Source organism: Stenotrophomonas sp. STEN023, from assembly GCF_056760135.1.
Genome location: NZ_JBRREF010000040.1, coordinates 1 through 41377 on the forward strand (window position 1 = coordinate 1; position 41377 = coordinate 41377).

Below are 41377 nucleotides of genomic sequence, written 5' to 3' on the forward strand. Positions count from 1 at the left end.
TCCTCTGCGCCGCCGGGGGCCCCCACCTCGCGGCCCCCCCCCCCCGCGGCCCCCCGGCGCTCCCCCCCCCCCCCCCCCCCCCCCCCCGGTTTTCCCCCAACCATTCAGCCCAGCCCGTACTCAGGAATGTTATGGTTCAGCCCTGCTTCCCAACCTGAATCCCGTGCCGCGCATCCTGCTGCCCCTGCTGCTGTGCCTGACCCTGATCGCTGGTGCGGTCGGTTCGGTGTGGTCTGCGACGGCGATGGCCATGCCGATGCAGGCAATGACGATGGCAATGGAAGCCGGTGACAGCGCGCACGACTGCTGCCACGAGCAGGAAGCCAACCTGCAATGCGATGCAGACGACGCCGACAAGGCGCCCTCGCCCTGCGCCAGCGGTGACAGCTGCGACTGTAAGCAGCACTGCAACATGCTGCCCAGCGTCACCATGACGCGGCTTGCACCGATGCGCCATGCCTTGGCACCAATGCCGGCACTCCCCTCTCGCGACGACGTGACCCCGGGCCAGCTCAACCGCCCTCCCATCGCCTGATTCCCGCGCCTTCTGGCGCTCGCAGATATCTGTGCCAAGGCGATCGCTCTGGTGCACCCTTGATCTGTTCAGGACATGCAGCAACGCATCGTGATGCGTCTGTGTGACCGGGAGTTCCACATGTCTTCTGATTTCCTTTCCGATTCGCGCTCAGTGCTGTCGCGACGTCGCTTCGTGCAGGGCCTGGCCATTGGCGGCGTGGTTGCCGGTGCCGGCCTGGCACGTATTCCGCAGGCCTTCGCCGCCGGCAGTGCGATGGCGGTGCCGCCAGTTGAGCTGCGTGGCACCGAGCTGAGCCTTGCCATCGGCCGCTCGGCGGTCAACTTCACCGGCCGTACCCGCCCCGCCATCACCGTCAATGGCTCCTTGCCAGCGCCGATCCTGCGCCTGCGTGAGGGCGATACCGTCAACCTGCGCGTGGCCAACACGCTCACCGACGAGATCACTTCCATCCATTGGCACGGCATCCTGCTGCCGGCCAACATGGACGGCGTGCCAGGCCTGAGCTTCAACGGCATCGCACCGGGTGAGGCCTACCAGTACCGGTTCCAACTCAAGCAGTCCGGCACCTACTGGTACCACAGTCATTCCATGTTCCAGGAACAGGCCGGCCTGTACGGCGCGATGATCGTCGATCCGCTGGCACCGCCGCCGTACCACTTCGACCGCGAGCATGTGGTCATGCTCTCGGACTGGACCGACATGGACCCGGATGCGCTGTTCCGGCGCATGAAGAAGATGCCGATGCATGACAACACCTACCAGCGAACGGTGGGTGACTTCATGCGCGATGCGCGCAAGGATGGCCTGCGCGAGACGCTCAGCGACCGTGGCATGTGGGGCCGGATGCGGATGACGCCCTCCGACCTGTCCGACATCAACGCCCACACCTATACCTACCTGATGAACGGCACCGCCCCGGCCGGCAACTGGACCGGCATGTTCCGCAGTGGCGAAAAGGTGCTGCTGCGTTTCATCAACGGCTCGGCGATGACCTACTTCGATGTGCGCATCCCCGGCCTGAAGATGACCGTGGTCGCCGCCGATGGCCAGTACATCCATCCGGTCAGCATTGACGAGTTCCGCATCGCCCCGGCCGAGACCTTCGACGTGATCGTCGAACCTACCGGCCAGGATGCCTTCACCCTGTTTGCGCAGGACATGGGCCGCACTGGCTATGCCTGCGGCACGCTGGCGACGCGTCAGGGTCTGCAGGCGCCGATTCCGCAGATCGATCCACGTCCGCTGCTGACCATGAGCGATATGGGCCACGACATGGGCAGCCATGGCGATCACAGTGCCGGCATGGAAGGGGGTTGCGGCGCCAATATGGGTGCCAAGGGCATGGAAGGCGGCTGCGGCGCGGCGATGGGCCATGGCGCCCATGGCGGCGGCGACAAGTCACCCAAGCACAAGCCCAGCGAAGCCGGCAACCCGCTGATCGACATGCAGACCGCGGCCACCGAGCCCAAGCTCGACGACCCCGGCATCGGCCTGCGCGACAACGGCCGCAAGGTGCTGACCTACGGCGCGATGCGTTCCTTGTTCGAGGACCCGGATGGGCGCGAGCCAGGCCGCGAGATCGAACTGCATCTCACCGGTCACATGGAGAAGTTCGCCTGGAACTTCGACGGCATTCCGTTTGCCGGTGCCGAGCCCATCAAGTTGAACTATGGCGAGCGCATGCGCATCGTGCTGGTCAACGACACGATGATGCAGCACCCGATCCATCTGCATGGCGTGTGGAGCGATGTGGAGAACGCCGACGGCGAGTTCCAGCTGCGCAAGCACACCGTTGACATGCCGCCAGGCACACGCCGCAGCTACCGCGTGCGCGCCGATGCGCTGGGCCGTTGGGCCTTCCATTGCCATCTGCTGTACCACATGGAAGCGGGCATGATGCGCGAAGTGAGGATCGACGCATGAAGACCTTCTCTCACTCGCTGTTGTTCATCGCCCTGGCCGCCAGCGGCAGCGCCTTCGCGCAGGACCCGCATGCGGGACACGCCGGGCATGCCGCTGAAGCAAAGCCGGCAGTGGATCCGCATGCCGGGCACAACATGCCCACGAGCAAACCCGCCGATCCGCACGCCGCGCACCGTGGCCATGGCGGCAAGGCCAAAGCTGCTGACCCACATGCAGGCCATGCCATGCCCAAGGCGGAGGATCACTCCAGCCATGGCACTACGGCTGACCCGCACGCGGGGCATGCAATGCCTGCCGATCCGCATGCCGGTCATGCCATGCCCAAGGCGGAAGATCATTCCAGCCACGGCGCAGCAGCTGATCCGCACGCCGGCCATGCCATGCCGGCGGATGCGCATGCTGGCCACAACATGCAGACCAGCAGCGCCAGCGACACCCCGCGCGAACCGATCCCGACGCCGACCAAGCAGGACTTCGACGATGCCTTCCCGGTATTGAAGCCGCATGCGATGGAGCACGCGCCGTCGTTCAACAGCCTGGTGGTGTTCGATCACCTGGAAGCCTGGGACAACGCCCACGGCAGCGGCCAGGCCTGGGGCATCGACTCCTGGTTCGGCAATGACATCAACCGTCTTTGGATCCGCAGCGAAGGCGAACGCAGCGAGAACGCGCTCGGCGATTGGTCGGTGGATGCGCTGTACGGCCATTCGATCTCGCCGTGGTGGGACGTGGTCGCCGGTGCGCGGCACGACAACAGCCGCGAATCGCCGGATCTGACCCGCGCAGCCTTCGGCCTGCAAGGCATGTCGCCGTACAAGTTCGAAGTCTCGGCGATGGCTTACATCGGCGGACCGCGCAAGGCCGAGTTGGCGTTCGAGGTCGAGTACGACGTGCTGCTGACCAACCGACTGATCCTGCAGCCGGTGGTGGAAGCCAGCATCGTCGCCGATGACGATCCGCAGCGTGGTGTCGGCAAGGGCTTGAGCAGCGTGGAAGCAGGCCTGCGCCTGCGCTACGAGTTCACCCGCAAGTTCGCACCGTATGTGGGCTTTGTGCACGAGCGCGCGTTCGGCGATACCGCTGATATGCACCGCGATGCTGGCGAAGGCGTGAGTGAGTCGCGCTGGGTTGCCGGCGTGCGCTTCTGGTTCTGATTCGTAGTGATGGCGCCGCACACCGGCGCCATCTTCAACCTCCCTATAAGGAATGCTTTCGATGAAGTTCTTTCTTCAAGCTGCATTGATCGGCGCGATATCCCTTGCCTCGATTTCCATCGCGCAGGCCCAGCATGCCGGCCATGAGCATCATGCAGCGGCAGCAAAACCTGCTGCAAAGGCGCCGCAGGCTGATGCTGCGGCAACGTTCAAGCGCTTTGATGCCAACAAGGACGGCTTCATCAGCCGCGAGGAACTGCCCAGCGGTCATCCGCTGCTGCCGCATTTCGGCATGAGCGACAGCAACCGTGATGGCAAGCTGGACGCCAAGGAATTCGAACGCGGCCTGTCGATGCTGTGACGCCCTACTGCCGCACTGACCAGTGGTCGGTGCGGCGAACTGCCCAAGGAATCAAGATCATGAAAATGCGTTCAAAGCCGATGTTCTCGCTGTTGGTGTTGGCTGCCGGCACTCTGTTGATCAGTGCCTGCAATGCCAGTCCGTCGACTGCTGCTGTGGCAACCGCAACGGCTGCTGCGACACCTGTAAAAGCTGCTGAAGCTGCACCGGCTACCAAGGCGTTGCCGTTGGTGGTCGTGCACAAGGACCCGAATTGCGGCTGCTGTGGTGGCTGGGCCGAGCATATGCAGGCCGCAGGCTTCCCGGTGCAGCTCAATGACACCAGCGACATGATGGCGGTCAAGCAGCGCTTGGGAATTGGTGACGGCATGATGTCCTGCCACACCTCCGAGATCGACGGCTATGTGGTGGAAGGCCATGTGCCGGTGGAAGACATCAAGAAGCTGCTGGCCGAGCGCCCGCAGGCGCGTGGCCTGGTGTTGCCGGGCATGCCGGTAGGCACGCCGGGCATGGAGTCGCCGGATGGTTATCGCCAGGCGTTCACGGTTGCACTGCTGGGCAATGATGGTTCGTTGAGCGAGTTCTCAAAGCACGAGTAATCCGCTTAAGCCCCTCTCCCGCAAGCGGGAGAGGGGTTGGGGTGAGGGAAAGCTTTTAACTAAGCAAAGTCAAAAGCGCCCTCATCCGCCCTCCGGGCACCTTCTCCCGCAAGCGGGAGAAGGGAATGTCCAGAGCCAGAGCCAGAGTCAAGGCCAAAGCCAAAGCCGAAGCCGAAGCCAAAGCCAAAGCAACAGCAACAGCAACTACAACGGCAACACCTGCAGACCTCCAACATCTGCAGCCGCAACAGCCAAGTTCAAGTCCACTCAGATCTTGAAGTCATCAAACGCAACCCGCTCATCCGCCACGCCCAGCTTGCGCAGCAGCTGCCTGGTCGCCGCCAACATCGCCGGCGGGCCACACAGATAGAACTCGCAGCCCGCCAGATCCGGATGCTGCTTCAATAGATCTTCATGCATCGCCTCGTGCACACGGCGCGTATCACTGCCCTGCCCTGACCACACCGGATGCCAACTGAAGTTGACATGCTCATGCGCCAGCTCCTGCATCTGTTCGACATAAGGGCAATCACGCTCGCCACGGGCACCGTACCAGTAGTGGATACGCTCGCCACCACCCTCATCCAGCCGCTGCTGGATCAGCGCACGTAGCGGCGCCATGCCCGCACCAGCGCCAATGAAAATCTTCTCGCGCTCGCTACCGCTGAGTGCGAAATCACCGAATGGGCCGCTGTAGCGGACACGGTCACCCTCGCGCAGCGTATAGGCGAAGGTCGAGCCCTTGCCCGGCGGATGCTTGCGGTTCTCCTGCCAGCCGGGGCTGAAGCGGACCAGCAGCACCAGGCCGCCGTCCGCGTTGGATACCGGTGTTGCCAGCGAGTATGAGCGCCGTACCGCCGCCTTGTTCTGCAGGGTCGCGGGCAAGGACAGTGCCTTCCAATCCTCGCCATGCTCGGCCGGGTACCACACCGCAGTGCGCGGCAGCTCGTACTCGGGCACGTGCAGCTGCAGATAGCAGCCAGGCTGGAACTGTGCATCCGCAGCCTGCTCCGGGCGCAGATGGATCTCTCGCAGGAACGGCGTCACCGCGACGACCTTCTCGACGATGGCCCAGTGTTCGGTCCACAGGCTGGCGCCGCCGGCCACTTCGATCTCGACGTCTTCATCCACCTGCAGGTTACAGGCCAGTCGACAGCCGACCTTGCGCTTGGCATCAGGCACGTGCGCGCGATCGGCCGCCGTTGCCTTGCCCGCACCAGCACGTACCCGCACTTCGCACAGGCCACAGCTCTGTCCACCACCGCAATTGGAAGGAAGATTGATGCCTTCTCGCGCCAGTGCCACGTAAACGCTGTCGCCGCTTGCTACCTCGACCGTGCGCAGATGCGCGCCACCCGGTGCGTAGACCATCAGCTGCCGGCGTGAACGCCAGCGTCGCGGTATGAACTCCTGCAGATGGAAACTGGCAATCAACAACCACACGCCAGTCAGCGCCAACCACAGGCCGCCGATGCCCATGCCAACCACCAGCGGATTGTTGAAGTCGACCCGGCTGCTGTAATCCATGATGTGCAGCATCCAGAAGATGTCGAACAGCCGCCACGTCGCGTTGCGATGTTCCATCACCTGGCCGCTGTGTGCGGACACATAGATACTCGTGTCCTGCGCATCACTGAAGTCCACGCGCCACACCGGGTCCGGGTTGGCCCGGGTTTCCAGCGTTTTCTCCAGATACTGCGGCGCAGCGGCGACACCATCACCCGCGTAGGCCGCTTGTGCGACTTTCGCCGCGACCGCCGCATCGATGCTAATGCGCTTACCGTCACGGGCATCGATCACCTCGGTGCCTTCCGGTGATTGCAGACGGTACACCGGCTGTTGCAGCAACCAGCCACTGTCCAGTGTTGCCGCCTCGCCCTTGGCCGCAGCCAGCGCCACGCTCGGCGACACTACCGTGGCCGGCCACGCAGGATTGGCGACAGCTGCTGCTTGCTGGGCACTGCCTTCGATTTTCTCAGGATCGAGCAGGCTCATCATCAGGCCACTGCCCAACCACACCACGAACTGCAGGCCGACGATCAGGCCCACCCACTTGTGCAGGGTACGCATCCAGGGCGTCATGCGTTCCTCCGCTTGCCGAAGCTGTAGAACAGCAGCCAGATACCGCTGAGGGCGAAACCCAGGCCAAGGATCGAGGCCAAGCGCAACAAGGTGTTGTTGACGTCGGTGCGGTTCTCGTAATCCATGATGTGCAACATCCACACGAAATCGAACACACGCCACAGGTCGTGCCGGCGTGCCAACAGCTCACCACTGTCCGGTGACAGATACAGCGTACTGTCGCCGCGGCCGCTGAAATGCACGGCCCACATCGGCACCGGTCGCGTCTTTACTTCCGACGGCGCGCGGGTGATCCATTCCACCCGCTCCACCTCGCCCTCGCCCTGATACAGCGACTGCGCCAGCGCTATTGCCTGCTCGCGGTCCATCGGCGCCAGACGTTCGCCGCTGGCGGCATCCACCAGGTACTTCTGTTTGCCCTGGCGGATCTCATAGACCTCGCGTTCCAGCACATGCTTGAGCCGGAACGACTCCATCTGTGGATAGCGCGTAGCCAGCACATCGGCGCCAACGCGCGCGGTCTGCGCCGGAAGCGGTGTGCCATGTACGTGGGCCAGGTGGTCGCCATGGATCACGTCCAGCGGCACCACGGTCATGTAGACACCGCTGAGCATCCACAGCAGCGCCTGCACGCCGATCACCAGACCGATCCATTTGTGGGCACGGCGTGCCCAGAATGCGGGTTTCATCAACATCGTCCTCGTTCAATGACGCGCCCCGCCGCGAACGCGACGGGGCGCATCCAATCACCAGCGGTAGCCGATGCGTGCGTACCAGCGGCGACCCAGCAGGTCGTAGGTCATCGTATCGGTGTTGGCATCGGTATAGCTCTGGATGAACGGCGGCTTCTTGTCGAAGACGTTGTCCAGGCCCAGCGATACATCCAGCGCCTTGCTCACCGCGTACTTGAGCTGCAGGTTGTGATAGAACACCGACGGTGCGTGGTCACCGATATCACCGCGTGCCGCATTGATGTCATCGGCCCGACCGATGTACTGCGTGCTCCAGGTACCCGACCATTGATCGCGCGAGGCATTGACCGAGACCAGACCGCGCCACTTGGCGTAGCTGCCGCGGCCGCCGGTGATCTTGCCGGCGTACTCGATCAGGTCCGCACCATCGTACGGCCGCACGTCATAGCGCTGCAGATAGGACACATCGGCACTGACGCTGGCATCGAAACCCGCAGCCTTGAACTCATACAGCGCGCCGAAGTCATAGCCGGTGACGTGCTCGTTGGCGGCATTGACCGGCTGCGAGGACAGGAAGTCGACTTCGCCGGTGCGCGGGTTACGGGTGAAGTTGCTGGCATCGCAGAACGGATGCGCCAGCCCCGGCGTGTTGTAGCAGATGGCCAGTTTGGTGGAACCATCGATGCGCTGGATCGCGTGCTTGATACGGATGTTGTAATAGTCCAGCGTCAAGGTCAGCCCGGACAGGAATTCCGGCGTCCACACCACGCCCGCAGTGAACGAGGTGGCGTCTTCCGGCTCCAATGCCGAGTTGCCGCCCGAGGTGGTGAGGATTGTGTTGCCCGGCTGCACATAGCCGGCCGGCACACCGTAGGCCTGGCAGTTGGCACGCACCGTGGAACCAGCCGGCAAGGCCGACCAGTTGCTGCATGGATCGGTGGTGGTCAGGTTGCCTTCGGCCACGCCGCCAAACAGTTCCGGAATGTTCGGGATGCGGAAGGCGGTGGCATAGGTGCTGCGTACTTTCAGCGAGGGATTGATCTGCCAATCCAGCCCGGCCTTGTAGTTGTAGTCGCGGCCGAACAGATCGTAGTCCGAGGCACGCCCGGCCAGATTCAGATACAGCGAATCGGCGATGACGTTGTCCTGCAGCAACGGAATGGCCAATTCGGCGAACACTTCCTTGGCGGTGTATTCGCCGGCAATTGGATCCTGCTGATTGGTGTTGCCGATGCCAAGCACGGTCAGCGGATCGGGATTGCGCCAGCCGCGTTCCTTGCGCACTTCCACGCCAGCAGCAAAGCCCACCCAACCGGCCGGAAGTTCGAAGATCTGCCCGCTGAGGTTGGCGGTGAAACTCTTCTGTTCGTTGCCGCCGGTATCGCGCGAGGTGTAGAGGATGTAGTCGAGCACCTCGCGACTCAGGTCACCGTAGCCCAGGTAGTCGCCACAGGGGATCGCCGCGCCCGGCACCGGACTGCAAATGCTGCGGTTCAAGGTCTGCTCGACGCGGTCGAGATTGGCGACGTTGTCCGAGCCATCGACGCCGGTGTTGCGGCCCCAGTTCAAGGCCGCCGACCAGTCCCAACCGGTGCCGAACTGGCCTTTCACTCCCACCAAGCCACGGAAGGTATTCACCTCCTGCGAGAAATGGCGCGGGCCGGCTTCTTCCAGACGACGGCGTTGCAGCAACAGGTCCTGTCCGGTCGGGTTGGTCGGGTGATTGGCGGCGATGTTGATCGGCCGATAAACGCCCAGACCGCCCGGCGCAGCGAGCTGATCGGATTGACGGTTGGTATACATCAGCTCGGTGAACACGCTGGTGTTCTCGCTAAGCTGGCTGTCGCCAAATACGCTCATGCTGATGCGCTTGATCGGATTGACCGCGTTGAGCGTGGGGTTGCCGTTGTAATTGTGTTTGGCGGCCGAATAGCGCTCGTAGAAATCGCCATTGCCGCCCAACACCTGGTTGAAATTGACGCGGCTACCATCGGCCAGCAGCGCGCGGCCGCCCACCGTGGTGGAACTGCCCGAGCACACCAGCTTGCCGTCCACTTCGGCCAGCCCGCAGGGTGCGCGCGAGCCCATGTTGACCGTGCCGCCCTCGGCATAGTTGATACCCGCCATCAGCGAGCCGCGATCGCTGGTGACGCCCCAGGCCAGGTCGACAGCGGTTTCATCGCCATCGCCACGCGTGGTCTGGCCGTAGCGCACTGCCGCTTCGGCGCCGTCGAATCCTTGCTTGGTGATGATGTTGACCACGCCGGCCACCGCATCGGCGCCGTAGATGGCCGAGGCACCGTCCTTGAGCACTTCCACGCGTTCGATCAGCGACACCGGGATCATGTTCAGATCGACCGAACTGTTGGCGCCGGTACCGCCATTGACGATGCGGCGACCGTTGAGCAGCACCAGGGTGCGGTTGATGCCCAGGCCGCGCAGATTGACCTGGGTGGTGCCGTAGCCGTTCTCGGCCCAGTAGGCATTGCTCTGGCTGCCGGCAAAACCGGCCGAGGCCGGCAGGCGCTGCAACAGCGTGTCCACCGAAGTGGCGCCGGAGCGTTCGATGGCCTGCGCGTCGATCACGCTGACCGGGCCTACGCCGGACAACTGCGCGCGCTTGATGTGGCTGCCGGTGACCTGCACGGCATCCAGCGTGCGGGCGGCTTCATTCGGGGGTTGCGCGTCCTGCGCGTTGGCGGTGTGGACGGCGGTGGCACACAGCAGCGTGCCAATGGCCGCAGCCAAGGCTTGGGGCTTCAAATACATGTTCTCTCTCGCTGGGATTCTGTCTCGGGGCGATAGCCGCGGTCGCGGGCGCGAGCGCGGTTCACTACTACGTCGTGGTGACGCGAGAACAACCGCTCAGACGATGGGAGGTCGGAAGACGCGAGACAGCCTGCCCGCTGGCAATACCAGCGCCGGCAATGGCGTATCGGCCGCTACCGGTGGATGCGCACCGGCGAACAACAGCGCCGTCGCGGGGGGATAGATGGTGAACACGCACAGGCATTCGCAGCCGACGCTGTCAGCGCAGCTGCAGTCATCGGCATGACCGGAAGACGACTTGCCGGTGTGCTCGTCGTGGCCACCGCCGGTGCTTGCGCCCGCCGCCGTCGACGTACGTGCGGCCAGATCAGTCCGCACCGGGTCACTTCGCACCGGGTCACAGCCTGCACTGGCCGCGCGGGTAATCCCGGCAACCGATGGAACCCCATCCGCATGCAGCACCATGCGCGTGCTCGCCCATGCCCCGAGCACGCCTTCGACGGCGAGCACCAGCATCAGCAGCAACGGCAGGCACATACGGTAGGACATGAAGTTCCGGACAATTCCGTTATTTGTATATACATACAATGAATAACGCGAGCAGCGAAACCTTGTCAACCGCCGCTGGTCACGCCGTGGCTCCATCCGTGGTGGCATCCCCTGCCAACATTCCGCGCAGCCCTTGCGCCAGCGTCACTTCCCGGCGCACATCAGGCAATGCATGCGCGCTTCATCAAAACCAGGGGAACAACGACTATCCTGCGACGCAGCATAGCCAGCGCGCGCGCAGCCGCCTAGCCACTGAAGGTATGCCGTTGATGATTTTTTGTATCGACGCACGCAAGCTGGGCTAGCGATTTCAAATGCAACTTTCTGCATGAGCATTGCGTTGCCGCAGCTGCACGCGCGCCCTCCCCCATTCATCGCAACAGGACAGATTTCATGAGCCTTCAAACCCTTGCTCAACAGCCCAGCGTCGCCGCCCAGGTGCCGGCTGAAACCAACGGCTTCGTGTTCAACCACACCATGCTGCGGGTCAAGGACATCCGCGCCTCGCTGGATTTCTACACGCGCGTGCTCGGCTTCCAGTTGATCGACCAGCGTGATTTCGCCGAAGCGCAGTTCAGCCTGTACTTCCTGGCCTACGTGCCAGCCGGCGTGCAGGTACCGCAGGACGATGCCGAGCGCCGCCTGTGGATGGCCGGCATTCCCGGTGTGCTGGAACTCACCCACAACCACGGCACCGAGAACCAGGACGGCGCGATCTACCACGACGGCAACAGCGATCCGCGCGGCTTCGGCCATATCTGCGTGTCGGTGCCGGAGCTGGAAGCAGCCTGTGCGCGTTTCGAGGAACTGGGCGTGCCGTTCCAGAAGCGCCTGAGCGATGGCCGCATGAAGAGCCTGGCCTTCATCAAAGACCCGGACGGTTATTGGGTTGAAATCATTTCCAATACCGTGCGCGCCTGATCAGCACATAGTCTTGAAACAACAAACGCCGGCTTACGCCGGCGTTTGCTGGTGTCGAACCACTTGGCAGAGGTAACGACTTACTTGGTGAAGGTGCCGGCCTTGACCAGCACCATCTTCTGCGGGTCCACGTACTTGCGGATTGCGCCGTTGACCTGCTCCAGCTTCACCGACTGGATCGCCTGCGGGTAGTTGTCCAGCCATGCCAGGCCAACACCGCGCTCAACCGTGCCGATGATCGCCGCCGACATGCCGTCGGTATTGCCCAGGCCAACCTGGTAGCTGCCGACCATCGCCTGCTTGCGTGCATCCAGTTCTGCGGCGGTGATGCCATCTCTCCACCAGCGCTGCAGTTCGCGGCGGGTGCTGGCGATGCCCTTGTCCATCAGCTCCGGTGCAAAGGTGGTGCTGATGCCCAGGCCGCCGTCCATGTAGTCGCTGCCCAGCAGGTTGCCGCCGATGCCGTACGTCAAGCCTTCCTTCGCGCGCACCGCGGCCATCAGCCTGCCGGTGAAGCCCGAACCGAGCACGTCCACGCCCACCGTCATCGGCAGGTAGTCGGCATCGGTGTAGCGCAGGCCGGTGGCCTGGCCGAGGAACACGCTGACGCTGGCCTTGTCCTTCATCGCGATGCTGTGCTCGGCAGCCTTGGCCGGCAGCCGTGCGGGCGCATCACGCAGATAATCCACGCCGCCGCTCCAGCCGTTGAAGCCGTGTGCAACCGCGGTTTCAATCGCCTTGGCATCAACGTCACCGGCAAACACCAGGGTCATGTGCGCCGGGCCGTAGTACTTGGCATGGAAGGCCTTGATCTGCTCCAGCGTTACCTGCGGCACCGCCTTGAGCATGGCCTCGCGCGGTGCCGGTGCGTTGATGCTGGCGGCCGGGAAGATGCTCAGCATCAGCGTTTCACGCGCCATCGCACCGGGGTTGTCACTGGCCTGGCGCAATGCAGCTTCCAGCTGCACCTTGGCCTTGGCCAACTCTTCAGCGGTGAAGGCCGGCTGGCGCAGCTGTTCGGCGAGCAGGTCGAGCACGGTCGGCAGGTCCTGCTTCAGGCTCTTGCCGTAGATGCCGATGCGCGCCGCGCTGGGGCTGAAGGACAGCTGCGCACCGATGCCGTCCAGCGTATCGGAGATGGCGAACTTGTCGCGGCGGGTGGTGCCGGCTTCCAGCAGCATCGCGGTCAGCGTCGGCACCGCCGGGTTGTCGCCCTTGGCGGCGAGGAAGGCATCACCCAGCGGCATCGAGCCGGTGAAGGTGACCACGTCCTTGACCCCCATCGGGTAGACGATCAGGTCGATGCCAGCGGCCTTGGCGTGCACGGCGGTGTCGGCGACGCCGGCCTGGGCGGCGAATGCGGCAAGGCTGGACAGTGCAGCCAGTGCCAATGGAATCAGTCGAATGCGTTTTGCGTTGTTCACTTGCTGCTCTCCGGCACGAACCAGCCAACCGTGCTCTGCTCTGCGGTGAAATACTTGCCGGCGACGCGCTGCACGTCGGCCGGGGTGACCTTCTCAAGATCCTTCAGGGCGCTGGAATACAGGGTCCAATCGCCCATCGCGATGAACTCGTTGAGCGCATCGGCGGCCTGGTCGGTGCCATCGCGGCGATAAGCTTCCTCGGCGCGGTACGGGCCGAGCACGCGCTTGATCTCCTCGACGCTGACGCCGTCGCGGGCCACCTTGGCGATCTCGTCGCGGACGATCTTTTCGATGTCTTCGTGCTTGCTGTCCGGGGCCAGCGCCACGCTCAGCATGAACAGGCTGGGATCGCGCTGCTGGTACATGCCGCCCGATACCGCCACCGCCTTGCTGGTATCCACCAGTGCACGCTGCAGGCGTGCGCTGCGGCCGCCCTGCAATACCAGCTCCAGCACGTTCAGTGCGGAAATGTCCTTGTCCAGACCAGCCGGTGCCTTGTACGCCATCATCACCGTGCCGGTTTCGCCGCCACGACGCAACGTCACCCGACGCTCGCCCTGCTGCTCCGGCTCGGTGGTGTAGACCTCGGGAATGGCATGCGGCGAACGCGGCACCTTGCCGAACTTGTCGCCAATGCTGGTCAGCACCTTGGCGCTGTCGATATCGCCGACCACGGTGACAGTGGCGTTGTTCGGCCAGTAGAAGGTGTCGTAGAACTCACGCAGCTTCTCGATGGATACCTTCTCGATATCACTGCGCCAGCCGATCACCGGATGGTGGTACGGATGTGCGCTGAAGGCGGTCGCCCACATCAGCTTCATCAAGGCGCCATTGGGATTGTTTTCGTTGCGCTCGTACTCGTTGCGCACCACGGTCATTTCGCTCTGGCGGTCTTTCTCGCGCAGCAGCAGGCCGCGCATGCGGTCCGCTTCAATGGCGATATAACCATCCAGCGCGGCCGGCGGCAGCGTGGCGTAGTAGTTGGTGCGGTCCAGCGAGGTGGTGGCGTTGAAGCCGGCACCGACGCGGTCCAGGTAGGTATCGACGTTGTTCGCGCCGTCGAAGTTGGTGCTGCCCATGAACATCAGGTGCTCGAGCAGGTGGGTGCCGCCGGTAGTGCCGGTCACCTCGTTGCGCGAGCCGACCCGGTAGGTCATCTGGAAGGTCACCACCGGTGCGGCGTGGTTGGGCAGCAGCAGGACGCTCAAACCATTGGCGTCGAGCCGGTACTCATCGATGCCATCGGCGGATTTTACGTAGGTGAAGCCATTGACCTTGACCGGCTCGGCCGAGGCAGCAGCAGCTGCCATCAAGCCCAGCGCAAGGCCGGCGCACAACAGGCGTTGCGAAATCATGCGTTGCGTTCTCTCTAGATGCGCCCGAAGACGCGGGGAAAGTCGGGGCGGGATTTCAATCCCGTCCTGGTGGGGTAGCGTTGTCCAGCGCAGAGAGCACGATCTCCGGCGTGAGTACCTCGGGCAGTTCGCGCGGCGGGCCGCCACCGGCCGGATAGGCCAGGTTGAACGGCACCGCGCTGCGGTTCCAACGTTCCAGCTCGGCGGTGATCAGTGGATCGGCGTTGGTCCAGTCGGCCTTCAGCGCGACCACTTCGTTGTCGCGGAAGTAGTCGTTTACCCGCGCCGCGGCAAACACCACCTTCTTGTTGACCTGGCAGGTAGCGCACCAGCGTGCGGTGAAGTCGACATAGATCGGGCGGCCTTCGGCCTGCAGCTGCTGCACGCGTTCGCTGCTCCAGGCCTCCCATTGCAGCGCTTCAGGCGCTGGTGCACGTGGCCAGCCGAACAGCACCGCCGCAGCCAGCACCAGCACGCCGGCAAACACACTGAGCTTGGCGCGGCTACCGCGGGCACCTGGACGGGTACCACGGCCGTACAACCACAAACCAAAACCCAGCAACGACAACGCCAGCAAGGCATTGAGCAGTGCCGCTTCGTGCAACTGCCCGGCCAGCACCCACAGCAGGTAGCCGACGGTGGCATACAGCGGGAAGGCCATCAGCTGCTTGAAGGTTTCCATCCACGCGCCCGGGCGCGGCAACAGCGTGACCAGCGATGGGAATACCGACAGCAGCAGATACGGCAGCGCCAGACCCAACGCGATGGCAGTGAACACCACGAACGACTGTGCGGTTGGCAGCGCCAACGCCGCGCCCAAGGCCGGTGCCAGGAACGGTGCACTGCACGGCGTTGCCACCACGGTGGCGAGCATGCCGCTGAAGAAGCTGCCGGCCACGCCGCTGCGCGACTGCAGGCGCGAACCGACGCTGGTGGCACGCATGCCAACCTCGAACACGCCACTGAGGTTCAGCGCGAAGGCCAGCATCACCAGCGCCAGCACGAACACGAACGACGCCGATTGCAGCTGGAAGCCCCAGCCCAGTTGCTGCCCGCCTTCGCGCAATACCGCCAGCACGCCGGCCAATGCCCAGAACGACAGCAGCACGCCCGCAGTGAACGACAGTGCATGCAGGCTGACCTTGCGCCTGTCGTTGCCGGCCTGCTCGATGAAACCAACCACCTTCAGGCCCAGCACCGGAAACACGCAGGGCATCAGGTTGAGGATCAGCCCGCCGAGCACTGCGAACAGCAACACCAACAGCGACAGCTGCGCACCCTCATTGCCTGCGCCCGAAGCCGGTGCCGCCCCAAGGTCGGCCGTACTGACCAAGGCAGTCGCCTCAGCCTCGGCCACGAACGGCAGCTCGATGCTGACGCCACGGTAGATGCCCTGTGCGTCGGTATAGGCCAACACGCCGCGCAGCGCCGCATCGGACGGCATGCTCTCGGCCGGATCCAACGGCAGCTTCAGCAAGGCGCGTGCACCGCGATTGCCGATGGTCTGCGGCACCTTGTAGGAGACGAATTCATCGGCCGGGAAGAAGTGCAGCTCAGCAATATCAGCCGGAGCTGCAACGCGCAGGGTCAGGTCGCCCTGCTCGCGGGTCGCCGCCAGTTGCCAGCCTTCGCTGGCGCTTGGCATCGGCAAGGCCGCCAGCGCCGCCTGCACATCGGCATCGGGCTGTGGTGGGTCGGCACTGACCGGTACGCTCAAGCTCACTGCCGCCTTGCCCGGAATGCACACGGTCTCGCACATCAGCCAACGGGCCTGTGCCTTCAACTCGACCGCACCGCCGGGCTGCAGATCAGCCGGAGCGATCAGCCGCACCGGCAGATACGACAAGCCTTCATAACCGTGGCCGGTGATGTTGCCTTCGCGGTCACGCACCAGGATTGGCGTTGGCCACTGGATCGCCTCGGCAGTCCAGCCCGGCGGCAGCTCCCACATCAACTTGGTCGGCAGGCCGGTGCCGGCGTTCTTCCAGAAACTGTGCCAATGCGGATCGTGCTGCATGCGCAGCGCCAGCTGCAGCGGCTGCCCCGGCTGCACCGAGCGCTGCGCGGTTACCAGCTCGGCCTGCACCTGCGCCAGCACGCTGCCGGGCAGCAGCACGCCCAGCAGCAACAATGCGCTCAGCGCGGCGCGGCGGACCGCATCAACGTGCAGGCGCATCTTCAACCTTCTTGATCTGCGCACGCACTGCGCGCTCCACATCCCATTCGCGCATGCCGACGCCGACGATGGTGCCGTCACCGGCGATCAGGTAGTTCTGCGGCAACTGCACAACGCCGTAGGTCTGCGCCGCCTTGTCCTCGAAGCCTGGCGCCTGCAGGTTTATCCACGGCAGGTCGTTGCTGCCGCCCTCTTCCTGCATGGCCTTGATCCAGTCCGCCTTGTCTTCATCCAGCGACACGGCGTAGATCTCGAAGCCGTGCGCGTGGAACTCGCGGTACACCTTCAGCAGATGCGGGAATTCACCACGGCACGGGCCGCACCACGAGGCCCAGAAGTCGAGCAGCACCAGCTTGTTGCGTGCCAGCACTTCGGACAGCTTGACCACCTTGCCGTCCACGCCGACAGCTTCGATGTCGGCATAAGGCTTGCCCGGACCAAACTTCTCGGCAAGCTGCTGGGTCTTGGCATAGTCGGCAGCGGCCTGCTCCATCTGCACGATCAGCGGATGCGCGCCCAGCTCCTGCTTGTAGCTAACCAGCAGCTGCGCACGGCGGGCCACGTCATAGCGCTTCCAGTCGTAGTTCTCGCTCAGCACCAGCAGTTTGAGCAGCGCCGGCTCGGCACCGTCGAGGATGACCGCGTCGTAGTCGTTCCTGACCTTGGTCAAGGCGGCGAACGGCGCAGCCACGGATTCGCGCGCGGCCTTCATCGCCGCTTCGTCGTTCTCATCCACACCGTCGAAGGCCTTGCGATTGGCTTCGCGATTGGCCTTGTAGGCGGCCACATAGGCAGGCTCTTCCAGATAGCCGTAAACCCGCTCGGTCAGGCTGCCACCCTTGCCCACCGGCCCCAGCGCGCCAGCTTCGATACGCAGCTCTCCCGGCTCCAGCACCAGTTTCACCGAACCCTGATTACCGACCATCAGCACCGCAGGCACCGCCTGCTGTACCTGCCCGCTGAGCACGAAGGCACCGCCCTGCGCGGTGGCCGTGGCCACCGGCTCGACATGCAGCGGGTCGATCGCTGCAGACGGCACCAGCAGCTTGAGCTCGGTGCCATCGGCCAGCCCCGGCAGCGTGCCGCGGATGCTGTACGCACTGCTGCTTGCGGGCGTGGCGGCGGCGTCCTGGCCTGCAGTGGCAGGCGGCGTCTGTGATGGGCTGCAGGCAGCGAGGCCGAGTGCAGTAGCGACCGCGCTGGCCAGCAGGCAGGCGCGCAGGGAGTTGGCGATGGACTTCATGGATTTCCTTGCAATGGATGCGGCGCGCCGCCGACGAGGGATCGACGCACCGCGTTGTTACGGAGCAACCGCTTGGCGTCAGAACTCTTTCTTGATGTCCAGGTAGAGCACGCGGCCGCGGATATTCACGCGGTTGGAGACGAAGCCGGACAGGTTGTCGACGAACGGATAGTCGCGATCGAACATGTTCTGCACGCCCATGCGCGCGGTCACCCCACCCAACCAGCCGTCACGCTGATGCTTGCGATAGCCGACCTGCGCATCGAAGGTGGTGTAGGACGCCGAGCGCGTACGCGGATTTTCATTGGGAGTGAAATCGTTGTAGTCGGTGGCGGTGGCCGACAACGGATACAGCACGCGATGTGCGGCGCTGTAATGGCTGCCCAGCGACGCGAACCAGGCGTTGCCTTCCCAGCCGACGAACAGGTCGCCCGCCCACTTGCTCGGCCCCAACTCGCTGTCCGCATAGCTCAGGGTCGGCATCGACGCCAGCGAACGCGAGGTCAGCTCCAGCGTACGCACGGCATTGAGCTCGATGCGCCAATCGCCCCAGTCATTGCCGAAGTAGTAGCTGGCGGTGGTATCGATGCTGCGCGAACGACGACCAAGGAAATTGATCGCGCGGTTGTCCCACAGCATCACCCCATTCTCGCCGACGGTGAAAGTCCCCTCGGGCATCTTGCTGATGTCCTTGAATATCTCCGAATAGGTCAGCCCCGATAGCGGATCGCCAATGTAGTTGTCGAAGGTGGTGCGGTTATAGGTGGCCGACAGCTGCAGACCGGTAGCGAATGTCGGTGACCAATCGAAACCATAGGTCACTACGCTGGCCACCTGCGGCTTCAGATTCGCATTGGGGCCGCTCAGCGCGACGATCTGGGTGACTCCGTCCGGCAGCTGGCCGCCGTTGAACAGCACGCGTGCGGTGTAGTCATCCATGATCAGCTGGCCGAACTGCTGCTGGGCCTGCGGCACCAGGAAGGACTCGCCCCAGGTGGCGCGCAGGCGCAGCTGATCGATCGGCTTCCACGCCAGCCGTGCCAACGGACTGGTGCGGCTGAAGCTGCGCGACACCACGGTATCGCTGCCGGTGATGCCGCTTGCGCCGTCGTTGTTGACGCCGGTCAACTGCTCGACATCGAAGCCACCGAGTTCGCCCAGGCCAGCCGACCAATCACGCAGTGCGCTGTCGCCACGCTGGTCGAAGCGCTCGTAGCGGGCGGCAACAGTCAGGCTCAGCAGCTTGGCCAGCGGCTGGTCCTTCAACAACGGGATACCAATCTCGGTGAACAGCGCTTCGGACTTTCCGGTGCTTTCCGAGTTCAACTGTTCACCGAGGTTGCTCTCGTAGTTGTAGCGCTGCTCACGGTGCTGTGCGCCAAACGCCGCTTCGATCTTGCCTGCGGGCAGCTGGAACAGTTCACCACGGGTCAGCAGGTCGACGGTATTGGCACGCGATTGGAAGCGATAGACATGCCGCTCGACCAGACTCTGCAGCAACTCTCGGTTACGCGCGACGATGGCTTCATTGCTGCCGTCGCCAAACACGTTCAAGCCATTCAGCACTTCCAGCGTGCGCGCATAGCCGGCGGCGCCCATCGAGCCAGTCAGGTCCATCAAGGCCGCGGTGGTGCCTTTCTCGCGACCAGTGCTGTAAGTGGCCTCGTAGTCCCAGCCCTTGGCGAACGGCAGCTTGCCGTTGATGCCCACATGCGCGTCGCTGTTGGTCTGCTTCTGGTCTTCGCTCAGGTTCATGCCTTCGAACTCACGTTCGAAGGAATAGCCCACCAGTACGTCGCTGCCGAAGTTGTTGTACTTGTTGCTCTCGGGAACGTAGGTGTTGTAACCGTCCTCGAAGAGGCTGAAGTCGAACAGCGTCGGCCGCCAGTTCTCCTTGTTGACCTGGCGCACATGGCTGATGCCGTAGTTCAGCTGGGTGGTTTCACCGAGATCGTGCACGCCGCTGATGCGGACGTAGCGGTTGTCGACCTTCGGACCGATGCGGCTGCGCTCATAGGTAGACGGCGCAGTGGCCGGGTCATAGGCGAGCAGGCTGTCCGGATCCAGTGCGGTGCCGTCCTGGCCGCCGGGAATCACCCCGAGCACATCGCCCATGAAGTGGTAGTCGATACCGAAATCCAGCGACTCATAGACCACGCCGGGCTGGCCCTTGTTGCGGGTGCGGCCGTTGACGCCGCCACGGTCGCTGAAGTCACCACGGCCGTCCGGGCCGACGTGGATCAGGCTGGTGACGTCTGCAGGCAGCGTACGCTCAAGCCCGACCGCAGCGGTGACGTGGCCACTTCCATAGCCAAAGGTGTGGGCCAGATCCAGCCGCGAAACATCAGCGCCGGTGCTGGAGTTTTCATGACGCAGCTGCGCGGTGGTGCCGTCGTAGGACTTCTTCAGCACGATGTTGATCACGCCGGCCACGGCGTCGGAGCCATAGATGGCGCTGGCGCCATCGCTGAGCACTTCGATGCGCTCGATCTGCGAAACCGGGATCGAGGAAATATCGGTGTAGGCACCCTGCGCCTGTGCCGAGCCGCTGCGGCGACGGCCATCAACCAGGATCAGCGTGGAGCGGCTGCCCAGGCCACGCAGATTGGCGCCGGACGAGCCCAGCCCGGACACGCCATCGCCATAGGTGCTGCCGAACTCCTTCTCACCCAGCGCGCGAGAGGCGCTGGTGCGGTTGGAGAAGTTCTGCGGCAGGTTGCGCAACACGTCTTCGATCGACGCATAACCACGGCTTTCGATCAGCTGCGAATCGATCACGATCAGCGGCGAAGCCGGATCGATGTTCTTCAGGTAGGTGCCGGTGACATTGATGGTCTCCAGCGTTTCTGCACTACCTCCATCCTGTTCGACTACATCGCCTGCGCTACTGCGGGGGCGGATGGCGACAGTTTTTGCGTTGATGAATTCATGCGCATACGCAGTAGGTGCGAGCAGCTGCTGCAGGGCCGTCGCCGCGCCCATCTGGCCACTGACCACGCCGCTCTGCACGCCGCTGCCTGCATTGCCGGCGTAGACCACCTGCAAGCCGGACTGCTCGGCAAACACTTCAAGCGCCGACGCCAGTGACTGCGCAGGAATATCAAACTTGAACACCGCTGCAGCGGCCACTGCATCGGTCGCCGCTGCTGACTGTGCCATCGCCACATTGCCGGTGCCGACCAACAGCGCTAGCGCCACCGCCTTCACCAACGTGTGATTACGAAGAATAGTGCTGGACCCCATGGATAATTCGCCCCCGAAAGACATCGAATGGTTACCGAGCAACCGGAGCCGCCTTGCGCGGAACCAGCCTCTTGTTACATCCGTGTGTCCAAGTGCGAAGAAAGGGTACTCACCACCGCAAATATTTTTCCGCACCCTTGCATTGCCGCCTACTGACGACTGCCGCGGTTGCCGATCACGCTGCGATCAGCCTGTCGGCTGACCTGCAGCTGCGAGCAGCATTCGAGGAACTGCAGGAAGGAATCGGCATCATCGGCATGGAACACGCCGCTATAGCGCTGCTCGCGTATCAATGGATCGGTGACCACGATGGGCCGCGGGTTGTAGCGATTGAACTCACTGACGATGTCGGCCAGGGTGTCATTGCGAAAGCTCAATCGCCGTTTGCCATCGGCCGGCGCGCTCGGCGCTTCCAGCGGCATCCGCAGCATGGCCTGCTGGCCCTGCGGTATGCGCGCCTGTTCACCGGCTGACAATGCCGCCGGACGACCCAGCGATTCAACCTTGGCCTTGCCCGCCTCCAGCGTCGATGCATCGTCGCGCCACAGCGACTCCAGCCAATTGCTGTTGGCGGTCACCTTCACCTTGCCCTCGCTGACCGCAACCAGCGTGCCGGAAGGCAGCCGATTGACGGTAAAGCGCGTGCCCACCGCCTGCACGGTATTGTCACCAGCGTGCACACGGAACGGGCGGCTTGTGTCGTGCGCCACGTCGAAGGTGGCCTCGCCATCACGCAACTCGATGTCACGCACGCCCGCACTGAAACGCACGGCGATATAGGAAGCCGGTGCCAGGGTGACCATCGAGCCGTCAGCCAGGGCAATGCTGCGCTGCTCGCCAACCGCACTGGCGTACTGGTGGACCGGCACCTCCGGTTGCAGCAGCGTCCAGCTGCCGGCCAGCAGCGCGCAGACGGCAACGCCAGCCACCAGTGCCCAACCCAGCCTACGACGGCGTCCGCGCGTGGCAAGCCCTTTCTCCAAGGGCTTGGCGACCGGCACCGCACGCGGCACATCATGCAGCTGCACCACGTTGTCCATGGCCTTGGCCTGTTCCAGCACCGCGTCCAGATCGAAGGCCTGCAGCGCGGCGCTGGAGGCCAACTCGCGCTGCACCAGCTGCGCCATCAGCAGCTCTTCCAGGTGCAGCGGCGAGCGCGCAACCCAGGCGGCAAAACCGCTGCGGTCGGCATCGCTGGGCGCTTCCCCCATGACGTGCAGCCATTCGGCCGCCTCGCGTGCGGCGCGCTCCCGGCTCTGTTGCGGCGATGTGCGATAGATATTCATGGCTTCACCCGCCCTGCTCGTAGCAAGGTCCACATCCTGTTCATCGTTCCAAGCTCGCGCGTACATGCGCCAGCGCTTCGACACTGTATTTCTTCACCGTATGCACGCTCAGCCCCAGCTTCTGCGCGATCTGCGCATGGCTCAGGCCTTCGCGCCGCTCCAGCAGCAGCACCGCCAGCCGGTTGGCCGGCAGTTGCGCCAGCGCATCGCCCACCTGCCGCTCGAAGAAGCCGCCACCTTCGCTGAAGACGGCCTGCCCCGGGTTCTCGGACACCGCATCGACGACGGTCGAGTCATACAGCAGCCGGCCCTGGCGCTGGCGCATGTTGAACTCGCTGGCCACGTGCGCGGCGATGCCATAAATGTAGGCCAGCGGGTTGCGCACGGTTTCGATGCTCTGCACGCGCAGCAGGCGCAGGTAGACCTCCTGCACCAGGTCACCCAGATCCTGCGCCTCGGCCACCCGCCGGCGCAGGTAGCGGTGCAGCTCGGCGCTGTAGTCATGTACCGCCCGCGCAGCGAAATCGCGCCCGGGCTGGTCCTGTCCGGCCGGCTCCATCATCGTCTCCCGCCCGGACCTTGCCGGTGGTGGCTTTTCCGCACCCTCATCACCCACTCCCAATGACAGGGGCAACGGACACAGCGCCCCCTTGACCATGCAGTGCGTGGCAAGAGGCGATTTGGGTACTTCTGAAAAACAACTGGTTCAGCTCGCGATCACAAGGGCGGGCAGCTTAGCCCGTCGCTGCCTGTATTCGCGTAGTTCCGCGGCTCAAAGCCCGCAGACAGCGGTCCAAGGCCATCGGCTGTTCGTGCCCGCTACTCATGCAAAGCAAAAGCCCGGCGCTGGGCCGGGCTTCGAGCAACGTCGGGGGAGAGAGGACCGGGCTGCTGGAGATGATTATCCGTAGTTCCGGTTACGCTCCTGTGACACCTGCGTTACTCCACGGTAACGCTCTTGGCCAGGTTGCGCGGCTTGTCCACATCAGTGCCACGCGCCAGGGCGGTGTGATACGCCAACATCTGCACCGGGATGGTGTGGACGATGGCGCTGAGCACGCCGGCATGGCGCGGGGTGCGGATCACATGCACGCCCTCGGAGGCATTGAAGTTGCTGTCCTGGTCGGCAAATACGAACAGCTCACCGCCGCGCGCGCGCACTTCCTGCATGTTGGACTTCACCTTCTCCAGCAGGCTGTCGTTGGGCGCGATCACCACCACCGGCATTTCCGCATCCACCAGTGCCAGCGGGCCGTGCTTGAGCTCGCCGGCCGGATAGGCCTCGGCGTGGATATAGGAGATTTCCTTGAGCTTGAGCGCGCCTTCCAGCGCGATCGGGTAATGCAGGCCACGGCCAAGGAACAAGGCGTTCGACTTGCCGGCAAAACGCTCGGCCCAGGCGATGATCTGCGGCTCCAGGTTCAAGGCGTGCTGCACGCTGCCCGGCAGATGCCGCAGCTGCTCCAGGTAGCCGCTCTCCTGCTCGGCATCGACCTTGCCGTGCAGCTTGCCCAGCACCACGGTCAGCTGGAACAGCGCGGCCAGCTGGGTGGTGAAGGCCTTGGTCGAAGCGACACCGATCTCGGCACCGGCGCGGGTGTAGCAGACCAGCTCGCTGGCACGCGGAATCGCGCTCTCCGGCACGTTGCAGATCGACAGCGTATGCGTGTGGCCCAGCGACTTGGCGTATTTGAGCGCCTCCATCGTGTCCAGGGTTTCGCCGGACTGGGAGATGGTGACGATCAGGTGCCTGGGATTGGCGTAGGCGGCGCGGTAGCGGTATTCGCTGGCGATTTCCACGCTGCACGGCAGGCCGGCGATGGCCTCGATCCAATAACGCGCGGTCAGGCCAGCGTAGTAGCTGGTGCCGCAAGCCAGGATCTGCACGCCTTCGATGTCCTTGAACACCGCTTCGGCGTTCTTGCCGAACAGGGTCGCCGGGAAACCACCCGCATCAATCGCCGCCTCGATGGTGTCGGCCAGCGCGCGCGGTTGTTCGTGGATCTCCTTCTGCATGAAGTGGCGGTACGGGCCCAGTTCCAGCGAAGCCAGCGAGACGTCCGACATGCGCTGCTCGCGCTGCGCCGGTGCATTGTTGGCATCGAACACGCGCACGCCATGACGGGTCAGTTCGGCGGTGTCGCCTTCTTCCAGGAACATCACCCGACGGGTGGCCTGCAGGATCGCCGATACGTCGGAGGCGACGAAGTTCTCGCCATCACCCAGGCCGACCAGCAGCGGGCAGCCCATGCGTGCCACCACCATGCGCTCGGGCTCGTTCTCGCTGATCACCGCCAATGCGTAAGCACCGGTCAGTTCCTTGACCGTGCGCTGCAGGGCGCTGAGCAGATCGTCGTGATCGGCCTTGAGGTGATGGTGGATCAGGTGGGCGATGACTTCGGTATCGGTCTGCGACTCGAATACATAGCCCAGCGCCAGCAGCTTCTCGCGCTGCTCCTCGTGGTTCTCGATGATGCCGTTGTGCACCAGCGCAACGCCCTGGCTGATATGCGGATGGGCATTGGATTCGGTGACGCCACCATGGGTGGCCCAGCGGGTATGGCCGATGCCGAGCACCGAATGGAACTGTTCGGCGATGGCCGCACCTTCCATTTCAGCGACACGGCCAGTGCGGCGCACGCGGCGGATGTGCTCGCCATCCAGCACGGCGATGCCCGAGGAATCGTAGCCGCGGTATTCCAGCCGCTTGAGTCCTTCAATCAGTACCGGAACCACATCGCGATCAGCGATCGCCCCAACAATCCCGCACATGGCCTACCCATTGGTAATTACGAGCGGACATTCTAAGTCAGCTGGATCAGACAACCAGCGGACATGCCGGGACATCGGCGCCCGGACACTGTCCGCGCGAGCGTCCGCGGACACCCGGACACTCACATCACTGAATATTTTCCAAACAAATTCAATGCCTTGGAGTTGGCACGCGATCTGCTTAATGGATAACAAACCCAGCAGCGAAGCCGACGATGATCCGCGACACCTCCGCCCAGGACCAGGTAAGTACCCAGCGCCCGCAACCCGTGTGGCGTCGCTACATGTGGCCGGCGCTGATCACCGTGGTGGTGGTCGCCGGCATTGGCTACGTCGTCAGCAACTGGCTGGGCGCCAGCCGCTCATTCGACGGTGACCGCCTGCGCATCGCCGAGGTCAAGCGCGGCGACCTGGTCCGCGACATCGCTGCCGATGGCCGTGTCATCGCTGCCAACAGCCCGGTGCTGTACGCCATCTCCGCCGGCACCGTGACCCTGAAGGTCGTCGCCGGTGACGTGGTCAAGCAGGGCCAGGAGCTGGCGGTGATCGACAGCCCGGAGCTGCGCAGCAAGCTGGCCCAGGAACAGGCAACCCTGGCCGGCCTGGAGGCCGAAGCCAGCCGCGCCGCACTGGACGCCACCCTGGCCCGCGCCACCGGCGCCAAGTTGTCCGACCAGGCCGGACTGGTGCGCACCGCCGCCGAGCGCGACCTGCAGCGCTACCAGCGCGGCTTTGATGGCGGCGCGGTGCCGCAGGTCGACCTGGCCAAGGCCCAGGACGAACTGAAGAAAGCCCAGATCGAGCTGCAGCACGCCCAGCAGGACGCCAGCCTGCAAAGCCAAGGGGCGAGCCTGGATGCGCGCAACAAACGCTTGATGGCGGATCGCCAGGAAGCCGTGGTGGCTGAAGTGAAGCGTCAGGTGGATGCGCTGACCCTGCGCGCACCGTTCGATGGCCAGGTCGGCCAGGTACAGGCCACCCAGCACACCCAGGTCGCCACCAACGCCCCGATCCTCGGCGTGGTCGATCTGTCGCGCTTCGAGATTGAAATCAAGGTGCCGGAAAGCTTCGCCCGTGACCTGGCCATCGGCATGCCAGCCCAGCTCACCAGCGGCTCCGGCCAGCCGTTCCCGGGCGAGATCGCCGCGGTGTCGCCGGAGGTGGTGAACGGTGAAGTCGTCGCCCGCCTGCGCTTCTCCGACAAGCAGCCGCCCGGCCTGCGCCAGAGTCAGCGCATGAGCGCACGCATCCTGCTGGATACCCGCAACAACGTGCTCAAGGTCGAGCGCGGCCCGTTCGTCGAGCAGTCCGGTGGACGCTACGCCTATGTCCTCAGCGGCAGCACCGCGGTGCGTCGTCCGATCCAGACCGGTGTCAGCAGCCTGGGCGAAGTTGAAATCGTCTCCGGCCTGCAGCCGGGCGAAAAGATCGTCGTCTCCGGTGCCGATCTGTTCGGCGATATCGAACGCGTATCGATCAATTGATAGAGGCCGGGAATGGGGATTCGGGAATCGTGATGGGAGACAGCTGCAGGCGTCCGGGTTGTCGTGAACCCTGCCGTCCACGCTGCCACCCTCGAATTCCCGCCCCCATCGCCGGACCTGGCTACACCCATTCAAACGCAATCCCAGCACCCCGCTCCACCCACCACATTCCCCGTCGCTGAAAGGAATACCCATGCTCCATATGCAATCCGTCTCCAAGGTCTTCCGCACCGAACAGGTCGAAACCCATGCGCTGCGTTCGCTGGACCTGCATGTGCGCGAAGGCGAATTCGTCGCGGTCACCGGCCCCTCCGGTTCGGGCAAGACCACCTTCCTCAACATCGCCGGCCTGCTGGAAACCTTCACCAGCGGCCAGTACCTGCTTGATGGCCAGGACGTCAGCCACCTCGGCGATGACGCCCGCTCGCGCCTGCGCAACCAGAAGATCGGCTTCATCTTCCAGGGCTTCAACCTGATCCCCGACCTCAACCTGTTCGACAACGTCGATGTGCCGCTGCGCTACCGCGGCATGCCCTCGGCCGAGCGCAAGCAGCGCATCGAAAAAGCCTTGAGCGATGTCGGCCTGGGTTCGCGCATGAAGCACTACCCGGCCGAACTGTCCGGCGGTCAGCAGCAGCGCGCCGCTATCGCCCGCGCCCTGGCTGGCAGCCCGCGCCTGCTGCTGGCCGACGAACCGACCGGCAACCTGGATACGCAGATGGCACGTGGCGTGATGGAGCTGCTGGAAGAGATCAACAGCCAGGGCACCACCATCGTCATGGTGACCCATGATCCGGAACTGGCCGCACGCGCCCAGCGCAACGTGCACATCGTCGACGGCCAGGCCACCGACCTGATCCGCGAGCCGGTGCTGGCACACGCCGCGCGCATCGCCGCCGTTGCCGACAACCAGGGCTGATCCCACGCATGTCGCTGTTCGCCTACCACCTCCGCCAAGGCCTGCGCAGTCTGCGCCGCACCCCCGTGCTGACCGCACTGATGGTGCTGTCGATTGCGATGGGCATTGGCGCGTCGATGACCACGCTGACGGTAAAGCACCTGCTCTCGGGCGATCCCCTGCCCGGGCGCAGCGCGCAGATCTATTACCCGCAGCTGGATGCATCGCCGCGTGGTGAGCGGGCCCGCCGCGAACCGTTGGACATGCTCGACTACACCTCGGCAACGGACCTGTGGCGTGACGGTCCGGCCGATCGCAAGGCTTTGGTGGTGGACAGCCCCGTCAAGTTATCCGCGCCTGCTAGCCAAGGGCCGGCGATGATGACCACGTTGCTGTCCACCACCGCCGATTTCTTCCCGATGTTCCAGGTGCCGATGGCCTATGGTGCCGGCTGGTCGGCCGAGGATGACCAGCACCGCGCCCGCGTGGCGGTGATCTCCTCGGAATTGAACCAGCGTCTGTTCGATGGCAAGGACAGCACCGGCAAGATGCTGCGCATCCGCGACAGCGAAGTGCGCATCATCGGCGTGCTCAAGCCATGGCGTCCATCGCCCCTGTTCTACACCGTCGCCGGCGGCCGCTTCGCGCAGGGCGACACCGCCGACTATTACCGTCCGGTCGAAGAGGTGATGGTGCCGTTCTTCACTGGTCTGCAGATCAACGCCGGCAACTTCCGCCAGTTCACCTGCAACACGCTGCCCGAGAAGCCGGGCCATCTGGAAAACACCGATTGCGTGTGGCTGCAGCTGTGGGTGCAGCTGGACAACGCGGCCAAGCTTGCTGCCTACCAGCAGCACCTGCAGGCCTATGTGCAGCAGCAACAGCAGCTGGGCCGCATCAGCCAGCCCGAGCTGACGCGCCTGCGCAGCCTGATGGAGTGGATGGACTACAACGGCGTGGTGCCCCGTGACGTCAAGCTGCAGGCATGGATGGCGCTGGCCTTCCTGGTGATCTGCCTGTTCAACACCATCGGCCTGTTGCTGGCCAAGTTCCTGCGCCGCACCGGCGAGATCGGCGTGCTGCGCGCACTCGGCGCGACCCGCGCGATGGTGTTCCAGCAATGCCTGATCGAGGCGGCACTGATCGGCGTTGGCGGCGCGGTGCTGGGCCTGCTGTTCACCCTGTTCGGTCTGTGGAGCATCCGCCAGCAGCCACTGGCCTATGCCGACATGGTGCAGCTGGACATGACCATGCTTGGTATCACCTTCGCCACCGCAGTGGTGACCACCGTAATTGCTGGACTGCTGCCGGCGCTGCGCGCCGCCCGTATCGATCCAGCCCTGCAGATCAAGGCGCTGTAAGCGATGACCCTGGACATCAAACCCATCATCAGCACGCTGTCGCGGCATCGCATCGCCGCCAGCCTGATCGTGTTGGAAATCGCACTGGCCTGCGCGGTGCTGTGCAATGCCCTGTTCCTGGCCGCTTCGCGGATGGAGCTGATCGGCATGAACAGCGGTGTCGACGAGGCATCCATCGCGACACTGAGCCTGCTCGACTGTGACTCCTGCAACGAGGTGGACGTGAACAGCCGCTGGTTGCAGCAGCTTCGTGGCCAAGCCGGCGTGCAGGCGGTGGGCGTGCTCAATGCCGTGCCTTTCGGACAACGCGCCGGCACCGCCGGCGTCTCGCTGGATCGGGAAGGCAAGCACCATGGCGGCGTGCCGCATTTCTACCTGATGGATGCAGGCGCAATCGATGCCTTGCAGCTGAAGCCGGTACAGGGCCGCATGTTCAGCGATGCCGACTACCAGCCGGTGGAAAACTTCCTGCCCGCGCATGCCCAGGTATGGATCACCCAGGCCTTTGCCAAGCATCTGTGGCCGGATCAGGATCCGCTGGGCAAGCAGTTGTGGATGGGCGACTACCAGCTCACCGTGGCCGGTGTACTGGCGCATTTCTCGCGCCCGGACCCGGGCCGCAGCGAGAACGGTCTGGCAGGCATGGAGTGGTCGGTGATCGTGCCGGTGACTTCCGATGCGCAGGCCGGCACCTATGTAGTGCGCGCCAACCCGCGTGACCTGCAACGCATCGTCAGCGACGCGGTCGCCGCCGCGCCCAAGGTCACCCCGGAGGCGATCATCTCCGCCGACTACAGCAAGACACTGCAGCAATTGCGCGAGGTCTACTTCCAGCAGGACCGCAGCATGACCCGCCTGCTGCTGGGCATCTGCCTGGTGATGCTGCTGGTCACCGCGCTGGGCATCATCGGCCTGGCCAGCTTCTGGGTGCAGCAACGCACCAAGCAGATCGGCGTGCGTCGCGCACTGGGTGCGACCCGGCGCCAGATCATCAGTTACTTCCAGACCGAGAACCTGCTGCTGACCAGCGCCGGCATCGTGCTCGGCATGCTGCTGGCCTACACCGGCAACCAGTTGTTGATGACCTACTTCGAAATTCCCCGGCTGCCGCTGTATTACCTGCCGCTGGGTGCCGTACTGCTGTTCCTGCTGGGCCAGGCCGCCGTCATCGGCCCTGCCCTGCGCGCCGCATCCATCCCGCCCATCGTCGCCACCCGCAGCGCCTGAGCTGCCAAGGATCGTCCATGTTCAGTTACTACTTCAAACTTGCGCTGCGCAGCTTCGGCCGCAACAAGATCCTGACCGCACTGATGGTGTTGGCCATCGCGCTCGGTATCGGTGCGGCGATGACCACCTTGACCGTGTTCAAGGTGTTGTCCGGCGACCCGATTCCGCACAAGAGCGATCGTCTGTTTTATGTACAGCTGGATCCAGGCATGCGTGAGGGTTACAAAGCCGGTGAAGAGCCGGAGATGCAGCTGACCCGCTTCGATGCGGAAACCCTGCTCAGCCAGAAAAAAGCACCGCGCCAGGCACTGATGACCGGCGGTGGCGGCATCGTTGATCCCCGTGTTGATGCACTCAAGCCCTTCAGCATCAGCATGCGTTACACCTCGGCCGACTTTTTCCCGATGTTCGATACGCCATTCGCGTTTGGCCAGGGTTGGAGCGGCGATGAAGATCAGGGCCGCAGCCGCGTTGCGGTGATCAGCAAGACCCTCAACGACAAGCTGTTCAAGGGGGCGAACAGCGTCGGCAAGGAAGTGTTGGTCGAAGGCCATGCATTTCGTATCGTCGGCGTGCTCAAGGAATGGAAGCCGGCGCCGAAGTTCTACGATCTGTATTCCGGCAAGTTCGATTCCGAAGAAGACGTATTCGTGCCGTTCAGCACCTCGCTGGAACTCAAGCTGGACCGCAACGGCAGCATGAACTGCTTTGGCCGCGAGATCGTCAACGATGCGATGGCCTTGAACGTGCCCTGCGCCTGGGTCCAGTACTGGGTAGAACTGGATTCGCCCAGCAACGCTGGCGACTTCAAGGCCTACCTTGACAACTACTCCGAACAGCAGCGGGCCAGCGGTCGCTTCGAGCGTCCGGCCAACACCCGCCTGCGTGATGTCATGGACCTGATGGAATACCGCAATGCGGTGCCGGGCGACGTGCGCCTGCAGATGTGGCTTGCTTTCGGCTTCCTGCTGGTCTGCCTGGTCAACACCGTTGGCCTGCTGCTGGCCAAGTTCCTGCGTCGCAGCGGTGAAATTGGCGTACGCCGTGCACTGGGCGCCAGCCGTACGGAGATCTTCAAGCAATGCCTGATCGAGGCCGGCACGATTGGCCTGGCCGGTGGCCTGCTGGGCTTGGTGTTTGCACTGTTCGGCTTGTGGGCGGTGCGTCAGCGTCCGGCCGAGTACGCATCGCTGGCTCACCTGGACGGCTCAATGCTGCTGATCACCTTCGCCTTGGCAGTGTTCGCCAGCATGCTCGCCGGCATCCTGCCCGCCTGGCGTGCCATGCAGGTAGCGCCGGCACTGCAGCTCAAGAGTCAGTAACGCGATTACACCCTCCCCTGCGCAACGCGCAGGGGAGGGCCGGGGAGGGGTGCTTTGGCACTAACGCTTGCCTCTCCCAACCAAACCTCATTCCCAGCGTCACGCCTCCCCGGAGACACCTCATGGAAATCCGCCCCATCCTCTCCACGCTGTCGCGGCACAAAACCGCCGCTGCGCTGATCGTGCTGGAGATTGCGCTCAGCTGCGCCATCATCTGCAACGCACTGTTCATCGTCTCCCAGCGCATCGAAAACATGCAGCAGGCCAGCGGCATCGATGAAAGCCAGCTGATCGAGATCGGTCTCAGCGGTATCGGCAAGCAGGTCGATGGCGATGCACGTACCGTTGAAGACATCGCCTCGCTGCGCGGCATCCCCGGCGTTGAGAACGTTGCCATCGTCAACCAACTGCCGTTCCAGGGTGGTTCCTGGAATACCTCGCTGGCTGCAAGCCCAGAGCCCGATGCGCAGTCGATCAATGGCGCGCAGTACACCGTTGGTGAGAACACACTCAAGACCCTGGGTTTGAAGTTGACCGCCGGCCGTGACTTCAATGCCGACGAGTACATGAGCAATGACAAACTCGAAAAAGAGCAGAACCTGGAATCGGTTCGCCTGTCGGTGATCCTCACCGAATCGATGGCCAAGAAGCTGTTCCCGGATGCCGCTGCCGTCGGTAAAACGCTGTACATGGCCAACATCCCGGTCACCGTCGTTGGCGTGGTGCAGACCCTGCTGCGGCCGAACAACCAGAATGGCAACCGCACCGACTCGCTGCTGTTCCCGATCCGCATGAACTACTCCAACGGCGGCCGCTTCATCATCCGCGTGACCGACCCTGCGCGCCGCGCTGAAGTGCTGAAGCAGGCAGTCGCAGCGCTGGACAAGAACGATCCCAATCGCTTGATTTACAGCAAGCAGACTGTCGAAGAGAAGCGCGCCAAGTATTTCGCAGACGACCGCGACATGATCGGCCTGCTGCTGATCGTCAGTGGCCTGCTGTTGCTGGTGACCGCGCTGGGCATCATCGGCCTGGCCAGCTTCTGGGTGCAGCAACGCACCAAGCAGATCGGTATCCGCCGCGCACTGGGTGCTACCCGCGCGCAGATCCTGCGCTACTTCCAGACCGAGAACTTCCTGCTGGCAGGCATCGGCATCGTGGTCGGCATGTTGCTGGCCTACCTGCTCAACCAGTGGCTGATGGGCCGCTACGAGCTGCCGCGTTTGCCGCTGCTGTACCTGCCGGTAGGTGCGGTGCTGCTGTGGCTGCTGGGCCAGATCGCGGTGTTTGGCCCGGCCCGCAAGGCGGCGTCGATTCCACCGGCGGTGGCTACCCGCAGCACCTGATCTGACAGCTCAAGGACGGGACATGTTCGGCTATTACCTGCAACTGGCCTGGCGCGGCTTCGGCCGCAACAAGGTGCTGACGACCTTGATGGTGCTGACCATCGCGGTGGGTATCGGCGCGACCATGACCACCCTTGGCCTGTACGTCGTGCTGTCGGGGGATCCGATTCCACACAAGAGCAGGCAGCTGTTCTACCCGCAGTTGGAACCGCGCAGTCTTGGCAAGGACGCCACGCTGGAGCAGGACCCCCTGGGTCAGATGACCCGCTACGACGCCGAGGAGCTGCTGCGACAGAAACGCGGCGATCGGCAGGCGCTGATGAGCGCCGGTTCAGTGACGGTGCTGCCCGCTGGCAACACCGCGCAACCGTTCCGGGCGATGACGCGCTACACCTCGGCGGATCTCTTCCCGATGTTCGAGGTGCCGCTGGCGGCCGGCAATGCATGGAGTGCGGCTGAGGATGATGGCCGTGCGCTGGTTGCGGTCATCGATCGCAAGCTGGCACAGCGGCTGTACGGCAGCGAGGATGTGATCGGCAAGCAGCTGCGCCTGCCACAAGGGGTGTTCCGCGTGGTTGGCCTGCTCGGCAACTGGAAGCCTGCACCACGTTTCTACGACCTGACCAGCCAGCGCTATGGCGGTGACGAACAGGTGCTGCTGCCGTTCTCAACCTCGCGCGCACTGAAGCTGGACACCCAGGGCAACATGAACTGCTGGGGCAGCAGCAATGATGAAGAAGGCAATCGCGGCCTCACCGCACCCTGCGCCTGGCTGCAGTACTGGGTGGAGCTGGACACGCCCGACAAGGCCCGCGACTACCTGAAGTACCTCGCCGACTATTCCGATACCCAACGCGCCAGTGGCCGCTTCGAGCGCCCGACCAATGTGCGTCTGCACGACGTGATGGGCTGGCTGGACTTCAACCGCATCGTGCCCAACGACGTGCGCCTGCAGATGTGGCTGGCCTTCGGCTTCCTGCTGGTGTGCCTGATCAACACCGTCAGCCTGTTGCTGGCCAAATTCCTGCGCCGCAGCGGCGAGATCGGCGTACGCCGATCGCTTGGCGCTTCGCGCGCGGACATCTTCAAACAATGCCTGACCGAAGCTGGTTTCATCGGCCTGGCCGGCGGCGTACTGGGGCTGGGCTTTGCGGCGATCGGCTTGTGGCTGATCCGCCAGCAACCGGACGAGTACGCAAAGCTGGCGCAGATGGACACCACCATCTTGTGGATGACTTTCGTGCTGGCGGTCGGGGTCAGCCTGATCGCCGGCCTGCTGCCGGCCTGGCGGGCCATGCAGATTTCTCCCGCACTCCAGCTCAAGAGCCAATGACGCGGTGGCATTGAATCCACCCCGTCAGCAACGGCAGCTTCCGCCGCCACGGAGAACACCTTTGGACATCCGCCCTACCCTGTCGATGCTGTCCCGCCAGAAGATTGCCGCACTGCTGGTGGTGTTCGAGATCGCGATCAGCTGCGCCATCATCTGCAACGCGGTTTTCATCATCAGCAACCGCGTTGCGCAGATTCAGCTGCACAGTGGCGTTGCCGAGGATGAGCTGGTCTACCTGGCCACCAGCAGCCTACTGCCGGACGTCAACTACGACGCCCTGCGCAAGCAGGATCTGGCCGCGCTTGCAGCCGTCCCCGGCGTGAAAGCGGCCAGCAGCATCAACCAGATTCCCTATGGCAGCAATGTCTGGGGCTCGGGCATACGCCTGCAGCCCGACCAGACGCGCCCAACCGTCCATGCCACCAATTACATGGACGACGGCCAGCTGCTGCCGACGTTTGGCCTGCAAGTGCGCGAGGGCCGCGCCTTCAAGCCCGACGAGTACCTGGAGAACAGCGCCTTCGTCGGTGGCGACGCCGATCCTGTGGTACCCAGCGTGCTGCTGAGCCACGCGTTGGCCAACACCCTGTTCCCGAACGGCAATGCGGTGGGCAGCAACATCTATGTCTGGGGCAACAAACCAACCCAGGTGGTGGGTGTGATTGATGACCTGCTGGCACCGGGCCAGGCCGGCGAGTTCAGCGGCCGCTTTGACAGCATGGTGTTTCCGGTCCGCGTTTCCAACGGTGCCTATGCCCTGCGCACCAGCCCCGAACTGCGCGAGTCCGTATTGAAGGCAGCCATTGCCGCACTCAACAAGGCCGACCCCAACCGCATCATCGAGGAACAGGGCACGGTGGCGCGCATGCGCGATGACTTCCATCATCGCGATCGCTCGGTGATCTGGCTGCTGCTGGCGGTCTGCATCGCGCTGCTGGCGGTCACTGCGTTCGGCATCGTCGGCCTTGCCAGTTTCTGGGTGCAGCAGCGCACGCGCCAGATCGGCATCCGCCGTGCCTTGGGCGCAACCCGCAAGCACATCCTGCGCGCTTTCCAGCTGGAAAACCTGCTACTGAGCAGTGCCGGCATCGTCGTTGGCCTGATCCTGGCCTACGCACTAAATCTGCTGCTGATGAACCGCTACGAGCTACCACGACTGCCATTGATGTACCTGCCTATCGCGGCGGTACTGCTGTTGCTGCTGGGGCAGATCGCCGTGCTTGGACCCGCGCGGCGCGCGGCGTCGGTGCCGCCGGCGGTGGCCACACGCGCTGCCTGACCATTTTTGAACACTTACCGGAGTCGCCCAATGAAAACCAAGCTGACCTGCCTGCTGCTGGGGCTCTGCTCGCTGCCGATGATGTCCGCGCAAGCCGCTGATGCCGACAACGCCAGCCTGCACGACACCATCGCCGCACTCGACCACGGCATGTTCGACAGCTTCAATCACTGCAGCGATCCGGCACAGTTCGAGAAGCACGCCGGCTACTTCGACCCGGCGGTGGAGTTCTATCACGACAACGGCGGTGTCACCTGGACCCGCGACGCCATGCTGGCGAACACCCGCAAGCATGTCTGCGGCAACTACACGCGGCAACTGCTGCCAGGCACGTTGGAGGTCTTCCCGATCAAGGATTTCGGCGCGATCGCACGCGGTCAGCATCAGTTCTGCGACCTCAAAGGCGAGCACTGTGACGGTCTGGCCGACTTCGTCATCATCTGGCGTCTGCGTGATGGCCAATGGCAGGCAACGCGGGTGCTGAGCTATGCGCACCGCCCGACGACGCCATGAACCAGGGACTGGATACGGGGCGGCACCAACCCCCAACGGGCCGCACAACAAGCTGCTCACCGTGTAGCGTTGTCGGGCTTCGATATGGCACTGTCACAACTACCAGCCAACACATTCGGTAGCGTGTAATGTGCTGACTTCAGCGTCCGCGCTGCGTCCCCAATCTTCTTCTGCGACAACTGATGCCACAGATCCTGATCATCGACGACAACACCGCCGTGGCCACCGCGCTGGATGTGCTGTTCTCCCTGCACGACATCGACACCCGCCACGCCACCTCGCCCGAGCAGGGCCTAGCGATGCTGGCCGAACATGAATTCGATCTGGTCCTGCAGGACATGAACTTCACTGCCGACACCACCTCCGGTGAAGAAGGCCAGGATCTGTTCCGGCGCATCCGCCAGGCGCATCCGGACCTGCCGGTGATCCTGCTCACCGCCTGGACGCACCTGGACAGCGCGGTGGAACTGGTCAAGGCCGGTGCCTCCGACTACCTGGCCAAGCCCTGGGATGACGGCCGTCTGCTGACCACGGTCAACAACCTGCTGGAACTGGCCGAAGCACGCCGCGAACTGGCCCGCCGCCGCGCCCGCGAGCAGCGCCAGCAACAGGCCCTGCACGACCGCTACGATCTGCGCGGGCTGGTATTCGCCGACCCCTCCAGCGAGCGCATCATCGCCCTTGCCTGCCAGGTCGCGCGCTCCGAACTGCCGGTGCTGATCACTGGCCCGAACGGTGCCGGCAAGGAAAAGATCGCCGAGATCATCCAGGCCAATTCGGCGCACAAGAAAGGTCCATTCGTCGCGCTGAACTGCGGCGCCATTCCTTCCGAACTGATCGAGGCCGAACTGTTCGGTTCCGAAGCCGGTGCCTATACCGGTGCCAACAAGGCCCGCGAAGGCAAGTTCGAGGCCGCCGATGGCGGCACCTTGTTCCTCGACGAAATCGGCAACCTGTCGCTGACCGGGCAGATGAAACTGCTGCGGGTGCTGGAAACCGGGCGCTTCGAGCGGCTGGGCTCCAACCGCGAACGACAGGTCAAAGTGCGTGTGGTGAGCGCTACCAATGCTGATCTGCCGGCGATGATCCGCGCAGGCAGCTTCCGCGAGGATCTCTACTATCGCCTCAACACGGTCGAACTCAGCCTGCCGGCGCTGGCCGAACGCCGCGAGGACATCCTGCCACTTGCGCAGTACTTCCTCGCCGACGGCAAGCCGCTGTCGGCGCCGGCGTTGCAGGCGTTGCAGCGTCATAACTGGCCGGGCAATGTGCGCGAGCTGCGCAATGTGATCCAACGCGCCGCCCTGCTTGCGCAAGGCCCGCGCATCGAAGTTGCAGACCTGAACCTGCCACGCGCGCCAGCACGTCCTACCGCACCTGCCGACGAGCCCGATCGCGAACACATTGTCAGCGCCTTGGAACGTGCTGGCGGCGTCATTGCCCAGGCCGCCGCCGAGCTGGGCCTGAGCCGACAGGCGCTGTACCGCCGCATGGACCGCCACGGCATCCCGCGCGAGTGAGCACCGACCAGTGAAAACGCGTTCCTTCACCTTCACCCTGTTCCTGCGCCTGCTGCCGGTGCTGGCGCTGGCTGCGGCCTTGCCGTGGTTCCTGGCCTACTGGATGGATCGCGGCTGGGTGGTGGTGAGCGTGTCCACCCTCCTGCTGCTGGCGGCGATGTGGTGGGCCCTGAGCCGCGCCACCGCGCCGATCCGCTCGCTGCTGCGGGCGCTGGCAGGTACCACCAGCAGTTATCGCGATGGCGAGTTCAACTTCGGCGTGCATTGGCGCGGCCATGACGAATTCGCCCAGCTGGTGCAGGCCCATGCCGAGCTGGGTGATGTGCTGCGCGAGCAACGGCAATCGCTGGTGCAGCGCGAGCTGCTGCTCGACACCATGGTGCAGAACACGCCGGTGGCGATGCTGCTGCTTACCGATGGTGGCGATGGCGTGCAACGGGTGACCTTCTCCAATACCGCCGCGCGCAAGCTGCTGCACGGTGGTTGGAAGCTGGAAGGCCAGCGCATGCATGAGCTGCTGGAGAACATGCCGATCGAGCTGCGCAATGCCATCGCCCGTGGCGGCGACAGCCTGTTCGCGGTGCGCGACCCTGACGCGGCCGAAGACGATGATGACGACGAGCAGATCTATCACCTGTCGCGCCGCGCCTTCCATTTGAATGGTCGCCCGCACGAATTGCTGCTGCTGCGCCTGCTCACCGCCGAGCTGCGCCGCCAGGAAGTGCAGACCTGGAAGAAGGTGATCCGCGTCATCAGCCATGAACTCAATAATTCATTGGCACCGATTGCCTCGTTGGCGCATTCCGGCGCCGAGCTGGTGCGACGTGGCCGCCATGATCGCCTCGAAGACATCTTCGGCACGGTCGAAGAACGCGCGCGTCATCTGGAAGGCTTCATCCGTGGCTATGCGCGCTTTGCCAAGCTGCCGCAACCACAGCTGCAGACCGTTGCCTGGAGCCAGTTCCTGCATGGCCTGCAGCAGCAGATCCATTTCCGCATGGCGCCGATGGTCGACGAGCAGTACAGCCGCCTGGATCAATCACAGTTCTCGCAGGCACTACTGAACCTGCTGAAGAATGCGCACGAAGCGGGCGCCGACAACGGTGCGCCGGATGATTCGGTGGAAGTGCGTATCGCGCGGCTGCCCAACTGGCTGCGCATCGAAGTATTGGATCGCGGCACCGGCATGAACGAGGCGGTGCTGCAGAACGCATTGATGCCGTTCTATTCGACCAAGCGCAATGGCACGGGTCTGGGTTTGGCATTGACCCGCGAGATCATCGAAGCGCACGGCGGTCGCATCTCATTGCAGAACCGCAAGGACGGCGGCCTGTGTGTGGCGATCCTGTTGCCGCACGACTAAAGCAATGCCTTTTGTAGGAGCGGCGTAAGCCGCGAAGCGGACACTGCATCCGATACAGTTACACCGAAGATCTGAAGTAACCCGGCTTCGCGGCTTACGCCGCTCCTACAAAAGCTTAAGCCGCTCCCACAAGGAATGGCTTGTACCTATGCCAACTGCCGCTGCATCGCCAGCCGCAGCTCCATTGGAAAACCTGCCGCGGCCTCCGCCGCCATCACTTCGCGCATGCCCGCGCTCCATGCATGCGATGGCCATTCGCTGAAGCCCTCGCTGGCATAGAAAGGCGCATTCCAGGCCACGTCGCCCAGAGTGGTAAGCACCGCCCGGTGATGTCCGGATGCCCTCGCCTGCTGCAATGCGTGCCGCAGCAAGGCACGGCCCAGGCCTTTGCGGCCATGCGCCGGTGCAACGTCCATCTGCTGGATATGGAAATCCTCACCGAGTACGCCTGCCATCAGATAGCCGGCCAGTTGCTGGTCACTGACGACCACCCACAGCATTCCGCGCTGCCAGGCCTGCGCGAACAACGCTGGTTCGGTTGGGCTCGCAGCAAATACCGCAGCGGCAGGATGTCCCCGCAGGCGCTCGCCCGCCTGCGCTTCGATCAATGGCAGCAGCGCGAGCTCATCGCGCTGCGGCAACCTTGGCTCAGGACTTCTTGACAGGACGCGTCCAGCCTTCAAGCGTCTGCTGGCGTGTGCGTGCCAGCGTCAATTTGCCCTCCGGTGCGTTGCGGGTGATCACCGAGCCGGCACCAATCGTAGCGCCGTCCTCGATCGTCACCGGCGCTACCAACGAACTGTTGGAGCCCACGAAGACCTTGTCGCCAATCGTGGTCTGGAACTTGTTCACGCCATCGTAGTTGCAGGTGATGGTGCCGGCACCGATATTGGTGCCGCTGCCGATCACCACATCACCAAGATAGGTGAGATGGTTGGCCTTGCTGCCTTTGCCCAACGTCGCCTTCTTGGTTTCCACGAAGTTGCCAACATGCACGCCATCGGCCAGCACGGTGCCCGGACGCAGGCGTGCGAACGGGCCAATCTGGGCCGCTCCTTCACTGATGACCCCTTCCAGATCGCAGTGCGGGCGCACTTCGGTGCCGGCACCGAGCTTGACGTCCTTCAGCCGCACGAAAGCACCAATGCTGACGCCATCGCCCAGCTCGACCTCGCCTTCCAGGATTACGTTGGCGTCGATCTGCACATCGCGACCGACCTTGACCGTACCGCGCTGATCAAAGCGCGATGGATCCAACAGCCGTGCGCCCTGCTCGCACAGCGCCTTGGCCGCACGCAGCTGCCATGCCCGCTCCAGTTGCGACAGCTGCCACGGGTCGTTCGCACCCTCGGCTTCCTGCGCATCGGCAACCAGCACCAGTTCGGCTGGCGCATACTCGTTGGCAGCAGAAGCGAACACGTCAGTCAGGTAGTACTCGCCCTGCGCGTTGCTGTTGGACAGGCCCGACAGCCAGCGACGCAGCGCTGTTGATTCGGCGGTGATGATGCCGGTGTTCACTGTGCGGATGCGCTTCTGCTCGTCGTTGGCATCCTTCTGCTCGACGATGGCCGCGACCTTGCCTTCGGCATCGCGGACGATGCGGCCATAACCGTTGGGGTCATCCAGCTCGGCGACCAACACTGCCAGACGCGGACCATTCTTCAGCAGCGCGCTCAGCGTTTGTGCGCGCATCAACGGTACATCGCCGTACAGCACCAGCACCTGCGCGGTATCGGGAACCTGTGGCATCGCCTGCTGCACGGCGTGGCCGGTGCCCAACTGCTGGCTCTGCTCGGCCCACAGCAGGTCCTGTTGATCTACGAAGGCAGCACGCACGGCTTCACCACCGTGGCCGTAGACGACGTGGATGCCGGCCGGCTGCAGTTCGCGTGCGGTAGCAATCACATGCGCCAGCATCGGCTGGCCGGCGATGGGTTGCAGCACCTTGGGCAACAGCGATTTCATGCGCTTGCCCGCGCCGGCGGCGAGGATGATGACGTGCAGCGGCTGGGTCATGCCTGGAACTTCCTTCGAGAGTCTCTGGATTCTAAGCGCATGGGGTTAGCATTGCAGGCCAACCGCCGGAGCCACCGATTCAATGAGCCTGTTCCGCCAAGGCAGCCAGTACATCGCCATTGGCCTGTTGCAGCTGCTGCTGGACTGTGCTGTTTTTGTGGCTGCGACTGCACTGGGCATGCCTGTGGCGCCGGGAAACCTGCTCGGCCGAACCAGCGGCGCCCTGCTCGGCTTCTGGCTCAACGGCCGCTACACCTTTGCCACGCAGGGTGAACAGCGCCACGGCTGGAAACGTTTTGCGCGCTTTCTTGCGCTATGGCTGCTGCTGACCGTGGTCAGCACCTGGTTGATCGAATGGGTAGCGCAGTCGCTGGGCCTGCAATACGCATGGCTGGCCAAGCCGCTGGTCGAGGTGGGCCTGGCCGGCGTGAGCTTCCTGCTGCTGCGCCAGGTGGTGTATCGATAACCACCTGTAGTGCCGAGCCATGCTCGGCAGGGGGCCTTTTACCGGCAAGCCCAACCTGTAGTGCCGAGCCATGCTCGGCAAAGGGCTTTACCAGCAAACCCAACCTGTAGTGCCGAGCCATGCTCGGCAGGGGGCTTTGCCGATAAGGCTTCTGCCGAGCAT

32 protein-coding genes are annotated in these 41377 nt (G+C 63.9%); 18 read left to right on the plus strand and 14 right to left on the minus strand.

Annotated elements, in window-relative coordinates:
* Window positions 1-163: 163 nt before the first annotated feature.
* The 5 genes from ACVOLV_RS12500 (at window position 164) to ACVOLV_RS12520 (ending at window position 4575) form a co-directional block, all read left to right on the plus strand.
* Window positions 164-535 carry a CopL family metal-binding regulatory protein gene (locus tag ACVOLV_RS12500; RefSeq protein ID WP_481554675.1) on the plus strand — a complete coding sequence of 124 codons (372 nt, stop codon included), beginning with the start codon at window positions 164-166 and terminating at the stop codon, window positions 533-535.
* A 120-nt stretch (window positions 536-655) separates the two neighbouring features.
* Window positions 656-2461 (plus strand): copper resistance system multicopper oxidase, encoded by a 1806-nt coding sequence (locus ACVOLV_RS12505; RefSeq protein WP_481554676.1) that lies wholly within the window; start codon window positions 656-658, stop codon window positions 2459-2461.
* Window positions 2458-3615, plus strand: a complete 1158-nt coding sequence (locus tag ACVOLV_RS12510; RefSeq protein WP_481554677.1) for a copper resistance protein B — start codon at window positions 2458-2460, stop codon at window positions 3613-3615. The genes ACVOLV_RS12505 and ACVOLV_RS12510 overlap by 4 nt, the downstream gene beginning before the upstream one ends.
* Before the next feature lie 61 nt (window positions 3616-3676).
* On the plus strand, window positions 3677-3976 hold the full coding sequence (locus tag ACVOLV_RS12515) for an EF-hand domain-containing protein (protein ID WP_481554678.1): 300 nt from the start codon (window positions 3677-3679) through the stop codon (window positions 3974-3976).
* A 59-nt stretch (window positions 3977-4035) separates the two neighbouring features.
* Complete coding sequence (locus ACVOLV_RS12520; protein ID WP_481554679.1) at window positions 4036-4575, plus strand: DUF411 domain-containing protein; 540 nt, start codon at window positions 4036-4038, stop codon at window positions 4573-4575.
* A gap of 267 nt (window positions 4576-4842) precedes the next feature.
* On the opposite strand, the gene ACVOLV_RS12525 is transcribed toward ACVOLV_RS12520, so the two are convergent.
* The 4 genes from ACVOLV_RS12525 to ACVOLV_RS12540 all read right to left on the minus strand — a co-directional run bounded on the left by ACVOLV_RS12525 (window position 4843) and on the right by ACVOLV_RS12540 (window position 10667).
* On the minus strand, window positions 4843-6657 hold the full coding sequence (locus ACVOLV_RS12525) for a 2Fe-2S iron-sulfur cluster-binding protein (protein WP_481554680.1): 1815 nt from the start codon (window positions 6655-6657) through the stop codon (window positions 4843-4845).
* A complete protein-coding gene (locus ACVOLV_RS12530; protein WP_481554681.1) occupies window positions 6654-7346 on the minus strand; it encodes a PepSY domain-containing protein in 693 nt (230 codons plus the stop codon). The genes ACVOLV_RS12525 and ACVOLV_RS12530 overlap by 4 nt, the downstream gene beginning before the upstream one ends.
* A 57-nt stretch (window positions 7347-7403) precedes the next feature.
* The gene (locus tag ACVOLV_RS12535) at window positions 7404-10118 is read right to left on the minus strand and encodes a TonB-dependent receptor (protein WP_481554682.1); all 2715 of its coding nucleotides are present in this window, start codon (window positions 10116-10118) and stop codon (window positions 7404-7406) included.
* A gap of 96 nt (window positions 10119-10214) precedes the next feature.
* Complete coding sequence (locus tag ACVOLV_RS12540) at window positions 10215-10667, minus strand: CopL family metal-binding regulatory protein (protein ID WP_481554683.1); 453 nt, start codon at window positions 10665-10667, stop codon at window positions 10215-10217.
* 393 nt (window positions 10668-11060) lie between these two features.
* On the opposite strand from ACVOLV_RS12540, the gene gloA reads away from it, so the two are divergent.
* A complete protein-coding gene (gene gloA, locus ACVOLV_RS12545; RefSeq protein WP_481554684.1) occupies window positions 11061-11588 on the plus strand; it encodes a lactoylglutathione lyase in 528 nt (175 codons plus the stop codon).
* 80 nt (window positions 11589-11668) lie between these two features.
* Here the strand turns inward: gloA and ACVOLV_RS12550 are convergent, their stop codons facing one another.
* From ACVOLV_RS12550 to glmS, 8 genes are all read right to left on the minus strand, one after another.
* Window positions 11669-13012, minus strand: coding sequence for a M16 family metallopeptidase (locus ACVOLV_RS12550; protein WP_481554685.1), 1344 nt, complete (start codon window positions 13010-13012; stop codon window positions 11669-11671).
* Window positions 13009-14367 (minus strand): M16 family metallopeptidase, encoded by a 1359-nt coding sequence (locus tag ACVOLV_RS12555; RefSeq protein ID WP_481554686.1) that lies wholly within the window; start codon window positions 14365-14367, stop codon window positions 13009-13011. Before ACVOLV_RS12555 ends, ACVOLV_RS12550 begins: the two co-directional genes overlap by 4 nt.
* A 55-nt stretch (window positions 14368-14422) precedes the next feature.
* A complete protein-coding gene (locus tag ACVOLV_RS12560; protein ID WP_481554687.1) occupies window positions 14423-16543 on the minus strand; it encodes a protein-disulfide reductase DsbD family protein in 2121 nt (706 codons plus the stop codon).
* Window positions 16527-17786, minus strand: a complete 1260-nt coding sequence (locus ACVOLV_RS12565) for a redoxin domain-containing protein (protein ID WP_481554688.1) — start codon at window positions 17784-17786, stop codon at window positions 16527-16529. The genes ACVOLV_RS12560 and ACVOLV_RS12565 overlap by 17 nt, the downstream gene beginning before the upstream one ends.
* A 78-nt stretch (window positions 17787-17864) precedes the next feature.
* The gene (locus tag ACVOLV_RS12570; protein WP_481554689.1) at window positions 17865-21029 is read right to left on the minus strand and encodes a TonB-dependent receptor; all 3165 of its coding nucleotides are present in this window, start codon (window positions 21027-21029) and stop codon (window positions 17865-17867) included.
* Between the two features lie 149 nt (window positions 21030-21178).
* Window positions 21179-22315, minus strand: a complete 1137-nt coding sequence (locus ACVOLV_RS12575) for a FecR family protein (protein WP_481554690.1) — start codon at window positions 22313-22315, stop codon at window positions 21179-21181.
* Between the two features lie 40 nt (window positions 22316-22355).
* The gene (locus tag ACVOLV_RS12580; RefSeq protein WP_481554691.1) at window positions 22356-22874 is read right to left on the minus strand and encodes an RNA polymerase sigma factor; all 519 of its coding nucleotides are present in this window, start codon (window positions 22872-22874) and stop codon (window positions 22356-22358) included.
* 380 nt (window positions 22875-23254) lie between these two features.
* On the minus strand, window positions 23255-25087 hold the full coding sequence (gene glmS / locus ACVOLV_RS12585; RefSeq protein WP_481554692.1) for a glutamine--fructose-6-phosphate transaminase (isomerizing): 1833 nt from the start codon (window positions 25085-25087) through the stop codon (window positions 23255-23257).
* Window positions 25088-25302: 215 nt separating this feature from the next.
* On the opposite strand from glmS, the gene ACVOLV_RS12590 reads away from it, so the two are divergent.
* The 11 genes from ACVOLV_RS12590 to ACVOLV_RS12640 all read left to right on the plus strand — a co-directional run bounded on the left by ACVOLV_RS12590 (window position 25303) and on the right by ACVOLV_RS12640 (window position 38733).
* On the plus strand, window positions 25303-26571 hold the full coding sequence (locus ACVOLV_RS12590) for an efflux RND transporter periplasmic adaptor subunit (protein WP_481554693.1): 1269 nt from the start codon (window positions 25303-25305) through the stop codon (window positions 26569-26571).
* A gap of 193 nt (window positions 26572-26764) precedes the next feature.
* On the plus strand, window positions 26765-27490 hold the full coding sequence (locus ACVOLV_RS12595; RefSeq protein WP_296247631.1) for an ABC transporter ATP-binding protein: 726 nt from the start codon (window positions 26765-26767) through the stop codon (window positions 27488-27490).
* A 14-nt stretch (window positions 27491-27504) separates the two neighbouring features.
* Complete coding sequence (locus tag ACVOLV_RS12600; RefSeq protein ID WP_481554705.1) at window positions 27505-28830, plus strand: ABC transporter permease; 1326 nt, start codon at window positions 27505-27507, stop codon at window positions 28828-28830.
* 3 nt (window positions 28831-28833) lie between these two features.
* On the plus strand, window positions 28834-30057 hold the full coding sequence (locus ACVOLV_RS12605; RefSeq protein ID WP_481554694.1) for an ABC transporter permease: 1224 nt from the start codon (window positions 28834-28836) through the stop codon (window positions 30055-30057).
* A 17-nt stretch (window positions 30058-30074) separates the two neighbouring features.
* Window positions 30075-31379, plus strand: a complete 1305-nt coding sequence (locus tag ACVOLV_RS12610) for an ABC transporter permease (RefSeq protein WP_481554695.1) — start codon at window positions 30075-30077, stop codon at window positions 31377-31379.
* A gap of 122 nt (window positions 31380-31501) precedes the next feature.
* A complete protein-coding gene (locus ACVOLV_RS12615; RefSeq protein ID WP_481554696.1) occupies window positions 31502-32725 on the plus strand; it encodes an ABC transporter permease in 1224 nt (407 codons plus the stop codon).
* A 22-nt stretch (window positions 32726-32747) separates the two neighbouring features.
* A complete protein-coding gene (locus ACVOLV_RS12620) occupies window positions 32748-34058 on the plus strand; it encodes an ABC transporter permease (RefSeq protein WP_481554697.1) in 1311 nt (436 codons plus the stop codon).
* Window positions 34059-34119: 61 nt separating this feature from the next.
* Entirely contained in the window at window positions 34120-35337 is a 1218-nt protein-coding gene (locus ACVOLV_RS12625; RefSeq protein WP_481554698.1) for an ABC transporter permease, read from the plus strand.
* 30 nt (window positions 35338-35367) lie between these two features.
* A complete protein-coding gene (locus ACVOLV_RS12630) occupies window positions 35368-35850 on the plus strand; it encodes a nuclear transport factor 2 family protein (RefSeq protein ID WP_481554699.1) in 483 nt (160 codons plus the stop codon).
* A gap of 182 nt (window positions 35851-36032) precedes the next feature.
* On the plus strand, window positions 36033-37370 hold the full coding sequence (locus ACVOLV_RS12635; protein WP_481554700.1) for a sigma-54-dependent transcriptional regulator: 1338 nt from the start codon (window positions 36033-36035) through the stop codon (window positions 37368-37370).
* Between the two features lie 10 nt (window positions 37371-37380).
* Window positions 37381-38733 carry a sensor histidine kinase gene (locus ACVOLV_RS12640; RefSeq protein WP_481554701.1) on the plus strand — a complete coding sequence of 451 codons (1353 nt, stop codon included), beginning with the start codon at window positions 37381-37383 and terminating at the stop codon, window positions 38731-38733.
* Window positions 38734-38879: 146 nt separating this feature from the next.
* On the opposite strand, the gene ACVOLV_RS12645 is transcribed toward ACVOLV_RS12640, so the two are convergent.
* Window positions 38880-39374: a GNAT family N-acetyltransferase gene (locus tag ACVOLV_RS12645; protein WP_481554702.1), complete on the minus strand. Its 495-nt coding sequence runs from the start codon at window positions 39372-39374 to the stop codon at window positions 38880-38882.
* A 7-nt stretch (window positions 39375-39381) separates the two neighbouring features.
* Window positions 39382-40749: a bifunctional UDP-N-acetylglucosamine diphosphorylase/glucosamine-1-phosphate N-acetyltransferase GlmU gene (gene glmU / locus ACVOLV_RS12650; protein ID WP_481554703.1), complete on the minus strand. Its 1368-nt coding sequence runs from the start codon at window positions 40747-40749 to the stop codon at window positions 39382-39384.
* Window positions 40750-40831: 82 nt separating this feature from the next.
* Here glmU and ACVOLV_RS12655 point away from each other — a divergent pair, with 82 nt between their 5' ends.
* On the plus strand, window positions 40832-41215 hold the full coding sequence (locus ACVOLV_RS12655) for a GtrA family protein (protein WP_481554704.1): 384 nt from the start codon (window positions 40832-40834) through the stop codon (window positions 41213-41215).
* Window positions 41216-41377: the final 162 nt, after the last annotated feature.

What these genes read in the sequence shown, in the direction of transcription:
- ACVOLV_RS12510 (WP_481554677.1), top strand. Translation starts at nt 2,458, where the DNA reads ATGAAGACCTTCTCTCACTCGCTGTTGTTCATCGCCCTGGCCGCCAGC.
- ACVOLV_RS12580 (WP_481554691.1), bottom strand. Translation starts at nt 22,874, where the DNA reads ATGGAGCCGGCCGGACAGGACCAGCCCGGGCGCGATTTCGCTGCGCGG.
- ACVOLV_RS12630 (WP_481554699.1), top strand. Translation starts at nt 35,368, where the DNA reads ATGAAAACCAAGCTGACCTGCCTGCTGCTGGGGCTCTGCTCGCTGCCG.
- ACVOLV_RS12615 (WP_481554696.1), top strand. Translation starts at nt 31,502, where the DNA reads ATGGAAATCCGCCCCATCCTCTCCACGCTGTCGCGGCACAAAACCGCC.
- ACVOLV_RS12520 (WP_481554679.1), top strand. Translation starts at nt 4,036, where the DNA reads ATGAAAATGCGTTCAAAGCCGATGTTCTCGCTGTTGGTGTTGGCTGCC.
- ACVOLV_RS12595 (WP_296247631.1), top strand. Translation starts at nt 26,765, where the DNA reads ATGCTCCATATGCAATCCGTCTCCAAGGTCTTCCGCACCGAACAGGTC.
- ACVOLV_RS12525 (WP_481554680.1), bottom strand. Translation starts at nt 6,657, where the DNA reads ATGACGCCCTGGATGCGTACCCTGCACAAGTGGGTGGGCCTGATCGTC.
- ACVOLV_RS12505 (WP_481554676.1), top strand. Translation starts at nt 656, where the DNA reads ATGTCTTCTGATTTCCTTTCCGATTCGCGCTCAGTGCTGTCGCGACGT.
- ACVOLV_RS12610 (WP_481554695.1), top strand. Translation starts at nt 30,075, where the DNA reads ATGTTCAGTTACTACTTCAAACTTGCGCTGCGCAGCTTCGGCCGCAAC.
- ACVOLV_RS12565 (WP_481554688.1), bottom strand. Translation starts at nt 17,786, where the DNA reads ATGAAGTCCATCGCCAACTCCCTGCGCGCCTGCCTGCTGGCCAGCGCG.
- ACVOLV_RS12555 (WP_481554686.1), bottom strand. Translation starts at nt 14,367, where the DNA reads ATGATTTCGCAACGCCTGTTGTGCGCCGGCCTTGCGCTGGGCTTGATG.
- glmU (WP_481554703.1), bottom strand. Translation starts at nt 40,749, where the DNA reads ATGACCCAGCCGCTGCACGTCATCATCCTCGCCGCCGGCGCGGGCAAG.
- ACVOLV_RS12560 (WP_481554687.1), bottom strand. Translation starts at nt 16,543, where the DNA reads ATGCGCCTGCACGTTGATGCGGTCCGCCGCGCCGCGCTGAGCGCATTG.
- ACVOLV_RS12535 (WP_481554682.1), bottom strand. Translation starts at nt 10,118, where the DNA reads ATGTATTTGAAGCCCCAAGCCTTGGCTGCGGCCATTGGCACGCTGCTG.
- ACVOLV_RS12590 (WP_481554693.1), top strand. Translation starts at nt 25,303, where the DNA reads ATGATCCGCGACACCTCCGCCCAGGACCAGGTAAGTACCCAGCGCCCG.
- ACVOLV_RS12530 (WP_481554681.1), bottom strand. Translation starts at nt 7,346, where the DNA reads ATGAAACCCGCATTCTGGGCACGCCGTGCCCACAAATGGATCGGTCTG.
- ACVOLV_RS12575 (WP_481554690.1), bottom strand. Translation starts at nt 22,315, where the DNA reads ATGAATATCTATCGCACATCGCCGCAACAGAGCCGGGAGCGCGCCGCA.
- ACVOLV_RS12570 (WP_481554689.1), bottom strand. Translation starts at nt 21,029, where the DNA reads ATGGGGTCCAGCACTATTCTTCGTAATCACACGTTGGTGAAGGCGGTG.
- ACVOLV_RS12655 (WP_481554704.1), top strand. Translation starts at nt 40,832, where the DNA reads ATGAGCCTGTTCCGCCAAGGCAGCCAGTACATCGCCATTGGCCTGTTG.
- ACVOLV_RS12635 (WP_481554700.1), top strand. Translation starts at nt 36,033, where the DNA reads ATGCCACAGATCCTGATCATCGACGACAACACCGCCGTGGCCACCGCG.
- ACVOLV_RS12540 (WP_481554683.1), bottom strand. Translation starts at nt 10,667, where the DNA reads ATGTCCTACCGTATGTGCCTGCCGTTGCTGCTGATGCTGGTGCTCGCC.
- ACVOLV_RS12605 (WP_481554694.1), top strand. Translation starts at nt 28,834, where the DNA reads ATGACCCTGGACATCAAACCCATCATCAGCACGCTGTCGCGGCATCGC.
- gloA (WP_481554684.1), top strand. Translation starts at nt 11,061, where the DNA reads ATGAGCCTTCAAACCCTTGCTCAACAGCCCAGCGTCGCCGCCCAGGTG.
- ACVOLV_RS12620 (WP_481554697.1), top strand. Translation starts at nt 32,748, where the DNA reads ATGTTCGGCTATTACCTGCAACTGGCCTGGCGCGGCTTCGGCCGCAAC.
- glmS (WP_481554692.1), bottom strand. Translation starts at nt 25,087, where the DNA reads ATGTGCGGGATTGTTGGGGCGATCGCTGATCGCGATGTGGTTCCGGTA.
- ACVOLV_RS12515 (WP_481554678.1), top strand. Translation starts at nt 3,677, where the DNA reads ATGAAGTTCTTTCTTCAAGCTGCATTGATCGGCGCGATATCCCTTGCC.